Source organism: Paraburkholderia nodosa, assembly GCF_001718195.1.
Classification (GTDB): Bacteria; Pseudomonadota; Gammaproteobacteria; order Burkholderiales; family Burkholderiaceae; genus Paraburkholderia; species Paraburkholderia nodosa_A.
Genome location: NZ_MCNV01000022.1, coordinates 1 through 55668 on the forward strand (window position 1 = coordinate 1; position 55668 = coordinate 55668).

The 55668-nt window shown below is 65.7% G+C and carries 53 protein-coding genes (1 of these 53 only partly in view); 23 read left to right on the top strand and 30 right to left on the bottom strand.

Annotation, left to right across the window (positions count from 1 at the left end; all coding sequences use genetic code 11):
* Window positions 1-299: 299 nt before the first annotated feature.
* A complete protein-coding gene (locus BFD71_RS28840) occupies window positions 300-755 on the top strand; it encodes a host attachment protein (protein ID WP_069267726.1) in 456 nt (151 codons plus the stop codon).
* 69 nt (window positions 756-824) lie between these two features.
* Here BFD71_RS28840 and BFD71_RS28845 read toward each other — a convergent pair whose 3' ends face one another.
* Both BFD71_RS28845 and BFD71_RS28850 read right to left on the bottom strand, forming a co-directional pair.
* Entirely contained in the window at window positions 825-1001 is a 177-nt protein-coding gene (locus BFD71_RS28845) for a DUF1427 family protein (RefSeq protein ID WP_035512139.1), read from the bottom strand.
* Between the two features lie 27 nt (window positions 1002-1028).
* Entirely contained in the window at window positions 1029-1997 is a 969-nt protein-coding gene (locus BFD71_RS28850) for a quinone oxidoreductase family protein (protein ID WP_069267727.1), read from the bottom strand.
* A gap of 176 nt (window positions 1998-2173) precedes the next feature.
* Here BFD71_RS28850 and BFD71_RS28855 point away from each other — a divergent pair, with 176 nt between their 5' ends.
* A complete protein-coding gene (locus tag BFD71_RS28855) occupies window positions 2174-3370 on the top strand; it encodes an acyltransferase family protein (protein ID WP_256094963.1) in 1197 nt (398 codons plus the stop codon).
* Between the two features lie 88 nt (window positions 3371-3458).
* On the opposite strand, the gene BFD71_RS28860 is transcribed toward BFD71_RS28855, so the two are convergent.
* Complete coding sequence (locus BFD71_RS28860) at window positions 3459-4346, bottom strand: MBL fold metallo-hydrolase (RefSeq protein ID WP_069267729.1); 888 nt, start codon at window positions 4344-4346, stop codon at window positions 3459-3461.
* 116 nt (window positions 4347-4462) lie between these two features.
* Here BFD71_RS28860 and BFD71_RS28865 point away from each other — a divergent pair, with 116 nt between their 5' ends.
* The 4 genes from BFD71_RS28865 to BFD71_RS28880 are packed head-to-tail and all read left to right on the top strand — an operon-like array spanning window position 4463 to window position 7340.
* On the top strand, window positions 4463-4798 hold the full coding sequence (locus BFD71_RS28865) for an ArsR/SmtB family transcription factor (protein WP_028202089.1): 336 nt from the start codon (window positions 4463-4465) through the stop codon (window positions 4796-4798).
* Window positions 4795-5229 carry a YeeE/YedE family protein gene (locus BFD71_RS28870; RefSeq protein WP_069267730.1) on the top strand — a complete coding sequence of 145 codons (435 nt, stop codon included), beginning with the start codon at window positions 4795-4797 and terminating at the stop codon, window positions 5227-5229. Before BFD71_RS28865 ends, BFD71_RS28870 begins: the two co-directional genes overlap by 4 nt.
* A gap of 1 nt (window position 5230) precedes the next feature.
* Complete coding sequence (locus BFD71_RS28875; protein ID WP_069267731.1) at window positions 5231-5683, top strand: YeeE/YedE family protein; 453 nt, start codon at window positions 5231-5233, stop codon at window positions 5681-5683.
* Window positions 5684-5723: 40 nt separating this feature from the next.
* Window positions 5724-7340, top strand: a complete 1617-nt coding sequence (locus tag BFD71_RS28880; protein ID WP_083245528.1) for a bifunctional protein tyrosine phosphatase family protein/NAD(P)/FAD-dependent oxidoreductase — start codon at window positions 5724-5726, stop codon at window positions 7338-7340.
* Between the two features lie 24 nt (window positions 7341-7364).
* Here the strand turns inward: BFD71_RS28880 and BFD71_RS28885 are convergent, their stop codons facing one another.
* Together BFD71_RS28885 and rarD are read right to left on the bottom strand one after the other, a co-directional pair.
* Window positions 7365-7745, bottom strand: coding sequence for a DUF5594 family protein (locus tag BFD71_RS28885; protein ID WP_069267732.1), 381 nt, complete (start codon window positions 7743-7745; stop codon window positions 7365-7367).
* A gap of 174 nt (window positions 7746-7919) precedes the next feature.
* Complete coding sequence (gene rarD, locus BFD71_RS28890) at window positions 7920-8807, bottom strand: EamA family transporter RarD (RefSeq protein ID WP_069267733.1); 888 nt, start codon at window positions 8805-8807, stop codon at window positions 7920-7922.
* A 323-nt stretch (window positions 8808-9130) separates the two neighbouring features.
* On the opposite strand from rarD, the gene BFD71_RS28895 reads away from it, so the two are divergent.
* Complete coding sequence (locus BFD71_RS28895; RefSeq protein ID WP_069267734.1) at window positions 9131-9919, top strand: sulfite exporter TauE/SafE family protein; 789 nt, start codon at window positions 9131-9133, stop codon at window positions 9917-9919.
* 40 nt (window positions 9920-9959) lie between these two features.
* Here the strand turns inward: BFD71_RS28895 and BFD71_RS28900 are convergent, their stop codons facing one another.
* On the bottom strand, window positions 9960-10220 hold the full coding sequence (locus BFD71_RS28900; protein WP_069267822.1) for a hypothetical protein: 261 nt from the start codon (window positions 10218-10220) through the stop codon (window positions 9960-9962).
* A gap of 336 nt (window positions 10221-10556) precedes the next feature.
* Entirely contained in the window at window positions 10557-10910 is a 354-nt protein-coding gene (locus tag BFD71_RS28905; RefSeq protein ID WP_069267735.1) for a BON domain-containing protein, read from the bottom strand.
* Window positions 10911-11480: 570 nt separating this feature from the next.
* Here BFD71_RS28905 and BFD71_RS28910 point away from each other — a divergent pair.
* From BFD71_RS28910 to BFD71_RS28920, 3 genes are all read left to right on the top strand, one after another.
* Window positions 11481-12980: a TAXI family TRAP transporter solute-binding subunit gene (locus tag BFD71_RS28910; protein WP_069267736.1), complete on the top strand. Its 1500-nt coding sequence runs from the start codon at window positions 11481-11483 to the stop codon at window positions 12978-12980.
* A 79-nt stretch (window positions 12981-13059) separates the two neighbouring features.
* On the top strand, window positions 13060-13713 hold the full coding sequence (locus tag BFD71_RS28915; RefSeq protein WP_069267737.1) for a 2-hydroxychromene-2-carboxylate isomerase: 654 nt from the start codon (window positions 13060-13062) through the stop codon (window positions 13711-13713).
* A gap of 158 nt (window positions 13714-13871) precedes the next feature.
* Window positions 13872-14882 carry a LysR family transcriptional regulator gene (locus BFD71_RS28920; protein ID WP_069267823.1) on the top strand — a complete coding sequence of 337 codons (1011 nt, stop codon included), beginning with the start codon at window positions 13872-13874 and terminating at the stop codon, window positions 14880-14882.
* An 87-nt stretch (window positions 14883-14969) separates the two neighbouring features.
* Here the strand turns inward: BFD71_RS28920 and xdhC are convergent, their stop codons facing one another.
* Genes xdhC through xdhA form a run of 3 tightly spaced genes read right to left on the bottom strand, consistent with a single transcriptional unit; the run spans window position 14970 to window position 19502 of the window.
* Window positions 14970-15560, bottom strand: a complete 591-nt coding sequence (gene xdhC, locus BFD71_RS28925; protein ID WP_069267738.1) for a xanthine dehydrogenase accessory protein XdhC — start codon at window positions 15558-15560, stop codon at window positions 14970-14972.
* Window positions 15557-17923 carry a xanthine dehydrogenase molybdopterin binding subunit gene (xdhB, locus tag BFD71_RS28930; protein ID WP_069267739.1) on the bottom strand — a complete coding sequence of 789 codons (2367 nt, stop codon included), beginning with the start codon at window positions 17921-17923 and terminating at the stop codon, window positions 15557-15559. The genes xdhC and xdhB overlap by 4 nt, the downstream gene beginning before the upstream one ends.
* Window positions 17924-17963: 40 nt before the next feature.
* A complete protein-coding gene (xdhA, locus tag BFD71_RS28935) occupies window positions 17964-19502 on the bottom strand; it encodes a xanthine dehydrogenase small subunit (RefSeq protein WP_069267740.1) in 1539 nt (512 codons plus the stop codon).
* A gap of 475 nt (window positions 19503-19977) precedes the next feature.
* On the opposite strand from xdhA, the gene BFD71_RS28940 reads away from it, so the two are divergent.
* Window positions 19978-21228: an MFS transporter gene (locus BFD71_RS28940; protein WP_083245529.1), complete on the top strand. Its 1251-nt coding sequence runs from the start codon at window positions 19978-19980 to the stop codon at window positions 21226-21228.
* A 458-nt stretch (window positions 21229-21686) separates the two neighbouring features.
* On the opposite strand, the gene BFD71_RS28945 is transcribed toward BFD71_RS28940, so the two are convergent.
* The 3 genes from BFD71_RS28945 to BFD71_RS28955 are packed head-to-tail and all read right to left on the bottom strand — an operon-like array spanning window position 21687 to window position 23735.
* Window positions 21687-22301: a hypothetical protein gene (locus BFD71_RS28945; RefSeq protein WP_069267741.1), complete on the bottom strand. Its 615-nt coding sequence runs from the start codon at window positions 22299-22301 to the stop codon at window positions 21687-21689.
* A 48-nt stretch (window positions 22302-22349) separates the two neighbouring features.
* The gene (locus BFD71_RS28950) at window positions 22350-23135 is read right to left on the bottom strand and encodes a molybdopterin-dependent oxidoreductase (RefSeq protein WP_069267742.1); all 786 of its coding nucleotides are present in this window, start codon (window positions 23133-23135) and stop codon (window positions 22350-22352) included.
* A 6-nt stretch (window positions 23136-23141) separates the two neighbouring features.
* Window positions 23142-23735 carry a cytochrome b/b6 domain-containing protein gene (locus BFD71_RS28955; RefSeq protein ID WP_069267743.1) on the bottom strand — a complete coding sequence of 198 codons (594 nt, stop codon included), beginning with the start codon at window positions 23733-23735 and terminating at the stop codon, window positions 23142-23144.
* A gap of 491 nt (window positions 23736-24226) precedes the next feature.
* Between BFD71_RS28955 and BFD71_RS28960 the strand changes: the two genes are divergently transcribed.
* Entirely contained in the window at window positions 24227-24811 is a 585-nt protein-coding gene (locus BFD71_RS28960; RefSeq protein WP_256094964.1) for a YceI family protein, read from the top strand.
* 144 nt (window positions 24812-24955) lie between these two features.
* Here BFD71_RS28960 and BFD71_RS28965 read toward each other — a convergent pair whose 3' ends face one another.
* From BFD71_RS28965 to aspT (BFD71_RS28975), 3 genes are all read right to left on the bottom strand, one after another.
* Window positions 24956-26617, bottom strand: coding sequence for a bifunctional aspartate transaminase/aspartate 4-decarboxylase (locus BFD71_RS28965; protein WP_069267745.1), 1662 nt, complete (start codon window positions 26615-26617; stop codon window positions 24956-24958).
* A 71-nt stretch (window positions 26618-26688) separates the two neighbouring features.
* Complete coding sequence (aspT, locus tag BFD71_RS28970; RefSeq protein WP_069267746.1) at window positions 26689-28374, bottom strand: aspartate-alanine antiporter; 1686 nt, start codon at window positions 28372-28374, stop codon at window positions 26689-26691.
* 98 nt (window positions 28375-28472) lie between these two features.
* Window positions 28473-30155 carry an aspartate-alanine antiporter gene (gene aspT / locus BFD71_RS28975; protein WP_069267747.1) on the bottom strand — a complete coding sequence of 561 codons (1683 nt, stop codon included), beginning with the start codon at window positions 30153-30155 and terminating at the stop codon, window positions 28473-28475.
* A gap of 588 nt (window positions 30156-30743) precedes the next feature.
* Between aspT (BFD71_RS28975) and BFD71_RS28980 the strand changes: the two genes are divergently transcribed.
* Window positions 30744-31706, top strand: a complete 963-nt coding sequence (locus BFD71_RS28980) for a LysR family transcriptional regulator (protein WP_069267748.1) — start codon at window positions 30744-30746, stop codon at window positions 31704-31706.
* Window positions 31707-31804: 98 nt separating this feature from the next.
* Here BFD71_RS28980 and BFD71_RS28985 read toward each other — a convergent pair whose 3' ends face one another.
* On the bottom strand, window positions 31805-32335 hold the full coding sequence (locus tag BFD71_RS28985; RefSeq protein ID WP_141710832.1) for a plasmid fertility inhibition factor family protein: 531 nt from the start codon (window positions 32333-32335) through the stop codon (window positions 31805-31807).
* 115 nt (window positions 32336-32450) lie between these two features.
* Between BFD71_RS28985 and BFD71_RS28990 the strand changes: the two genes are divergently transcribed.
* Window positions 32451-33263, top strand: a complete 813-nt coding sequence (locus BFD71_RS28990; RefSeq protein WP_069267750.1) for a crotonase/enoyl-CoA hydratase family protein — start codon at window positions 32451-32453, stop codon at window positions 33261-33263.
* 242 nt (window positions 33264-33505) lie between these two features.
* A complete protein-coding gene (locus BFD71_RS28995; protein ID WP_256094965.1) occupies window positions 33506-35323 on the top strand; it encodes a winged helix-turn-helix domain-containing protein in 1818 nt (605 codons plus the stop codon).
* A 63-nt stretch (window positions 35324-35386) separates the two neighbouring features.
* On the opposite strand, the gene BFD71_RS29000 is transcribed toward BFD71_RS28995, so the two are convergent.
* Complete coding sequence (locus BFD71_RS29000) at window positions 35387-35656, bottom strand: hypothetical protein (RefSeq protein WP_256094966.1); 270 nt, start codon at window positions 35654-35656, stop codon at window positions 35387-35389.
* Window positions 35657-36006: 350 nt separating this feature from the next.
* On the opposite strand from BFD71_RS29000, the gene BFD71_RS29005 reads away from it, so the two are divergent.
* Complete coding sequence (locus BFD71_RS29005; RefSeq protein ID WP_069267752.1) at window positions 36007-37191, top strand: MFS transporter; 1185 nt, start codon at window positions 36007-36009, stop codon at window positions 37189-37191.
* 112 nt (window positions 37192-37303) lie between these two features.
* Window positions 37304-38461 (top strand): MFS transporter, encoded by a 1158-nt coding sequence (locus tag BFD71_RS29010; RefSeq protein WP_069267753.1) that lies wholly within the window; start codon window positions 37304-37306, stop codon window positions 38459-38461.
* A 75-nt stretch (window positions 38462-38536) separates the two neighbouring features.
* On the opposite strand, the gene fahA is transcribed toward BFD71_RS29010, so the two are convergent.
* Both fahA and hmgA read right to left on the bottom strand, forming a co-directional pair.
* The gene (gene fahA / locus BFD71_RS29015) at window positions 38537-39850 is read right to left on the bottom strand and encodes a fumarylacetoacetase (RefSeq protein WP_069267754.1); all 1314 of its coding nucleotides are present in this window, start codon (window positions 39848-39850) and stop codon (window positions 38537-38539) included.
* Window positions 39847-41196, bottom strand: a complete 1350-nt coding sequence (gene hmgA / locus BFD71_RS29020; RefSeq protein ID WP_069267755.1) for a homogentisate 1,2-dioxygenase — start codon at window positions 41194-41196, stop codon at window positions 39847-39849. Before hmgA ends, fahA begins: the two co-directional genes overlap by 4 nt.
* A 245-nt stretch (window positions 41197-41441) precedes the next feature.
* Between hmgA and BFD71_RS29025 the strand changes: the two genes are divergently transcribed.
* The gene (locus BFD71_RS29025; protein WP_069267756.1) at window positions 41442-42269 is read left to right on the top strand and encodes an EAL domain-containing protein; all 828 of its coding nucleotides are present in this window, start codon (window positions 41442-41444) and stop codon (window positions 42267-42269) included.
* Window positions 42270-42311: 42 nt separating this feature from the next.
* Here the strand turns inward: BFD71_RS29025 and murB are convergent, their stop codons facing one another.
* Window positions 42312-43367, bottom strand: a complete 1056-nt coding sequence (murB, locus tag BFD71_RS29030) for a UDP-N-acetylmuramate dehydrogenase (protein WP_069267825.1) — start codon at window positions 43365-43367, stop codon at window positions 42312-42314.
* Between the two features lie 278 nt (window positions 43368-43645).
* On the opposite strand from murB, the gene BFD71_RS29035 reads away from it, so the two are divergent.
* On the top strand, window positions 43646-44131 hold the full coding sequence (locus tag BFD71_RS29035) for a YajQ family cyclic di-GMP-binding protein (RefSeq protein WP_028209548.1): 486 nt from the start codon (window positions 43646-43648) through the stop codon (window positions 44129-44131).
* A gap of 84 nt (window positions 44132-44215) precedes the next feature.
* Here the strand turns inward: BFD71_RS29035 and BFD71_RS29040 are convergent, their stop codons facing one another.
* The 7 genes from BFD71_RS29040 to queG all read right to left on the bottom strand — a co-directional run bounded on the left by BFD71_RS29040 (window position 44216) and on the right by queG (window position 49309).
* Complete coding sequence (locus BFD71_RS29040; protein WP_069267757.1) at window positions 44216-44704, bottom strand: SRPBCC family protein; 489 nt, start codon at window positions 44702-44704, stop codon at window positions 44216-44218.
* A complete protein-coding gene (locus BFD71_RS29045) occupies window positions 44697-45020 on the bottom strand; it encodes an ArsR/SmtB family transcription factor (RefSeq protein ID WP_069267758.1) in 324 nt (107 codons plus the stop codon). The genes BFD71_RS29040 and BFD71_RS29045 overlap by 8 nt, the downstream gene beginning before the upstream one ends.
* 81 nt (window positions 45021-45101) lie before the next feature.
* On the bottom strand, window positions 45102-45722 hold the full coding sequence (gene plsY, locus BFD71_RS29050) for a glycerol-3-phosphate 1-O-acyltransferase PlsY (RefSeq protein ID WP_069267759.1): 621 nt from the start codon (window positions 45720-45722) through the stop codon (window positions 45102-45104).
* A 200-nt stretch (window positions 45723-45922) separates the two neighbouring features.
* A complete protein-coding gene (ybaK, locus tag BFD71_RS29055; RefSeq protein WP_069267760.1) occupies window positions 45923-46414 on the bottom strand; it encodes a Cys-tRNA(Pro) deacylase in 492 nt (163 codons plus the stop codon).
* A 42-nt stretch (window positions 46415-46456) separates the two neighbouring features.
* On the bottom strand, window positions 46457-47431 hold the full coding sequence (xerD, locus tag BFD71_RS29060; protein WP_069267826.1) for a site-specific tyrosine recombinase XerD: 975 nt from the start codon (window positions 47429-47431) through the stop codon (window positions 46457-46459).
* A 10-nt stretch (window positions 47432-47441) separates the two neighbouring features.
* Window positions 47442-47927 (bottom strand): methylated-DNA--[protein]-cysteine S-methyltransferase, encoded by a 486-nt coding sequence (locus BFD71_RS29065; RefSeq protein ID WP_069267827.1) that lies wholly within the window; start codon window positions 47925-47927, stop codon window positions 47442-47444.
* A gap of 116 nt (window positions 47928-48043) precedes the next feature.
* The gene (queG, locus tag BFD71_RS29070; protein WP_069267828.1) at window positions 48044-49309 is read right to left on the bottom strand and encodes a tRNA epoxyqueuosine(34) reductase QueG; all 1266 of its coding nucleotides are present in this window, start codon (window positions 49307-49309) and stop codon (window positions 48044-48046) included.
* A gap of 137 nt (window positions 49310-49446) precedes the next feature.
* On the opposite strand from queG, the gene tsaE reads away from it, so the two are divergent.
* Window positions 49447-50037 (top strand): tRNA (adenosine(37)-N6)-threonylcarbamoyltransferase complex ATPase subunit type 1 TsaE, encoded by a 591-nt coding sequence (tsaE, locus tag BFD71_RS29075; protein WP_069267761.1) that lies wholly within the window; start codon window positions 49447-49449, stop codon window positions 50035-50037.
* Window positions 50019-51566, top strand: coding sequence for an N-acetylmuramoyl-L-alanine amidase (locus tag BFD71_RS29080; protein WP_069267829.1), 1548 nt, complete (start codon window positions 50019-50021; stop codon window positions 51564-51566). Before tsaE ends, BFD71_RS29080 begins: the two co-directional genes overlap by 19 nt.
* 84 nt (window positions 51567-51650) lie before the next feature.
* Here BFD71_RS29080 and BFD71_RS29085 read toward each other — a convergent pair whose 3' ends face one another.
* Entirely contained in the window at window positions 51651-52547 is an 897-nt protein-coding gene (locus tag BFD71_RS29085) for an EamA family transporter (RefSeq protein WP_069267762.1), read from the bottom strand.
* Between the two features lie 220 nt (window positions 52548-52767).
* Here BFD71_RS29085 and BFD71_RS29090 point away from each other — a divergent pair, with 220 nt between their 5' ends.
* Window positions 52768-53649, top strand: a complete 882-nt coding sequence (locus BFD71_RS29090; protein ID WP_069267763.1) for a pirin family protein — start codon at window positions 52768-52770, stop codon at window positions 53647-53649.
* Between the two features lie 91 nt (window positions 53650-53740).
* On the top strand, window positions 53741-54589 hold the full coding sequence (trxA, locus tag BFD71_RS29095) for a thioredoxin (RefSeq protein ID WP_069267764.1): 849 nt from the start codon (window positions 53741-53743) through the stop codon (window positions 54587-54589).
* A 50-nt stretch (window positions 54590-54639) separates the two neighbouring features.
* Here trxA and BFD71_RS29100 read toward each other — a convergent pair whose 3' ends face one another.
* On the bottom strand, window positions 54640-55668 hold the 3' portion of the coding sequence (locus BFD71_RS29100) for a mannose-1-phosphate guanylyltransferase/mannose-6-phosphate isomerase (protein ID WP_069267765.1). 510 nt of this gene lie beyond the right edge of the window; only the last 1029 of its 1539 coding nucleotides appear in the window; the start codon falls outside the window, past its right edge; it ends in the stop codon at window positions 54640-54642.

The window sequence follows — 55668 nt, forward strand, 5'->3', positions numbered from 1 at the left end:
GCGTGCGCGGGGTCTCTGACCGCGCGGGGTCCGGCACTGCCTCGCCATGGCGGCAGCACCAGTGTGGCCTTCGGCGAACTCCCAGCGCCTCGGCACCCCGGTCATCCCGCGACTTTCGCCGTGGGGCATGTATTTCGCGGCTCAATACCCGGCCCACGCGTACCCCTATCAACGCTTCGCCTGCATCCTTGCGGATACACACGCATGACTCGGGGCCGCCGTGGCTGGCTAGGCCTTCAACGTATGACTCTTTCATTCACAACACTCTGCCGGTTTAGACCGGCGCACGGGAGTCGAACATGTCGAAAACGATCTGGATTGTTGTCGCCAACCGTGTGACCGCGCGCATTTTCGCCGCCGAAAGCCCGCTGGGCGCCATCGACGAGGTCGAGACGCTGCTCCATCTGCAAGGCCGCATGTCGGACGAGAACCTCGTGACGGACAAGCCGGGGCGCACCACCGACCGCGTCGGCTTCGGCCGCAGCGCGACCGATCCCGACACCAGCCAGCACGATCACGAAACCGCCGTATTCGCTGCGGAGATCGCGACGACGCTCGCGAAGGCCCGCAACGACGCGCGCTACGGCACGCTCGTCCTCGCGGCGCCGCCCGCGTTCCTCGGCGCGTTGCGCAAGGCGATCGACGCACAAACGCGCAGCCTCGTCACGCTCGAACTCGACAAGGATCTTGCGGCGCTCGACGCACGTGAACTGCGCACGCGCTTGCCTGAGCGGCTCGTGCGGGCCGGGGCGTGAGCCAGCCCGTCAGTCGGTAAAATCCGCGCCGCAAGGCGATATCCGGTGCGTGAGTGAGGATTGCTCCGCTCACCCCGCCAGATGCGCGACGCATGCGCGCACGACGCCGATGACGTTCTCGCCCGCCAGCATGCCGAGCAGCCCGACGAGCGCGATGGTCGGCGGCGCGGGCGATTTCACCTGCAGCACGTTGTAGAGCAGGCCCGCGAGCGCGCCGACCGCGAACGACACCAGATAGCCCTTCATCTTCGTCTCCCGTTCGTCGTTGCGGACTCACGCCATGTCGATCACGACGCGGCCGGGCGTGCCCGCCGCGACCGCCTCGTAGGCTTCGCGTGCCCGCGCGAGCGGAAAGTGCGCAGCCACGACGGGCGGCTCGAACCGGCCCGTGTCGAACGCTTCGGCAATCGCGCGCATGAGCGGTGCGGATTCGGCCACGCCGAGCTTCGCGCTATCGGCGCCGAGCAGCTGCGTCTCGTTGTGATAGAAGTCGATCAGGTCGAACTCCACGCGCCGCTTGCCCGTCGCGCTGATTTCGATCACGCGGCCGCGCCGCTTCGCAAGCGATAGCGCCAGTTCGAACGCTACGCCGCCCACGGCGTCGTAGACCACGTCCGCGCCGTCTGCCCCCGTCAGCTCGCGTACGCGTTCGGCGGTGTGTTCGTTCATCGGCACGAAGGCGTCGATGAGACGCGCCGCCGGCGAACCGGCAAGCGGCGCCTCGCGGCCCACGCCGATCACCCGTGCGCCGCGCGCCTTCGCGATCTGCGTGACCGCGCCGCCCACGCCGCCCGACACGCCGATCACGGCGATTGTTTCGCCCCCGGCGAGGCGCGCGTAATCGACGGTGCCCAGCCACGCTACGACGAAGTTCACGCCAATGGATGCGGCCTGCGCGTGCGAGAGCGCCGCGGGCTTGCGCACGAGCGCAGCCACAGGCACCTCGATGAACTCGGCATGCGTGCCGTCGCGCGTGAAGCCGATGTCGCCGCCCGTGCCCCAGACCTCGGCGCCGAGCCACTCTGCGGGGCCCGCCACCACCACGCCACTGAAGTCGCGCCCCGGGACGCGCGGGGGCACCGTGTGCTCGAAATGGCCGGCGACGTTCTTCACATCGCTCGGGTTGACCGAGGCGGCGCGCACCTGCACGAGCGCGCTGCCGGCCTTTGGCGCGGGCGTGGGCAGATCGAGATACTCGAGCACCTCGGGCTTGCCGAAGGTCCTGAACTGGATGGCTTTCATGGCGGGACTCCGTGCAATCAGTTTTTGCGCAACGCCTTACGCGAACGCGTTATCGAACTGTCAATGTAGTTTGCTGCAGGCCGGTTGTGTGGACAGACGCTTTCGAATTTCGGACAAGGTAACTCTTTAACTAATTGCTGACTTGTGTACGGTCACACACAAAACTACGCACACGCGTGCGTTTTGGCGATGTCAGAATAGCCTCGATCAAACGCAGAGCATCCGTCCAGCCCGCCATTGGCGAACGCGCAGACCGCGCATCCACCATGCAAAAGCTAAAGTCCCTTACCGTGCTGCGCGCTGTTGCAGCGACAACGGTCATCTTCTTTCACATCATGTCGCCGACTGGACATACGCTCGGTGAATTCGGCGTCGACATTTTCTTCGTGATAAGCGGTTTCGTCATCGCCCTCGTGCTGGACAACCCGAATTTGACCACACAGCGCTTCCTCGCGGACCGCATTGCCCGCATCGTGCCGCTGTATTGGGTGCTGACGTTCGGCGTATTCGCCGGGGCACTCATTGCGCCGGAGTTGTTGAATTCGACCACAGCGGACCTCGGGAATCTGCTGAAGTCACTCTTTTTCATTCCCTATCGCAAGGAAAGCGGCCAGATATTCCCGATGTTGTTCGTCGGCTGGACGCTGAACTACGAAATGTTGTTTTACGTGGTCACAGCCGTTTCGTTGATGCTGGTGCGCCGTCGCCGCCTGCTGTTCACTTCTGCGCTGATCCTTGCGATCTTTTGCGCGGCGAAGGCATCGAACTCGCACGGCGTATTCACCGCGTTCTATGCGAATCAGCGTTTATTCGAGTTCCCGCTCGGCTTCATGGCCTACCAGATCTGGAAATCCGGAGTCCGAATCAAGCTGCCGCTCGCGGGGTGCATCGCGGTAGCGGCCTACGCGTGGATGGCCTACATCAACTGGCACAACCTTTCCAACGCACCGCTGCTTTACTACGGCCTGCCGGCTTTCGTACTGATCGGTAGCACACTGAGCCTGGAACCGGCGATGGGCTCGGGCTCGTTGACACGCGCAGCCATATTCATCGGCGATGCGAGCTATGCCATCTATCTGAGCCATCCATACTGTGTGGAAGCTGCGCGCAAGCTGCTGCCGGGCGCTCTCGGCGGCTTTGATCCGACTGCGCCGCTCGGGGTGGTGCTCACGATGATCGTGGCTACGGCGATGGGCGCCGCGCTCTACCAGTTCGTCGACTGGCCGCTGCATAGGCGCGCGCGTCGTCTGTTGCACGCTGTGCCGGCCATACGGTTGCGCAGATCGCGCACTGCCGGCGCGAGCGATGCAGGCACAGGCTTGCAGGAGGAACCGGCCGGCAACTTGCCAGTCAACGAGGACGCTCACTGCTAACTGAACAGCGAAGCGCGCGGGCAGCAAGCGATCAACGACGTTTTCCCGCGCTCCCAGAGGCACTTAGCGGAACTCACGCCACACATATTCAAAGTGCGTCGATCGGAATCTTCAGATACCGCACGCCGTTGGCTTCGGGCTCCGGCAGGCGACCCGCGCGGATATTCACCTGGATCGACGGCAGGATCAGGTTCGGCATGGCGAGCGTGCGGTCGCGCGCTGTGCGCATCTGCACGAACGCCTCTTCGCTCACGGTTTCGTTCAGGTGGACGTTGCCGCTGCGCTGCGCGCTCACCGTGGTCTCGAAACACGGCCCGCGCGATGCCGGCGGGTAGTCGTGGCACATGAAGAGCCGCGTGTCGCCGGGCAGGTCGAGCAGCTTGCGCGCCGAACGGTAAAGCGTGTGCGCGTCGCCGCCCGGAAAGTCGCAGCGCGCCGAGCCCACGTCGGGCATGAAAAGCGTGTCGCCCACGAACACGGCGTTGCCGATCTGATACGCGAGATCGGCAGGCGTGTGGCCGGGCACGTGCAGCGCGCGCGCCTCCAAAGCGCCGACCTGGAACGTCTCGCCGTCCTGGAACAGCACGTCGAACTGACTGCCGTCCGGGCTGAGCGTCTCGGCGAGATTGAACACCGCGCTAAATACACGCTGCACGTCGCGAATGTGCTCGCCAATGGCAATGTGCCCGCCCAACTGCACCTTCAGATACGGTGCCGCCGAGAGATGATCGGCATGCGCGTGCGTTTCCAGCAGCCACTCGACGTGAAGCTCGTAGTCGCGCACGAACGCGATCACGCGATCGGCCGATTCCGTGGAGGTGCGGCCCGATTTCGGATCGTAGTCGAGCACCGGGTCGACGATCGCGCAGGCGCTGCCGCGCCCGGCGTGCACGACGTAGGTGACCGTGGCCGTGACGGGGTCGAAAAAGGGCTCGACGGTGGGCTCGGGTGTGGGTAGCTGGGCAGGGTGGGACATCAACGACTCCGCAAAGATGACCCTCTATTGAAACACATATTATAAATTTATATAATGTTTTTAGACAAAGTATAATCTGGCGCATTGACTTGCAACCTCGTCCCACGAGGCGACCCATGAACTCACCACTCACTCCCGAAGCGCTCGCGGCCCTGCGCGAATCCGCCGAAAAGTGCTGCGCGCTACTCAAGGCGCTTGCCCACGAAGACCGTCTCCTGCTGCTTTGCCAGCTCACCGAAGGCGAGCGCAACGTCGGCGAGCTCGAAGAACTGGTGGGCGTGCATCAGCCGAGCCTTTCGCAGCATCTCGGCAAGCTGCGCGACGAAGGCCTCGTCGATACGCGCCGCGAAGGCAAATACATCTACTACCGCCTCGCGAGCCCCGAAGTCATTCAGGTCATGCAGACGCTCTCGAGCCTCTATTGCGGGCGGCTCAAGGTCCATCCGGCATGAGTCTCGACCTCGCTCACTTCACGCCCTACGCCTCGTTCGCGGGCGGCCTCATGATCGGCGCGGCGGCCGCGCTTTTCGTGCTCGTGAACGGGCGCATCGCCGGGATCAGCGGCTTGCTCGGTGGGTTGCTGCCGGGCTCGGGCGGCGAGCGCGGCGTGAATACCGCGTTCGTCATCGGCCTCATCGCCGCCCCGTTGCTGTGGCGGCTGCGCGTGACGCTTCCGGTCACGCAGATCGATGCGTCCACGCTCACGCTCGTCGTGGCGGGCCTGCTGGTCGGCATCGGCACCCGTTACGGTTCGGGCTGCACGAGCGGCCACGGCGTGTGCGGGATCGCGCGCGGCTCGCGCCGATCGTTCGTCGCCACGGGCGCGTTCATGGCGGCGGGCTTCGCCACCGTGTTCGCCGTGCGTCACCTGATCGGAGGCTGAGATGCGAAAACTCAGCGCATTCGCGTGCGGTCTGCTGTTCGGCATCGGCTTGCTCGTCTCGGGCATGGCCAACCCGGCCAAGGTGCTCGGCTTTCTCGATCTCGCCGGAAATTGGGACCCGTCGCTTGCCTTCGTGATGGCGGGCGCCATCGCCCTCGCCGCGCCCGCCTTCTGGCTCGCGCGCCGGCGTGCGTCGAGCCTCGCTGGCGCCCCGATTCAGCTGCCCACGTCGCGTCGAATTGATGGCCGACTGGTTGGCGGCGCCTTGCTGTTCGGCGCGGGCTGGGGGCTCGCGGGCTTTTGCCCCGGCCCCGCGCTCGTCGCCGCGGGCGGCGGCCAGCCGCGCGCCTGGCTCTTCGTCGCCGCCATGCTCGCGGGCATGGCAATTTTCGCCGTGCTGGAGCAGCGCCGCCGCTCGCAAGAAGCCGCATCGATCCATACCAAACCGCAATAAAAGCAGCACTACGCCGCACCAGCCTCGGGACCAAAACGACATGCAAATCACACAACACGACGCGCGCTTCGGGAGCGCCGACCAGATCACGCCCGACGACCTCGCCGCCATCCAGGCGGCGGGCTATCGCTCGATCATCTGCAACCGGCCCGATGGCGAGGGCGGCGACTCGCAACCCACGTCGCAGGCGCTGCGCGCCGCGGCCTCGCAGCTCGGTCTGCAGTTCGCGTATCTGCCGGTAACGCCCGGCCAGATCACCGCCGAAGACGCTGCGCGCTTCGCCCAGCTGCTGATCGACCTGCCCGGCCCCGCGCTCGCGTATTGCCGCAGCGGCAACCGCGCCACGAGCCTCTATCGGCTCGCGCAGCAAGGCGCGCCCACCCAGGCCGCGCAAGCCGCGAATGCCGCGCGTGCCGCGACGGCGGCCTGCGCGTGGGAAGGCGAAACCTGGGACGTCGTCGTGATCGGCGGCGGCACGGCGGGCATCGCCGTCACGGCGAGCCTGTTGCGCCGCGAGCCGAGCCTGAAGATCGCCATCGTCGAGCCGAGCGATCACCACGACTATCAGCCCGCGTGGACGCTGGTCGGCGGCGGTGCATACGACGTGACGAAAACGCGCCGGCCCATGGCGAGCGTCATCCCCGCCGGCGTGAAGTGGTTCCGCGCGGCCGCCACGCGCGTCGAGCCGGATGCGAACGTCGTGCAGCTCGACAGCGGCGTGCGCGTGGCCTACCGCCAGCTCATCGTCGCGCCGGGACTGCGGCTCGCGTGGGAGCGCATTGCGGGCCTCACGGAAACGCTCGGCAAGAACGGCGTGACCTCGAACTATCGCTATGACCTCGCGCCCTACACCTGGCAGCTCGTGCAGCAGATGAAGAGCGGCACCGCGCTCTTCAGCCAGCCCGGCATGCCGATCAAGTGCGCTGGCGCGCCGCAAAAGGCCATGTACCTCGCGTGCGACCACTGGCGACGCCAGGGTGTACTCGGCCAGGTCAACGTGGAGTTCAATCTCGCGGGCGCCGTGCTATTCGGCGTGGCGACCTTCGTGCCGCCGCTCATGGAGTACGTGAAGCGCTACAACGCGAACCTCGCGTTCTCGTCGAATCTCGTGGCCGTAGACGGCCCCGCGCGTATCGCCACCTTCGAGGTCAAAGACGCGAACGGCAATGCCACGCGTGTCGAGAAGCGCTTCGACATGCTGCACGCCGTGCCGCCGCAGGTCGCGCCCGACTTCATCCGCGACAGCCAGCTCGCCGACGAAGCCGGCTGGTGCGAGGTGGATCACGCCACGCTCCAGCATCCGCGCTATCCGAACGTGTTCTCGCTCGGCGACGTGTGCTCGGCACCGAACGCCAAGACCGGCGCGGCCGCGCGCAAGCAGGCCGTGATCGTGGCCGAGAACCTGCTCGCCGCGCGTGCGGGCGCACCGCTGGCGTATCGCTATGACGGTTACGGCTCGTGCCCGCTCACCGTGGAGAAGGGCAAAGTCGTGCTGGCCGAGTTCGGTTATGGCGGGCGTCTCTTGCCTACCTTCCCGCTCGACCCCACGCGCCCGCGCCGCCTCATGTGGCTGCTCAAGGCGAGCGTGCTGCCGAGCTTCTACTGGTGGGGCATGCTCAAGGGCCGCGAGTGGCTCACGCGGGCTGCGCGCGGCTGATGAACCTCGAGGGCCAAGGCGCGCTTAGCCCTCGAAATCGAGCCCGCCTAGCAGCACCTCGGGCTCGCCTTGCGTGCGCGAAGCAAAATCGACAGAGCGCGCCGACTCCCATGACGCAAGCTTGCGCCCGGTCGCTTCGAGGTAGTGCTCGAAGCGCGCTTCGCCGCCGGGCTCCATGAGGCGCTCGATCTCCTCGGTGTCCCAGGTCAGCGAGACGTTCAGCGGATACACATACGGATGCCGGTGCTCGTTCGCGACGCCGCGCAGGCGCACGCGCGTAGGGTGGCCGTGCCCGGCGTTGGGCACGACATCGACGTGCACCGAAGGGCCGAACTGTTTCGCCAGCTTCGCCGCAATGCGCGGTGCGAATTCTTCCTCGAACCGGCGGACGGCTTCGATACTCATGCGCGGGGCACTCCACTGAGGATTGGCCAAGGGTTAAGGCACTGCCGGTCGCCGCTGACTCGCGCATCCGATTCACACCAATCCGACGCTACGACCGTGCGGCCATCGTGCTGGCATCCTACCGCGCCGCCGGCAGGTCAGCCAATGCCCGACAGGGCAGCACCACTCAGCCCCTCACGCCGCGCGGCGCTCCCGTTCAGCCACGAGACTGCGCACGCCTTCGAGCGAATACACGCCGAGCGCAAGCCAGATCGCGCCGTAACCCACGGCGCGCACCGCGCCGAACGGCTCTCCGTAAATGAGCACGCCGGTGAGCAACTGCAGCGTGGGCGTGACGTACTGGATCAGCCCGAGCATCGACAGCGGAATGCGCCGCGCGGCCGCGCCGAAGAGAAGCAGCGGGACCGCCGTGATCGGGCCGGAGGCCGCGAGCAGCAGCTGCAGCCCGCGCGAGGCATGCGTGAAGTGGCTCGCGCCGGCGAGACCCACGATCGTCAGATAAACGACCGCAACGGGAAAGAGCAGCACGGTTTCGAGCGCGAGGCCTTCGAGCGCGCCGAGCTGCGCGGTCTTGCGCAAAAGCCCGTAGCCGCCGAAGGTCACGGCGAGCGCAAGACTGATCCAGGGCGGTGCACCGTTCTGCCAGGTGAGCCACACGACGCCCGCGGTGGCCAGCGCCACAGCGGCCCATTGCAGTGGGCGCAGGCGTTCGCGCAGGAACGCATAGCCGAACAACACGTTGATGAGCGGGTTGATGAAGTAGCCGAGGCTCGCCTCGACGATGTGCCCGGCATTGACGGACCAGATATAGATGCCCCAGTTGGCCGAGAGCAGCACGGCGCTCGCCACGAAGCGCCCGAGCAGGCGACGGTCATGCAGCGTGGGCCCAAGCCATCGCCAGTGACGGCGCACGACGAGCACGGCGATCACGAACACGAGCGACCACGCCATGCGGTGCGCGAGCATTTCGAGTGCGGGGATCTGGTGCAGCGTCTTGAAGTAGATGGGGAAGAGCCCCCAGAGAACGAATGCAGCGAACGCGTAGAGGATGCCGGGATTCATGTCGGATTCTGGTTATGGTGGCGCCAGTGCTGCGCAGCGCTGTTCGGCACGTGCCTGCGCGCGAAGGACGCTCACGGCACGTGAAGTTGCGAGCCGGCATCTGGCCCGCATCCTGCCAGCGGGACGGAGTCAAGGTAATTGAAAGCCAGGCGCAACGCGTCCGATTTCGCTTAACCCAGCGCCAAGCCGCCGGTTTTGCGACAATAGCGGATTTTCGCCGCCAGCCCTGGCCGTTGTCCAGCCTGACGCGCCGCTTACGGCGCGCGCTGTTCTCGACACGGCAGGCGACGGCGTAGCCCCCTGAACCGGCCTCTTCGCGCGCGATGTCCTTCCCCCATATCGATCTGCTGTATTCGCTGTCCGGCCTGTTCGTCGGATTTCTGGTCGGCCTGACCGGCGTGGGTGGCGGCTCGCTGATGACGCCGATCCTGGTCCTCGTCTTCAACGTGCACCCGGCCACGGCAGTCGGCACCGACCTGCTCTATGCGGCCGCGACGAAGTCCGCGGGCACGCTCGTGCACGGGCTCAAGGGTTCGGTGGACTGGCGGGTGACGCTGCGGCTCGCGGCCGGCAGCGTGCCCGCCGCGACGATCACGCTGATCCTGCTGCACCGCTATGGCATGGACACGCCGCGCGCGGGGCATCTGATCCAGGCCGTGCTGGGGGCGGCGCTGCTCATTACGGCCGTCGCGCTCATTTTCCGCCCGCAGCTCGCCGCGTTCGCCTCGCGCCACCGGCATGAGCCGGGCGAAGCGCGCACGCTCTTTTTCACGATCCTCACGGGCGCGGTGCTCGGCGCGCTCGTCTCGCTCACCTCGGTGGGCGCGGGCGCCATCGGCGTGACTGTACTGCTCCTGCTCTATCCCGCGCTGCCCACGGTGCGCATCGTCGGCTCCGATGTCGCGCACGCCGTGCCGCTCACGCTCCTCGCGGGCGCCGGCCACTGGCTGCTCGGTTCGATCGACTGGCACATGCTGCTTTCGCTCCTGTGCGGCTCGCTGCCCGGCATCGCGATCGGTAGCCTGCTGTCCACCAAGGCTCCCGAAAAGCTGCTGCGCGTGCTGCTCGCCGCGACGCTCTCGCTCGTGGGCGTGCGGCTCGTGCTCTCCTGAATGCGGCACACGCCGCGCCCGCCGCGCACCTCGCGCACGCTCAGGCGTGGGGCGCCTGGCGGAAAAATCTCCCGTTGAGATCGACCTCGAACTGGCGCAGCCACTGGCCGCGGGCGTCGATGCGGTAAGCCTGCGCCCAGGCGCCGCGCCGCACGATCAGCATGTCGCCATGTTCCGGGTCGTTGGGATCGGCTTCGCCGCGAATGTCGAACTGCATGGGCGCAAAGCCGTGCCGCGCACAGGCCAGTTCGAAGGCCGCCCGGTCGACGAGCGGCAAGTCGGTGTAGGTGTGAATGGTCATGGCGATTTCCTGCTTTCCAGCGATGAGGCCGCGCTCGACCTCGGGAAAGACGCGCGATACAGCCACGGTATACCCCCAACGGCGGGAAGACTGTGTGTCAAACTACACTTTGGCGGCTGCAGTGCAACATGACGCAATCGCATGCGCGGAGCGATCCGCGCAACGGGTTCACGTGCGACGCGTACAAGCCGACGGCTTCGAGCGGCAACAGCCCCAGACGCACGCCAACCGTGCGCTTGCCCAACCTCCGAGCATAAAAAAAGCCCGGCCTGTCGAGGCCGGGCTTTTTGCTGCTACATGACCGCAGACGCCCCGTTTCCCGGGCGTGCGCTGCGTTTATTGCTCCACTCTGACCGTCAGCTTGTTCGAGACCGACGTCACGCCAGGCACACCCTTCGCGACTTCTCCAGCCTTGTCGATTTGGCCCTGATCCGGCACCGTGCCGGTCAGCGTGACAGCGCCACCGTGCGAGCGCACGTTGAGCTTGGAAACGTCGAGGCCTTGGGTCTTCGAGAGCGCCTTGCGCACCGTGTAGCCCAGCTTGCGGTCGGCCTTCTTGGCCGAGGTGGCCGGAGCGGCCGTGGTGGCGGCGGGAGCACTTGCCGACTCGTCCTGCGCGTACGACGCGCTGCAAGCTACCGACAGGCACAGCGCCACGCCCAGCGTCTTCAGAATAGCGACCGATTTCATATTTTCTCCTTGTGTCTTCGCGTTGTTGCGGGTTGTTGTCTGCAATAGGACCGCCTGCCTTGCCGGAGGACGGCTCGGAGGCCGCCCGTCAGCCATGGTCTGACGGCTGTTACCACTACCGATGGCCGTGCACAGCGCGCAATGCGCGTGTGCACGGCCAGGGTCTGGACGCGATGCGAGAGGCAAAAGGATGAAAGGACGTCGAATTACACCCGCCGGAACAGGTCTGCGCCCGTTTCCTGTTGTTTTGAATTGATGCTCGCGCGAGCCCGCTCGTTCAACTTCTCCACCCCTCCCGGGCCCCGGCGCGCCTTGCGAAGCGCAGCAGGCGAACCACAATTTAGCCTGGCTGTGGCGCAAGCGCAAAGAGTTTAGCTCAGGCGCATGCGGCATGCGCTTAAGCTGTTCCGCGAGGCACGCGGGCATGCCGCCGCAACGCCGAATCTCATGTACCATCGGCACCACAGAGCCCGCGCGGCGCGCGCGCCTGAGCCGACCCGGCGCCAGCGCCGGACCCGACGCGGACCCGACCCGCACTCCCCCGAACTACCCGAGGCCCGCCCCACCCCGATGAAGTCCCGCACCGGCCGCAAACCTCCTCCCCGTCTCGTCGCGCGCTTCGTGGCGATCTCGTGGCGCGACCTGGCTGTCACGTTCGGTCCCATCCTGCTCGTGAGCGCGGCGGCCATCTGGCTCGCGGTGCGTCTCATCCAGCCCGCGCCGCCCAGCACGCTGACCATGAGCGCCGGGCCCAAAGGCAGCACCTTCTGGAACGCCGCGGAAAAGTACAAGGCCATCCTCGCGCGCAACAACATCACGCTGAACGTGCTCGAATCGGAGGGCTCGGCGCAGAACCTGCAGCGTCTCGCCGACCCGAAGTCGAACGTCGACGTCGCGTTCGTGCAGGACGGTCTCGCGAGCAAGGTGCCAGGCGGCCTCGTGTCGCTCGGCAGCGTGGCTTACGTGCCGCTCGTGGTGTTCTATCACGGCCCCGTCGCCACGCGGCTCTCGCAGTTCGAAGGCCAGCGCATCGCCATCGGCGCCGAGGGCAGCGGCACGCGCGAGCTCGCGCTCACGCTGCTCAAGGCGAACGGCATCGAGCCCGGCGGCCCGACCAGGCTTTTGCCGCTTTCCGGCGACGACGCCGCGCGCGAACTCGTGGCCGGCAAGATCGACGTCGCGATTCTCGCGGGCGACTCCGCGCAGCCGCCCGTCATGGGCCGCCTCATGCGCATGCCGGGCGTGCGCTTCTTCGACTTCGTCCAGGCCGACGCCTACGCGCGGCGCTTTCCGTTCCTCACGGCCATCACGATCCCGATGGGCGCGTTCGACTTCGGCCGCAACCTGCCGGCAGCGCCCCTGCATTTCATCGCGCCGACGGCAGAACTGGTCGCGCGCGACTCACTGCATCCCGCGCTCTCCGACCTCCTGATCGAAGCGGCCAAGGAGGTGCATGGCCGCTCCACGTTGCTGCAACGCGCCGGCGAATTCCCCGCGCCGCGCGCCCAGGACTTCCCGATCAGCGCCGACGCCGCGCGCTACTACAAGTCGGGCAAGAGCTTCCTCTACCGCGTGCTGCCCTTCTGGGTGGCGAGCCTCGCCGACCGGCTCGTCGTGCTGCTCGTGCCGATCATCGTCGTGCTGATTCCGGGCCTGCGGATCGTGCCTTCGCTCTACGCCTGGCGGGTAAAATCGCGCATCTACCGCTGGTACGGCTCGCTCATCGCACTCGAGCGCGCCGCGATGGCCGACAACTCGCCCACCGAGCGCCGGGCGTTGATCCGCCAGCTCGACAAGATCGAGGAATCGGTGAACGGCATGAAAATGCCGCTCGCCTACGCGGAGCAGTTCTACGTGCTGCGCGAGCATATCGGCTTCGTGCGCGCGCGGCTGTCCGGCACGCGCGAAGCGCCGGACGCAGGCGTTGGGGCAGAAGAAGAGCAGACAGCGGAAAGCGCAGAAGAGGCAGAGGCGCCGGAAGGCGGCAGCAACGACGCAGGCACAGCGGGTACAGAGGCGAGCCATGCAAACGAAAGCGGCGGCAATGAAACAGGCGAGCGCACGCATTAGCGCCGCTGCACGCATTTTGAACCGAACAATGGGCCATGCAAGCAATGGCCCGGATATCGCCCTGGAGAGGAGAAACAGCATGATCGACGGCATCGACGCCAGCCAGCCGGCCTGGTTCTACGACTTCGTGTCGCCGTTTTCGTATCTGTTGCTGGAGCAGCAAAACAAGTGGCCCGGCTTCGATTTCGTGCCGACGCCGGTGCTGCTTTCCGAGCTATACCGCCACTGGGGCCAGCCGTTCGGCTCCGCGGTCCCGGCCAAGCGCGTGTTCACGTACCGGCACGCGCTCTTTCGCGCCGAGCAACTCGGCATTCCGTTCAAGATGCCGCCCGCTCATCCGTTCGACTCGGTCAGGCCGATGCTGCTCGCCATTGCGGCGGGCGGCGAGTTCGCGTGCGTGCGCGAGATCTTCCGCTTCATCTGGCGCGAGGGGCGCGACCCGTCGAGCGACGAGGGCTTCGAGCAGCTTTGCGAGCGCGTGGGCATTCCGCACGGCGAGTCGCTGATCGAGGAAGAAGTCGTGCGCGCGCAGTTGCGCCGCAACACCAACGACGCGATCGCGATGGGCGTATTCGGCGTGCCGACGTTCTGGATGAACAAGCAGCTCTTCTGGGGCGAAGACGCCTTGCCGATGGTGCTCTACTGCGCACGCAGCCCGAACTGGCTCGACTCGCGCGAGGTCAAGCGCATCAGCACGCTGCCTTCGGGGCTCGCGAAACCGGTTACCGAGTGACGGGCTGCGCGCCGCGGAACCATCCAACGCGTGCCCTTCTGATGCCGGTCATGCCGCGCACCCTATGGCGGTGGCGCGCGAGCAGGCATATGGTTATGGCTGAATCCGTGCGCGCAACGCTATGCGTCGTCGCGCACGCGCCCTTGCCCGCCACACCCATGGACGACGATAACGCCCTCACCCTCGACATCTGGCTGGTGCGCGTGCTGCGCACCCTGCTGGTCGAGCGCAGCGTCACACAGGCCGCGCTGCGCCTGAACCAGACCCAGCCTGCCGTCAGCACGGCATTGCGTCGGCTGCGCGAGATCCTGGGCGATCCGATCCTCGTGCGCGGCAAGGCCGGCATGGTGCCGACCGAGTACGGCGAGTCGCTGCTGCAGCACGCGCAGCGCATACTGCGCGACGTGGAGTTCGTGGCCACGCCGCACGGCGACTTCGACCCGGAACGCTCGAAGCGCACGTTCCGCCTTGCCGCCCCCGACTACCTCAACGACTTCTTCATGCCGACGCTGATCGCGCGCTTTCGCGAGACGGCGCCGGCGGCGCGGCTGGAGATCCTCTCACTCTCGCCCACGCTCGATCATCACGGCGCGCTGGACGCGGGCGAACTCGACATCGTGATCGGCAACTGGCCGAAGCCCGAGGCGCGTTTCGCGCGCAGCGACCTATTCTCCGACAAGGTCGTCTGCATGATGCGCGCGGACCATCCACTCGCGCGCCGCGAACTCACGCGCGACGCCTATCTCGCAGCTCCCCATCTCGCACCCACACCCTATACGGGCTCCCATGCGAGCGCGATCGATCTGGGGTTTGCGAAGGCGAAAGCCGAGCGCCGCATCGTCGCGACGCTGCCCTACTTCGGGCTCGTGCCGCAGGTCTTGCTGCAATCGGATCTGATCTTCACGACGACGCGGCGCTTCGCGCAGCACTACGCGAGGCTCTTGCCCATCGCCGTCGTCGAGACGCCGTTCGCGTTTCCGCGTATTCACTGCTATCAGATGTGGCATCCGCAGCCGGACAGGCCGAGCGATGTCGGATGGCTGCGCGGATTGATCGAAGAGGTGTCGGGATCGTTGACCGCTGAGCGCGGGACGAAGCGTGCCGCGACGAAGAAGGCCGCGAGCGCGAAGAGCGAAGCGACGCCCACGCCGCCGCTCGAAGCTGCCTGAAATAACGCAAAGCGATAACGCAAAGCGAACGCAAACGGGCGCCCTCATCATCGAGGCGCGCCCGTTTCGCTTGTATGGCGCGTGGAATCAGGCGCGCTCGAGCGCGACCGTTCTCACCACCGCCGGGCGCTGCACCACCCGCATCTGCATGAGTTGCGCGGCGACCGCCACCGCAATCGACGCAGGCGCCTTGTCGACGATCCCCGTCACGCCGATCGGGCACGTCATCTCGTCCATGCGCTCGGCTTCCACGCCGCGCTCCATGAGCCGCCGCTCGAACTTCACGCGCTTCGTTTTCGAGCCGATGAGGCCAAACCACGCGAAATCGCGCCGCCGCATGATGCGCTCGCTCAACTCGAAGTCGAGCGCGTGATTGTGCGTCATCACGAGGAAGTACGCGCCCGCCGGCGCTTCGTCGACGATGGCCGCCGGCGTGTCCGTCGCTTCGATCTGCACGTTGGCGGGCACCTCGTCGGGGAACAGCTCGTCGCGCTCGTCCACCCACTGCACCACGCACGGCAGCATACCGAGCAGCGTGACGAGCGCATGGCCCACGTGGCCCGCGCCGAACAGCACGATGTGCATCGGCCCGTAGTGCGGCACCGGCGTGCTGCGGCGGCCGATGATCACGCGCCCGGTTTCGTCGACGCGCACGCAATGCTGAGGATGACGATTCATTTTGCAGCCCCCTCGCGCGCCATCGCCCGCACCGCGCGCACGCCCTTCAGGATTTGCTCGGCGGTGGCCGGCGCATTCATAGGCGGATTGAAGCGGTAATCGGCCACGCTCGCCACGGCGTCACGAATCGCGAAGAACACTGAGAACGGCAGCAACAGCGGCGGCTCGCCCACGGCCTTCGAGCGGTGGATGCTGTCTTGCGCGTTGCGGTTCTTGAAGAGCCGCACGTTGAATTCCGCTGGCGTGTCGTTTACGGTCGGGATCTTGTAGGTGGACGGCGCGTGCGTCATGAGCTTGCCGTCCGGCTTCCACCACAGTTCTTCCGTGGTGAGCCATCCCATGCCCTGAATGAAGCCGCCTTCCACCTGGCCCACGTCGAGCGCCGGATTCAGCGACGCGCCCACGTCGTGCAGCGCATCGGCGCGCAGCACGCGCATTTCGCCCGTGAGCGTGTCGATGACGACTTCCGACACCGCCGCGCCATACGAGTAGTAGTAGAACGGCCGCCCGCGCAGCGTGGCCTGATCCCAGTACAGCTTGGGCGTGGTGTAGAAACCATCGGACCAGAGCTGGACGCGCGCGAGATAGGCCTTCGACACCAACGTCTCGAACGGCACGATCGTCTCGCCCACGATCACGGAGTCGTTGGCAAAGCCCACGTCCGCGGCGCTGATTTCGCCCTTGCCGTAGGTCGTCGCCGCCAGCGCGGCGAGGCGCTCGCGCAACTGACGTGCGGCGTCCTGCGCCGCCTTGCCGTTCAGGTCGGTGCCGGTCGATGCCGCCGTGGCGGACGTGTTCGCGACCTTGCTCGTGTCTGTGGCGGTCACGCGCACACGGCCGAACTCGATGCCCAGTTCGTGCGCCACCACCTGCGCGACCTTCGTGTTCAGGCCCTGGCCCATTTCGGTGCCGCCGTGGTTCACGAGCACCGAGCCGTCGGTGTAGATGTGAACGAGCGCGCCCGCCTGGTTGAAGTGCGTGACGTTGAACGCAATGCCGAACTTGACCGGCGTGAGCGCAATGCCCTTCTTGAGCACATCGTTGCTCGCGTTGAATTCGCGAATCGCGGCGCGGCGCGCGCGATAGCCGCTCGTTTCCACCAGATCGTCGATCAGCTCGTGAATGACGTTGTCCTCGACGACCTGGCCATAGGGCGTCTCGTTGTTCTGCGTCTTGCCGTAGAGATTGCGGCGGCGCACATCGAGCGAATCGAGGCCGAGCGTGCGCGCCACATCGTCCATGATGTACTCGATCGCGAACGCGCCCTGCGGGCCGCCGAAGCCGCGAAACGCCGTGTTCGACTGCGTGTTGGTCTTGCCGCAGAAACCGGCGATCGACACGTCGGGCAGCCAGTAGGCGTTGTCGAAGTGGCAAACCGCGCGCGTCATCACCGGGCCGGACAGGTCCGCGGAAAAGCCGCAGCGCGAGGTCATGTCGACCGACACGCCTTCGATCGTGCCCTGATCGTCGTAGCCCACTTCGTACGTGTAGTGGAAATCGTGGCGCTTGCCCGTGACCATCATGTCGTCGTCGCGGTCGGGGCGCAGCTTCACGGGGCACAGGAGCTTCCAGGCGGCGAGCGCCGCGCAGCAGGCAAAGAGGCCCGACTGCGATTCCTTGCCGCCGAAGCCGCCGCCCATACGGCGGCATTCCACGAGCACGTTGTGCGAGGCGACGCCCAGCACATGCGCGACGAGGTGCTGCATCTCGCTCGGGTGCTGCGTGGAGCACCACACGTGCATGCCATCGTCGTCCTTCGGCACCGCGTAGGCAATCTGGCCTTCGAGGTAGAACTGCTCCTGGCCGCCCAGCAGCATCTCGCCTTCATGCCGATGCGCGGCGCGTGCCGCGCGCGTGAACGCCTCGCCGCGCGCAAGCTTCATCGGCGGCAGCACCGACTGCTGCGCGGCGCGCGCCTGTTGCGCCGTGAGCACGGCGGGCAGCTCTTCGTACTGCACCTCGGCGCGGCGGGCGGCGAGGCGCGCCGTATCGTGCGACGCCGCCACCACGATGAACATGGGCTGGCCCACGTACTGCACGACGCCGTCGGCGAGCACCGGATCGTCGTGGATGATCGGGCCGCAGTCGTTCACGCCGGGAATGTCCTCGGCGGTGAGCACCGCTACGACGCCCGGCGTCGCGCGCACCTTCGCGAGGTTCATCGACACGATGCGGGCGTGCGGCTTCTGCGAAAGCCCGAGGGCGGCGTGCAGCGTGCCGGCCACGACCGGAATGTCGTCGGTATAGGTGGCGCGGCCGCTCACGTGCAGATGCGCGGATTCGTGCGGGCGCGAGACGTGCACTTGCGCGAAGGGCTCGCGTGCCTTGAGTTCGTCCAGGAACGGTTCGGCTTGCTGGTTCATTGCTTCGTTCTCCGTATGTCTTTTCCGTTTCCTGAATGTCTCAAGCGGTTTCTGCGGCGACGTTGCGCACATTGAGCGCTTGCGGCGCGAGCGGGTTGTGCGGACGCGTTTCGAGCCAGAAACGGTACAGCGTATTCTTCGCGGCTTCGAGGCGGTAGTCGCTCGTCGCGCGCATGTCGGATAGCGGCGCGTAGTCCTTGCCGAGCGCGATCATCGCGGCCTGGGCGGTGGCTTCGTGCCACTGCGCATCGGCCAGCACGCCTTCCGCGTGAGTCGCGCGCTTTGGCGTCGCGGCCATGCCGCCGAACGCAATGCGCGGCTCGCGGATCACGTCGCCATCGGCGATATAGGCGTAGGCGGCGCACACGGCCGAGATGTCCGAGTCGAAGCGCTTCGAGACCTTGTAGGTGCGAAATCGCAGGTTCGCGCGCGCGCCGGTGCGCGTGGGCACCTTGAGCGCGAGCACGAACTCGTGCTCGGCCATGTCCTTCTTCTGATAGGCGAGGTAGAGGTCTTCGAGCGGCATTTCGCGCTCGATCTCGCCGCCGCGCAGCACCACGCGCGCGCCGAGCGCGATGAGCCCGGGCATCGAGTCGCCGATGGGCGAGCCGTTCGCGACGTTGCCGCCGATCGTCCCCGCGTTGCGGATCGGCAGCGAGGCGAAGCGCTGCCACATCTCTTCGAGTTCCGGGTAATGCTTTGCGAGTGCCGCATAGCCGCGCTCGACGGTTACGCCCGCGCCGATCTCGATCCAGTCGTCGCTCACGTCGATGCGGCGCATCGCGTCGACCTGGCCCACGTAGACGATGTCGCCAAGTTCGCGCATCTGCTTCGTGACCCACAGGCCGATGTCGGTGCTGCCCGCGAGAATGCGCGTGTTGGGGCGCGCGGCCTTGATGGCGGCGAGCGCATCGACGGTACGCGGCGCGTCGTACTGCTGGCCGCGGCTCTCGTAGTGGAAGGTGTCCTTGCGCTCGATCGTGGCGAGCGTCTGGGCGAGCGCCTTCACGTCGACGGGCTGCTTCGGCGCATCGGCCTTGAACATCTGCTCGGCGGCGTCGAGGATCGGCCGGTAGCCCGTGCAGCGGCACAGGTTGCCCGTGAGCGCATTGGCGATCTCGTCGCGCGAAGGCACGCTGCACGCGCCCTTCGTGGCACAGGCGTGGTTGGGCTGGCCCGCGTGCTCGTGGCCATGCTTCTCGTAGAGCGCCCACATCGACATCACGAAGCCCGGCGTGCAAAAACCGCACTGCGAGCCGTGGCAGTCGACCATGGCCTGCTGCACGGGGTGCAGCGAGCCGTCGGGCTGGCGCAGGTCTTCGACGGTGAAGAGCGCGCGGCCGTCGAGCGTCGGCAGGAACTGGATGCAGGCGTTGACGGCCTTGAAGCTCACGCCGCCCGCCTCGTTGCGCTCGCCCACCACGACCGTGCAGGCGCCACAGTCGCCTTCGGCGCAGCCTTCCTTGGTGCCGGTGCAGCGCGCGTCTTCGCGCAGGTACTGGAGAACGGTGCGGGTGACGCCCGCGTCGCTGATTTCGCGAATCGCGTTGCGGTGGTAAAAGCGGATCGGCTGGCTCATGGTTTCTGGCTCGTCGTTGGATGCGGCTCGCAAAAGGCGTATGCCGCTCGAGTGGACGGTTCGAAAACTATCACTGCCAATATTGGCAACCCATAGCTACAGGAGCATGGGGGATATATCGTTGAGTCGATAAATCGGTGTGCTGCAGCGAGGCTGTGCTTATGTCGAAGCGTCTCGATTGCGCGATTTCAGGGCCAATTTGCGAATATCGGACATATTCGACTGGCTATTAACCCGTTCCGATGCTGATTTCCCCGCCCGCGCGGTCGGGCCAAGGCGCCGCTGCAACGCGAATTGCCGCCAACGTCGCGCAAAATCGCGGGATCTTCGCAGCTGGGTTCCCGGTTGCAAAAGGCCGTCATCAGCGCAGAAAACGCGTGTTCCGCGCGCCGGAACAGCTTTTCAGTTTCTGCATAAAAACCGGTTCCATGGGAGAATCACGCCTTTCCCGCCGTTTTCCATCCGCATTTTCCCCATGTCCGCTGATTTGGCGCCCCCGCGCAAAGCCGCGTCGACGACCCTGCAGATCATTCCGGTCGTCTTTTTCACCTTCCTCTGCTACCTGACGATCGGCATTCCGCTCGCCGTGCTGCCGGGCTACGTGCACAACGACCTCGGCTTCAGCACCGTGGTGGCGGGCGCCGCCATCAGCGTGCAGTACATCGCGACGCTCTGCTCACGCGCGCTCGCGGGCCGCTCGGCGGATACGCTCGGCCCCAAGAAAACCGTGACGATCGGCCTGACGATCTGCGGCTCGAGCGGCGTGCTGCTGCTGCTCGGCACGCTCGTCGATCACTGGCCCGGCCTCTCGCTCGCGCTGCTGGTGGTGAGCCGCCTGTTGCTCGGCTGCGGCGAAAGCCTGTGCGGCACCGGCGCGATCCTCTGGGGCATCGGCCGCGTGGGCACCGCGCACAACGCGAAGGTGATCTCGTGGAACGGCATCGCCACCTATGGCGCACTCGCGATCGGCGCGCCGCTGGGCGTCGTGATGGCGCACGCGCTCGGCTACTGGATGCTCGGCATTTCGGTCATCGCGATGGCCGCGCTCGGCTTCTGGCTCGCACGGCCCATCGCGCCGGTGCCGGTCGTGCACGGCGAGCGCATGTCGTACCGCAGCGTGTTCACGCGCGTGCTGCCGCACGGCATCGGCCTCGCGCTCGGCTCGGCGGGCTTCGGCTCCATCGCGACCTTCATCACGCTGTTCTACGCCGCGCGCCACTGGCCCAACGCCGCGTTCACGCTCACGGTGTTCGGTCTGATGTTCATCGGCGCGCGTCTGTTGTTCGCCAATACCATCAAGCGCTTCGGCGGCTTCCGCGTCGCCATCGTCTCGTTCTCGTGCGAATGCGCGGGCCTCTTGCTGCTGTGGCTCGCGCCCACGCCGCAAGTCGCGCTCGCGGGCGCGGCGCTCACCGGCTTCGGCTTCGCACTCGTGTTCCCGGCGCTCGGCGTCGAGGCGGTCGGGCTCGTGCCGCCCGCCAGCCGCGGCGCGGCGCTCTCGGCCTACTCCGTGTTCCTCGATCTCTCGCTGGGCATTACCGGCCCGCTCGCAGGCTACGTGGCGAATCTGTTCGGCTATGGGTCGGTGTTTCTTTTCGCCGCGATCGCCGCAGCGTCCGCCGTGGCGCTTTCGGTTTCGCTTCATCGCAAGAGCGTGCGCGCGCACGCGGGACAAGATACGCAAAGCACGAGCAACGCAAACCCCGCCGCGGGGAATAAGTCGTAGGCGCGCGGCGTTAGTTACTATGTCGATGCCAGCGTTCGCGACAAGCCGCGCGACGCGTCCGCAATGCACCCGCAGGTCGGCGTCGTTGGCAATAGCGCGGCTAATGCTTCGCCGGATGCCCCTGCGCGGGACTTCCTGCGAGCTTACCCAGGAGGAAATCATCATGAAGCGATTCAGGATGGTTCTTGCGTGTCTCGTCTGCCTCGGCATGGCCGCGGTTTCGGGGTCCGTTGCCGCGAGTGGCGATATGAATCAAGGCGGTAACGGCGCGTCGAGCAGTTCAACCAACTCTTCAGGCGGTGGCTATTGAGCACCGCAAGCCGCATTGCGCGGTACGTCGCCGGGCGCAAACTTCCTGGCCCACAAGGCACGCCGGACTGAAAAGTCGTTCGCGTTCCGGTCCGGCGCGCGGATTGTGTGATTGCCCAGGAACTTCCGGGAAACCCGAACGCGTTCGCTTACATCGGCGGGACGACGCCGTTCTTTTCGACCACCACGCGCTGCGCGGCATACGCACCCTGTGACGCGGATTTCGCGACCACGAACACTTGCTTGCCTGGCGCCAGATCGGAGCGCGCAGCCGGCACGAAGGTGACGATCGGTACATTGGGCGGTACCGTGACCTCATTGCTGCCGCCCTTGTACGACAGCTTCAGATTGCGGCCGTCCGTGCCCTGCACGACAGTATCGACATTCGCGTTGGTCATCGTGCTGTTCGGGCCGAGGTCCCACGCGTAGTGTCCCTCGCCCGTGCCGCGCGCGGCTTCCGGGAAGACCACGACTTCGGTCGCCGTCAGCCTGCCATCAGTACCGGTCGTCGCGGCCGTGCCGACGAACGTACCCGGCTTGATGTCGGATAGCTGCATCGCCTTGACAGACGAGACGGGAACGTTGGCCGCAAGGTCGATCGACACCGTATCGCCACTGCGTCGATGGACCTTGAGAACATCGCCATCGAGAGAAACGATACTGCCGCGAATACGCACGGGCTTCGCGTCAGGCGTTTGCGCCAGCGCGCTGCCGGCAAGCGCCATTGCGGCAAGGGTCGCTGCAACTTTGAGTCGAATGGTCATGAATGCTCCATGTAGCGGATATGCGTTGAGGAAAGAGTCGATTGCACTTCAGGAACCGCCGAACCAGTTGTAGCCCTGGTTCTCCCAGTAACCGCCGGGATACTCGTTCGTCACCGTGATGGCGACGATATGCTTTGGATTCTTGTAGCCGAGTTTGGTCGGCATGCGCAGCTTCATCGGAAAGCCGTATTTCGGCGGCAGCACGTCCCCGTCATAGGTCAGCGTAAGCAACGTTTGCGCGTGCAACGCTGTTGGCATATCAATGCTGGTCCAATAGTTGTCGGCACAATGGAACGCGACGTACTTCGCTGTCGTGTCGGCCCCGGCACGGCGGAGAAAATCAGAGAAACGCACACCGCCCCAGTGCCCAATGGCGCTCCAGCCCTCGATGCAGATATGACGCGTGATCTGGCTTTCCTGTGGCAGCGCTCGCAGTTCGTCGAGGGTCCATATGCGTTTGCCGTTCGCACGTCCTCCCACTTGCAGCCGATAGGTCGCAGAATCGACTTCCGGTACGTCGTCGATGTCATAGAACGCGTTGAAAGGGAAAGGCCGCGTGATCATCGACTCCGGATACGTCGGCGCCATCTTGTTCGGATCGAACAGCAGCGCCTGCACGCGGTCATTGAAGAACGACATCTTGCGCAGCATGGTATTGACCGACTTGTCGTTCGAGAGATCGCAGCCCGAGAGCAACGCAATGCCGCCGAGCGTGAGTATGTGTCTGCCGAGCAACCTGCGAGCGGGACTCTTCAATTCGCCGCGAGCGTCCTTGATGATCGAATCCGCGTTTGAAACGAGAAACGCATTGAGTGGTTTTTTGCGAGAGGGCATGTTCGATCACCGTCCGCGAACCATCAGGCGCAGCGAGCGCGGCACAAGCGCGACCATGACGACGTGCACCACGAAAAACGCTACGAGAACGCTCATGGCGAAGAAGTGGACGGCCCGTGCGTTGTCGTACCCCCCCATGAGCGTTCGCAGCAGGGGAAACTGAACCGATTTCCAGACCGCGAGGCCGGAAAGGATCACGACTGCGATGTCGACGATAACCACGACATACGCCAGTTTCTGAACGGCGTTGTAGCGCGCCAGATCTTCGTGTGCCAGCTTGCCGCGCAGCGCGGCGACAAGGTCCCGGCGTAGCGTACTCAAGCGGATCGGGAGAAGCTTTCTCCACAAGCGCCTTGAAAGGAGATTGAGGCACACGTAGACGAGGTAATTCGCGACCAGCACCCACATGATCGCGAAATGCCACTGCAATGCGCCGCCCAGCCAGCCGCCCAAGGTCATGCTCGCGGGAAATTTCAGGCCGGCAAAGATAGGCGAGGCATCGTAAATCTGCCAGCCGCTGGTCACCATCAGCACGACCGCGACGGCGTTGATCCAGTGTGTCGCGCGGACCCAGAGAGGCTGAATGATCGTTCGGCTCATGTGCAGGTTTCGTGGAAGTTGTTCGTCTGCGATCGGATCTGGCCCGATCGTTCCGTGGTCGGCTCCTTGTTGGTGGGTAAACCTCCTACTCACGTCCCTATTCCACTGCTGCCGGGAATTTTTTCCTTTCAGTTTTCCGACAGGCACGAACGCCGAAATCACGTTGAGCGCATCGGGCTTTCAAGCGCAGTGAAATAAAGGGAGCATGCAGAACGTTTTCCCGGTGTCCTCATTTCGTCACAAGGCCGTGGTGCTATCTCGACAGATGCTTTCCGCGTGAATGGGGCATGCCGGCAACCAAAGGGGGTGCTCCACCTGTCAGTACGGTGGCGGCACAACTTTTGCGCGCGTCCGAGCACATGCGATTGCTGCTCGCCGCGGGCGGCTCCCGCCCGGAAAAGTGGAGGTAAAAGAGCGTGCTGGGTCGCAACCCCATCCGTCGGCGTGGCGTGACCATGGTTTGTCTCAAACCCCACGCAAGCGCAATCGCAATGTTTGCCTGCACTGCCATTGCAGCTGTCGGGGTCAGCGCCGCTCCTGTCGACACGTCCGCACCGCTGGCACAGTATCGGCTCGATCCGGCCCGTTCCGGTGTGACATTCGACGTCGCGAACGCCTGGCACTCGAATCTCACGATGCGCTTTAGCCGCGTAGGTGCCGAGCTCGATGGATTCCAGGGCGCGGCTTCGGGCCGCGTGGTGGTGACGATCGACGCGACAAGCCTCGAAGCGAACGCGCCGTTTGTCACCCGAATCGTCGAAAGCGGCGGCATGCTCGACGTGGCGCATTATCCGGCCATTCGCTTCGTCAGCACCCGCCTTGTCCGGATCGGTCCGTTCAATGGCCTGTTGACAGGGGATCTGACGATCCGCACGACGACTCGCCCCGTCACGCTCGATGTCACCTTCGACACAGCTCCGGACGATCCACCGGGCGCTCCCGAGACGCTGGCCTTCTCCGCCGACGGCCATTTCAGCCGGGCAGCGTTCGGTCTGACGAAATGGTCCTCGGCAGTCGGGGATGACGTGCACATGAGAATCCGTGCCGAATTTGTCAGGGAACGTGCCGATCCGTGAATCGGCGGTCTGCTTCCGGTTCGAACAGAGACCTATCCCGGGAATCTGCCAGGAGCCATAAAAAAACCGCACCCGGCAACTACGCCGGACGCGGCCCGGACTGCAAACGTATGGGGACTCGAGGTGGCCAGGCGCCGCCTGCGCTTACTTCTTCACGGCAGTCGGATCGAGGTTCTTGCCGGTGGCCTCGTTATAGCGCTGCACGTATTCCTCGGTGAGCTTGCGCACCGCGCGGCCGATCTTGCGATAGTCCGACTCGTTGAGGTTCGCGAGCGACACGCGCCCCGAAGGATGCGGCGTGCCGAAACCCTTGCCCGGCAGCAGCACCACGCGCGCTTCCTCCGCGAGACGGAACAGCAACTCGTTGGGCTTGACCTGCTTGAGCAGCCAGTCGACGAATTCGCGCCCAAAGCGCTTCTCGCCCATGTATTCCATGTCGAGGATCGTGTAGTAGTCGACCTGGTTCGGATCGCCCTCGCCGTAGGGCACGCCCATTTCCTCGAAGAGCGCGCGCTTGCGGTTGCGAATGAGGCGCTTGAGCGCGTTCTTGTACGCGTCGGGCGTGTCCATGAGCGAGAACAGCGAGAACAGCACCATCTGCACCTGCTGCGGCGTCGAAAGACCGGCCGTGTGGTTCAGCGCGACAGTACGGCTGTCGGCCACCAGACGGTCGATGAACTTGAGCTTGTCCGGCTCGGTGGTGATCGATTCGTAGCGCTTGTGCAGTTCCTTCTTCTCGTCCTTCGGCAGCTTTGCGAGCGTGTGGTCGAGCACGTTGTCGCGGTGCGTGGCGATCGCACCCAGACGCCAGCCGGTCGCGCCGAAGTACTTCGAATACGAGTACACGAGAATCGTGTTCTTCGGCGCGAGCGCGAAGAGCGAGACGAAGTTGTCGGCGAAGGTGCCGTACACGTCGTCGGTCAGGATGATGAGGTCCGGACGCTCCTTCACGATCTCGGCGATGTACTCGAGGCTCGCGTCATCGATCTTTACCGAAGGCGGGTTACTCGGGTTCACAAGGAAGAACGCCTTGACCTTCGGATCGCGCAGCTTGTCGAGCTCCTTCTTCGAGTACTGCCAGTTGTTTTCCACCGTGGCGTTCAGATGCACCACGTTGAGCTGGTAATCGTTGAGTTCCGGAATCTCGATGTACGGCGTGAAAATCGGCATGCCGAGTGCGATGGTGTCGCCGGCCTTGATCAGGAAGTTCTCGCGCATCGTGTTGAAGATGTACGTCATGGCCGCCGTGCCGCCTTCTACCGCGAACACGTCGAACTCGCCGACGAACGGATGCTTGCCGATCATCTCGCGGCGCAGATACTGCCCGACGATGATCTCCGAAAGCTTGAGCATGCGGTCCGGCACCGGGTAATTGCAGGCGAGAATGCCTTCGCACATCTCATAGAGAAAGTCGCCCGCCGAGAGCCCCAGCTGATCGCGCACGTACGACACCGCGCCCGCGAGGAACCTGATGCCGGGCTGCCCCTTGTTCTCGCGCACGAACAGGTCGAAGCGCTCGACGATGCCGTCACGCTGCGGGAAGCCGCCCACGCCCTCGGGCATGTAGGCAAACGAGCGCTCGGACTCCCGCATGGCAAAGAGGCCGAGTTGCCAGAAGCCGTGACGCGGAATCGTGGCGAGGAAGTTGGGGTTGCCGCGGCCCGCGTTGAGCATCGCGAGATTGGCCGGGCGCGCGGTCGCGCCGCCGCCGGCCGCCTTGATGAGTTCGTCCTTCAGCTCGAACGGGCTCAGTGCATCGAGACCCGACTTTTCTTTCGCGCCGTTACCCTTCGCTTTCGTTGCCATGGTGTTCTCCATTGGAAGACGTTGCGTGTGCCGCGCGCTTTTTTCCTCGCGCAGCACACGTTGAGTGCATGTCATGCAAGACCGACCACGAGCGGCCCGAGCAGCGTGAGCAGCACGTTCGCGATCGCATAGGTAATGGCGAACGGCACGGTGGGGACCGCGCTTTCCGCCTTGTCGAGAATGCCGCCGAACGCCGGGTTCGCACTGCGCGCGCCGGACAGCGCGCCCGCCAGAATGGCCGCGTTGTTGTACTTGAGCACGTAGCGGCCAAACAGCATCGTGAGGAAGAGCGGTACCAGCGTCACCACCACGCCTAGCAGGAAGATCGTGATGCCGCTCTGCTTGACCGTCACAACGGCCTGCAGGCCCGAGTTCAGGCCGACCACCGCGACGAACGCCGCAAGCCCGAAGTCCTTGAGCAGCTGCGAAGCCGCGGGCGGCATCACGCCGTACATGGGGTGCTTGCCGCGCATCCAGCCGAACACGAGACCCGCGAGCAGGCAGCCGCCACCGGAGCCGAGCGTGAGCGGAATGCCGGCCACGTTCACGACGATCAGGCCCACCAGCAGGCCGAGCACGAGGCCCACGCCCATGTAGATGAAGTCGGTCTTGTTGCTGTACGCGAGTTCGTAGCCGGCGGCCTGCACGGCGCGTTTCGTATCCGTTGCGGTGCCATAGATCGTCACCACGTCGCCGTGCTCGAGCTTCGTTTCGGGCAGGAGCGGCACGGGCTGGCCAACACGTTCGATCTTCTCGATGTACACACCGTGACGCAGATCGCGGTCCACGTTCTTGCGCACTTCGGCAATCGTCGTGTGGTTCATGCCCTTGCGCGTGAAGACGAGCTGGCGCGTTTGCATCACGAGGCTCATGCCGCCCGAGTCCGGCACTTCCGGCCCGATCAGCGCGCCCACTTCGACCATCTGCTCGCGACGGCCCACGACCAGCACGACGTCGTCGCGGCTCAGCACGAAGTCGGGGGTGGCGTCGAGCACCTTGCCGGCGCGGCGAATCTTCTCGACCGCGACGAAATCGCTCTCGGCCAGCTCGATCTGCTTGACGGTCTTGCCCGCGGCTTTCTCGACACGGAACACGCGCCCGAACAACTCGGGCAGCGCCGTGATCTGGCCCGGCCCCGCAGCGGCGTTGCCGCCCGACATCTCGCGCTCGGCGTCCGCGGAGGCGTCCTTGAGGCTGCGGCCCATGAACTTCGGCAGGATGTTCACGCAGACGATGATCGCGCCGAGCGAGCCGAACACGTAGGTGACGGCGTAGCCGATCGCGACGTCGGCCTGCATGGCCTTCACCTGGTCGGGCGGCAAGCCCAGGCGCGCGATCGCGTCGCCGGCCGTGCCGATGATGGCCGACTGCGTCATGCCGCCCGCCGCGAGACCGGCGGCAAGGCCCTTGTTGAGGTGAAAGAGCTTCGCGCAAACCAGCACGGTGGCGAGACCCGCCACCGCCATGAACACGGCCATGGCGATTTCGCGCAGCGTCTTGCGGTTGAGCGAGTTGAAGAAGCCGGGGCCCGAGTCGTAGCCCACGGCGTAGATGAAGACGGCGAACATCACCGCCTTCACGCCGTTGTCGACGGTCACGCCCACCTGGCTCACGACGACGGCGGCGAGCAGCGAGCCGCCCACGCCGCCTAACTGGAACTTGCCGAAATTGATCTGACCGATCCAGTAGCCAACGGCCAGAGAAAGAAATAGCGCGATTTCCGGGGATTTGTGAAAGATGTCATGTAGCCATTCCATCGTGTCCTCGCTTTGAGAAAGAACCCCCTTGCTGCTGGGGATGGCCGGCAATGAGACACCGCCGGCCAGATCGAGCCGAAAACACCAGCCAGGATGCGTCAGCCAAACTTCGCCGCGAGCCCTACCACCACGGGGCCCATGAGCGGCAAGAGGATGTTCGACAGCGCGTAGGTGATCGTGTAGCCGATCACGGGAGTCGAGTTGCCGGCTACGCCGACGAGCGCACTGATCGCCGGCGTGCTGCACTGCTGGCCGGCGATGGCGCCGAGCAGCATCGGCGCTTCGAGCTTGAGGAACATGTGCCCGATCCACAGTGCGAGGAGCCCGGGAATGAGCACCATCAGAATGCCTGCGAGCGGCAGCGCGAGACCATACTCGCGCACGAGCTTGATGGCGTCGGGGCCGGCGGAAAGCCCGACGGCCGCGATGAAGGTGGCAAGACCAAAGTCCTTGAGCACCTGCGCGGCGGCCGAGGGCAGCGAGCCTACCAGGGGGTAACGTGAGCGCAGCCAGCCGAAGAACAGACCCGAGAGCAGGCATCCGCCGCCCGTGCCGAGCACCAGCGTGACGCCGCCCACGTTCACGCCGAAACGCCCGATCATCATGCCGACCAGCACGCCGAGGCCCAGATAGACGAAGTCGGTCTTCTGGGTCTGCTGGATCACGTAGCCCAGACGCTTCGCGCCGCGCGCGACGTCGCTGGGCGTGCCGACCAGCGTCAGCACGTCGCCGCGATGCACGACCATGCCGGGCAAGGCGGGCACCGTGTTGTCGAGCCGCGTGATCGCGCCGACGTAGATGCCGCGGCCCGCTTGCGGCGCGGCGCGCTCGCGCATTTGCGCGAGCGTGAGGCCGCTGACGTCGCGCTGCGTAACCATCACGTCCACGCGTTTCGCGAGCAGCTTGAACAAGCCCTCGCCCGGCATCTCTTCGCCGAGACTGCCTGCTGCTTCGATCACGGCTTCGCGGCGCCCGGCGATCAGCACGATGTCACCCGGCTGCAGCACGGACTGCGCATTGGCGTCCAGTTGGCGTCCATCGCGCAGCACGTACTCGATCGTGACGTTGTTGCCAAAACGCGCCTCGAAGGCGGCGACTGCGGCGCCGGCTGCGGGACCCACCTTGAACGCGCGACCTTCGAGCGGCGCGAGCGCGAGCCGCTGTCCTTCGTCGAGCGCGCCGTCGCCGCTGAGCTTGCGATACAGGCGCGCGGCCTCCTCCCGCAGGTTCACGCGCAGGATCAGCGGGGCAATCTGGCTGGTGAAGAGCACGATGGTGATGAGGCCAAAGAGGTAGCTCACGCTGTATGCGGTCACGATATGCGCCTGCAGCGTGCTCACCTGGGCGTCGGTCAGGCCGAGCCGCGTGATCGCCTCGGAAGCCGTGCCGATCACGGCCGATTCGGTCGCCGCGCCCGCGAGCAGGCCCGCCGCTGTGCCCGCATCGAGCTTCATCACGACGACCGCGATCATGACGAGCGCCATGACCGAGACGATCTCGACGATCGAGAGCAGTCCGTAGCGCCAGCCGCGCCCGACGTTCGCGAAGAACTGCGGACCGCCCGTGAAGCCGAGCGCGAAGATGAAGAGTGCGAAGGCGACGTTCTTGAGGTCCGGCGAGATGCGCGCGCCGGTTTGCCCGAGCACGAGCGCGACGATCAGCGTGCCACACACGCCTCCGAGGGAGATCGGACCGAAGCGGATCGAACCAATCAGATAACCGAGCGCGAGGCTCACGAACAGGGCAATCTCGGGTTGCGACTTCAGCAATTCGACGATCATGTCTGGTCTGCCGATTTACGTTTTAGTTAGCCCGAAAGCGTGCTCAAAAAACGAGCGGTAATGCACATTAAATAACATGCAGCGCTAATTCCCGGTCGTTATTTTCCCTCACGCACAACAATTCATTCACACAGAAAAAGCGTCAACGCGCGCTTAATTCCGGCTCGTAAATGACGGGAAATTCACCGACCGCAATGACTCACAATTCGCCAGAGGCAAAGGGCGTCTCGCCTGGAATCTGGCGGTTCTGACAGACATCCGCTGCTTGCGTGAATTACGCAGACACGTTATCCGCAATGCACAATATTTAGATAGTGACAAAAACGCACAGCGCATTCCTCACTCAATACATGCCGACTGCGTATTGGATCTTTTACAAGTAAGAAATGCTGTCGCGTGTTGAGATAGATATTGTAATTCTCACGGACTGTCAATATTATTTTTGTTAGATTCCCGCGGTCGTCCATCGCAGTAGTTCATTCGAGGCACATTGACCAGAACAACGCGACACATCGCTTCGTTCCTCAACTTCACCAGCAGTTGCGGTGTCCCTCAACCGGTCCATGCATCGAGCATACGAGGCTACACATGAACCAGATACATGCCATGCGCGTCTTCGTCAGGGTGGCGGAAACCGGGAGCTTTCGTCGCGCCGCGCAGCAGCTCGACGTCTCCAACGCGCTCGTCACGCGCTCCGTCGCGATGCTCGAGGCGCACCTGAATGCACGCCTCATCAATCGCACCACGCGCAATCTCGCGCTCACCGAGGCGGGTCAGCGCTACCTCGAAGGCTGTCGTTGCGTGCTGGAGGAACTCGATCATCTGGAGCGCTCACTGGCGCACACGGAAAGCGAGCCGAGCGGCACGCTGCGCGTGGTGGCCGCCGGCGCGCTCTCGCTTGCAACGCTCACGCCGCTCATCGACGGTTACCGGCGTCTGTATCCACGCGTGAACGTGCGCCTCACGCTCGCCGAGCGGCCCGTGGATCTCATGGAAGACGGCTTCGACGTGGGCATCGTCGGCGCCACGCCCGCACGCAACGGCGAGTGCGTGGAGCGCGCGCTCGGCACCACGACGTTCGTCCCCTGCGCGGCGCCCGCATGGCTCGCCGAGCACGGCGAGCCGCATACGCCCGAGGAGCTCGCGCAATGCGCGGCGGTCGCGCTGCCTCCCGAGGAGCGCAGCGCGACGTGGCAGTTCGCGAAGCCCGGCGAGCGTGCACAGCAGGTCACGCTGCAGCCCGGCTACGCCGTCAACAACATGCTGATGGTGCGGCTCGCCGCGCTGGCCGGCATGGGCGTGGCGGTCGTGCCCGCGCCGCTCGTCGCCGACGACTTCACCGCGGGCACGCTGCGGCGGCTACTGCCCGACTACGACATCGACGATCCCGACGCCCGCATGTCCATCGTCTATCCGAGCCGCCAGTATTTGCCCGCGAAGACGCGTCGCTTCGTCGACTACACGGTCGAGCATTTCGAGCTTTCGCGTCATGGATCGCCCATGGCGGCGAATTCCAATGGCGCACCGAGCCGGCCGCTGAGCGTGGCGTGAGCACACAGCGGGCGGGCGTAGTGTGCTCACCCGATGGTTTGAGAACATGCTGCTTGCAAATGCGCCGTTAGCGAACATGCCGTTCGCGCGACAATGCATCAGAGCCGGGGCGAACTGCCGTCGACCGGAACCAGCAGGCCCCCGTCGCCCGCGCCGCACAGTTCGCGCAGCAATGCCGCCTCGCGCTCGTGCACTTCCACGGGTAGCCACAATGCCCCCGCCCAGGAGAGGTAGCGCGCGCGATGCTGGCCGTTGCGAAACGCCACTACCCCCTCGTGCGCAAGTCCGAGCCATCCGGCCAGCCCCGCCACGCGGCGTTTGCTGATCGTCACGTAGGGCATCTGCGGCACGCGCTCGTTATCCGGATCGAGAAACTCGCGTATGCCGCGAATCTTGCCGCTATGCCAGTCGTCGACGGGCTTGAGCACGTAGTCGGTGTCGTCGCGGTCGGCACAGAGAAGCAGCTTTTGCAGATCGACGATCACGACGACGTGGCGCGTGCCGTCGGTCGTGAAGACGCGCTTGAAGCGCACATGGTCATACGCGTCGTGGTCGGGCAACGGGACAGTCCAAAGAGGTCCACAAGCGGGATACGGCGAGGAATCCGAAACGGAGGTGATGCTGGACATGGACGTCAATTGCATGCGTTTGGTGGAGACGTAGTTCAGGAAATGAAACCGGCCTAAGCTACGGATGAGCCATTAAATTTTTGTGACGAATGCGGGGCGCATCGAGGACTGACACATGACGATCGAAACCTTCGGCGAGCACGTGCGTATCGAAAGCCAGGAACATGTAGCAATTGTCGTGCTCGACCGCCCGGCGCAGCGCAACGCCATCGACAGACCCGTTGCGACTGCACTCGCTGCCGCCTTTGCACGCTTCGAAGAAAATCCCGCATGGCTCGCGGGTGTGCTGTACGGCGCGGGCGGCACGTTCTGCGCGGGCGCGGACCTCACCGCGCTCGCCGACCCCGAACGCCGCAATGAAATTCGCGCGGACGGCAGCGGCGCGGGCCCGCTCGGCCCCACGCGCATGTCGCTCAGCAAGCCCGTAATCGCGGCGATTTCAGGCTACGCCGTTGCGGGCGGGCTCGAACTCGCACTGCTGTGCGACCTGCGCGTGGTCGAAGAAGACGCCGTGCTCGGCGTGTTCTGCCGCCGTGTGGGCGTGCCGCTCATCGACGGCGGCACGGTGCGCCTGCCGCGCCTGATCGGGCTGTCGCGCGCACTCGATCTGATCCTCACGGGGCGCGCCGTCGATGCGCAGGAAGCCCTCGCGTTCGGCCTCGCCAATCGTGTGGTCGCCAAAGGCGGCGCGCGCCAGGCCGCCGAGCAACTTGCCGCACAACTCGCGTCGTTGCCCCAAGCCGCGTTGCTCGCGGACCGCCGCTCGGCGCTCGAACACAGCATGCTGCCCGAAACTGCCGAGGCGTTGCGCCGCGAAGGCGCGCTCGGCTATCGCGCGGTGCTCGACGAGGGGCTCGCACTCGCGGCGCGCTTCGCGGCCGGCGCGGGCCGTCACGGCGAACCGCTCGATCCGCTGAAACAGAAGTGAGCTAAACAAAATCGCACGCGAACGTCGTGACAGCCGATTGACGTGTCGATGGCCACACTGCGCAGCGCTTGACGCTTGAAGGCGCGCGCCCGACCCACTACATTGAAATTGATCCGCGCCGCTGCCCCCGCCCCTGCCGCCATGTGTAATGACGCTGAGGACTGCTGCGTCGTCTAACGGCAATCTTCAGACGAACCGCCCCGGCGCCCCCTTCCCTGATGCCGCATCACGGGAGGGATCTCATGCCGACGGATCGAATCATCCGCTTCGCGGACTTCGAACTCGACGTCGAGCGGTACCAGTTGCGCCGAGAAGGTATGGAGGTCAAGCTGGAGCGGTTGCCGATGGATCTTCTGATCCTGCTTGCCTCGCGCCGCGGCGAGCTGATCTCGCGCGCGGACATCGTCGACCGGCTGTGGGCCGGCAGCCCCTTTCGCGACACCGACAACGGCCTGAACACGGCGATCCGCAAGATCCGCATCGCGCTCGCCGACGACCCCGCCAAACCGCGCCACCTCATCACCGTGAAGGGCAAGGGCTACCGGTTCGACGGTATCCTGCCCGAGCCGTCCGAGGTTCACGGTGCGTCGGCTGCCGCGCGCGACCCGCTAACGCCGCGCGAGAGCGAGCACGCGCCGCCCGCCGTACGCATGCTGGTGCTGCCGTTCACCAACCACACCGGCGACGCGAGCCAGGACAGCCTGTGCAGCGCCCTCGCCGATGAGATCTCAGTTACCCTCGGCGCGCTCAACCCCGAGCGCCTCCTCACGATCGCGCGCACCACGGCGGCGCGTTACCGCGCGACACAAAAGAGCATCGGCGAGATCGCGCGCGAACTGAAGCTCGACTACGTGCTCGAAGGCTCGCTCACGCGCGCGGGGCAGCAAACCCGCATCCTCACGCGTCTGATCCGCTGCGCCGACGAAGCGCAGATCTGGAGCCGCGCGCACGAAAGCGCCACGCAAGGCGCACTCGACATCCTCAAGGAAGCGGTCGCGGCGCTCGCCGAGAACCTGGCGACCACGCTTTCCGAGCAGCAGCGCACGCGCCTCGAGCGGCGCCTGCCTGTCAATCCCGCCGCGCACGACGCGTATGTGCGCGGGCGTTTCTTCTGGTATCGCCGCGTGCATTTCGAAGCGGGCTTTTGCGCGCATCACGGCATCGACGGCGAAGACTTCGTGCGCAGCCGAACCTACTTCGAGTCCGCGCTCGAGCACGACCCGAGTTATGCGCTCGGCTATACGGGCCTTTCGAACTACTACGGATCGACGGTTGTGCATGGCTTCGTCGCGCCCGACGACGGCTGGCCGGTTGCGCGCTCGCTCGCCGAAAGCGCGCTCGAACTCGACCCGGATCTGCCCGAGGCGCATCACGCGCTCGCGGCCGTGCGCTACTTCTACGACTGGGACTGGGACCAGGCCGAGGCCGGCTTCAAGGATGCCCTGCGGCGCAACCCGAGTTACCCGGAGGCGCATCGGCTCTATGCGCGCATGCTGGTGGCGGCGGGACGCCGCGCGGAAGGCGACGCCGCGATGGAGCGCGCCGAGCGCATCGATCCGCTGGCGTTCCAGGGCTCGCGCGCGTTCGGCATGGTGATGTCGGGCCGGCATGCGGAAGTCGTGAGTGAATATCTCGCGCCGGGGCACATGGACCATCCGCCGCTCGTCTATCAGTTGCTCGCTACGGCGTTCGAAGTGAAAAAGCTGTATGCGCAGGCCGTGGACGCCACCGTGGAGGCGCTCGAACGCTGCAACCAGCAGGCGCGTGCGACCACCATTCGCGCCCGCTGGGAAACGGGCGGCTATGACGCGGTGCTGCGCTGGTATCTGGAAGACCTGCTCGCGCGGCGGCGGGCGCGATACACCTCGCCGCTGCTCATCGCCGAGGCCCATGCGCGTCTCGCGCAGCCCGACGAAATGTTCCGCTGGCTCGAAACGGCGCTGGCCGAGCGCAGTTCGCGGCTATGTGAGTTGCGCACGAATCCATGGTTCGCGCCCTGGCGCCCGACGGGGCGCATGCGGCTCATCGAAAAACATATTGGCGGCGGCCCGACACGCTGAGCGTGGCGCAGATTGCGAGAGCGAGTCGGGTCGCCGTCCTGATACCTGGGTCTCCCTGTCGACTCAGTTCCCGTGATAGAGCCCTTCGTTCAGCGCCTTCTGCTGGCCCGATTGCTCGGAGCGCACCAGGTCCTGATAGACCTGCGCGTGCGTGAGCCTCATCGGCGCGCCCGATGCGCTCGTCGACATCGGCGAGCCACCCACGTCCTGCGCAGCCGGCGGTGTGCTGGCCTGTTGTGACGGGTCGTCGCTCTGCGATTGCGCCAGCGCGCTACCTGCGAATAAGGCGGCCGCTGCGGCCACCGCGATGCGTACTGTGGTCATCGTGTTCATGACATCGCTCCAGGAAGGTTGCGCATATTCGGTTCCGTCATGCGCGGGACGGACGACGCGAGGGCGGCGACCGACGGCGGGCGGGCCGGTGGGCGGACTGTTTCGCTCGTTGGATCGTGTGGGTATCGTGCTGCCCGCGAGCGCGTTGCGCCATGCACGTAACCTGTAGAAATCGTCAAGAAATATGAAGGAACGGTGAACGGAGTCCGGCAGGAAAAGCTGTTGTTTTCCCAACAGCTTTGAAAAGGGTGCCGTATGCGTTGTGTCGGGTTTCAGTACAATTCCGCGTTGACTTAAATAAAACGGCTTCGCGCTCAATGCCCGTCGCCGTCCTGCGCCGACCCCACGCCATGCCCCTGCCTCTTCTCGCCCTTGCCGTTGCCGCTTTTGGTATCGGTACCACCGAATTCGTCATCATGGGTCTGCTGCCCGACGTCGCGCGCGACCTGAGCGTCTCGATCCCGGCGGCGGGCATGCTCGTCTCGGCCTATGCGCTCGGCGTGACGATCGGCGCGCCCATCGTCGCCATCGCCATTGCCAATGTGCCGCGCAAGCAGGCGCTCATGCGCCTGATCGGCATCTTCATCGTCGGCAACCTGTTGTGTGCGCTCGCGCCGAACTACTCGATCCTGATGGCCGCGCGCATCGTTACCGCGTTCTGCCACGGCGCGTTCTTCGGCATCGGCTCGGTGGTCGCGGCCGGCCTCGTCGCGCCGAACCGCCGTGCGCAGGCCATCGCGCTGATGTTCACGGGCCTGACGCTCGCTAACGTGCTGGGCGTGCCGCTCGGCACAGCGCTCGGCCAGATCGCCGGATGGCGCACGACGTTCTGGGCCGTGACGGCCATCGGCATTCTCGCAGCGGCGGCGCTGCAGGTGTGCCTGCCCGCGAAGATCGAAATGCAGAAGGCGAGCCTCGTGCATGAGTTCGGCGTGCTGAAGAACCCGCAGGTGCTCATGGTGCTCGGCATGAGCGTGCTGGCCTCGGCCAGCCTCTTCGCGGTGTTCACCTACATCACGCCGATTCTCGAAGACGTGACCGGCTTCTCGCCGCATGAAGTCACGTTCGTGCTGCTGCTGTTCGGCCTTGGGCTCACGGTAGGCAGCACGCTGGGCGGCAAGCTCGCCGACTGGAAGCTCATGCGCTCGCTGCTCACGCTCCTCGCCATGATCGCCGTGGTGCTCGCCGCGTTCTCGCTGACCATGCACGACCCGATAGCGGCCATGGCGACGATCTTCGTGTGGGGCATCCTTGCGTTCGCGATCGTGCCGCCGCTGCAGATACTGATTGTCAACCGCGCGAGCGATGCGCCCAACCTCGCCTCCACGCTCAACCAGGGCGCATTCAATCTCGGCAATGCAGGCGGCGCCTGGATTGGGGGCGTCGCGATCAGCGCAGGCGCGCCGCTCACGGCGCTGCCGTGGGTGGGCGTGGTCACGGCTTTCGCAGCGCTCGCGCTCACACTGGTTTCGGCGCAGATCGACCGGCGCGCGCGCCGCCGTGTGGCGATTTCGGGGCCGACTTCCTGCGCTTGATGCTTTGCTCGATGCGGGCACAGGCGGGCGCGTGTTGCACTGAGGCGCGCGCGCTCAACCTGAGGCACGCCTGCGCCGCGATTTTCATGCGCACGTAGTAGCATCACGCCCGATGAAAACCGTCCTCACCCGCGACTTTCTCGCGCTGATCCTGAGCGTGGCCGTGGTCGGTCTCGGCTCCGGCGCGACGCTTCCGCTCACCGCCCTCGCCCTCACCGACGCCGGCTACGGCACCGCGATCGTCGGCCTGCTCACTGCCGCCCAGGCGCTGGGGGGCCTTGCCGTCGTGCCGTTCACGGCATGGATCTCGACACGCTTCGGCTCGCGCCAGGTGATCGTCGGCTCGGTGCTGACCGTGGCCGTCGCGACCGCATTGATGCAGACCAGCGCCAATCTGTGGCTCTGGGCGCTCCTGCGCATGCTCTGCGGCGCGGCGCTCATGTTGCTCTTCACGATCGGCGAAGCCTGGGTCAACGAACTCGCCGACGACTCGAACCGCGGCCGCGTGGTGGGCATCTACGCGACCACGTTCACGCTGTTCCAGATGTCGGGCCCGGTGCTGGTGAACCAGATCGCGGGCTATACCGCGTGGCGCTTCGCGATCTGCGGCGCAATCTTTCTCATCGCGCTGCCAATGCTCGCGGCGATCCGTTCGAATCCGCAGCAGACCGACATGCACGAGCCGCACGGGAGCTGGCGTCACGTGATGCCGAAGATGCCCGCGCTCATCGTCGCCACCGGGTTTTTCGCGCTATTCGACACGCTCGCGCTGTCGCTGTTGCCGCTCTTCGCGATGGGTCACGGCATCGACACCGAAGTGGCCGTGCTGTTCGCCTCAGTCGTGCTGCTCGGCGACACGACCATGCAATTTCCCATCGGCTGGCTCGCCGACCGGCTCGGCCGCGAGCGCGTGCATGCGCTCATGGGCGTGATCGTCGCGGTGCTGCTGCCGCTGTTGCCCTTCGTCGTCGATACGCCCTGGCTGCGCTGGCCGCTCCTCTTCGTGCTGGGCGCGGCGGCGGGCTCCATTTATACGCTCGCTATCGTGGCCTGCGGCGAGCGCTTCGCGGGCGTCGCGCTCGTTTCGGCGAGTGCGCTTGTGAGCGCGGCGTGGAGCGCGGCGAGCTTCGCCGGCCCGGTCGTCACCGGCGCGCTGATGGAGCACGCGGGCCAAGACGCGATGCTGTGGGTGCTGTTCGCGGGCGCATTGGTGTTTCTCGGCGCGCTGCGCTGGGAGCGGACGCGAGGTTTGGCGCAAGCGCGCGCATAACGCGAGTACGCACGAAAAACGGCCGATGCGCCTTCAAAGCGCATCGGCCGTTTTGCTTGCTGAGTTCAGGCGTGGTTACTTCAGCGCCGGGAGGATCTTGCCGACGCAGGCACCCAACCCCACGCGATAGCCATCGCCCTGGCACCAGCCAGCGAGCGTGAGTTCGTCGCCGTCTTCGATGAAGCCGCGCGTGCCGCCGCTCTTCAGCTCGAGCGGATTCTTCGCGTTCCAGGTGAGTTCGAGCAGGCTGCCGAACGAGTCCGGCGTCGGGCCCGAGATCGTGCCCGAACCCATCAGGTCGCCCACGCGCGTGTTGCACCCCGCCACGGTGTGATGCGCGAGCTGCTGCGCCATCGACCAGTACATGTGGCGGAAATTCGTGCGCGCGATGGTCGTCGCCTCGGCCGCGCCTTCGGGCTGCATCCGCACTTCGAGCGCAATGTCGAACGCGTGGTCGCCCTCGTGACGCAGGTATTCGAGCGGCTGCGGTTCCTGCACCGGCTGCGCGACGCGGAACGGCTCCAGCGCGTCGAGCGTGACGACCCACGGCGAAATCGTCGTGGCAAATCCTTTCGAATTGAACGGCCCGAGCGGCACGTATTCCCATTGCTGGATGTCGCGCGCGCTCCAGTCGTTGAGCAGCACCATGCCGAAGATGTGGTCCTCGGCGTCTTCGCACGCGATCGGCTCGCCGAGCGCATTGCCGCGCCCGACGATGAAGCCGGTTTCCAGCTCGATATCGAGCTTGCGGCATGCGCCGAACACCGGACGATCCTGATCGGGCTGCTTCAACTGGCCCCTCGGGCGGCGCACCGGCGTGCCGCTCACCACCACCGACGACGCGCGGCCGTTGTAGCCGATCGGCATCTCGGACCAGTTCGGCAGCAGCGCATTCTTCGGATCACGAAACATCGAGCCGACGTTCGTCGCGTGTTCCTTCGACGAGTAGAAGTCGGTGTAGCCCGGAATCTGCACCGGCAGATGCAGTTTCGCGTCGGCGAGCTTCACGAAGGCGCGCTGGCGCAACGCCGCGTCGTCGCGCAGCGTGGCCGTTTCGCGCGCGAGCAGCGAAGAAAGCTGCACGCGCACGCTGCGCCACGTCTCGCGGCCAAGCGCGATGAAGTCGTTCAGCGCGGCACGCGCAAAGACGTCTTGCTGCGCATTCGCGGGCAGACGCAGCAGCCCGGCTTCGTGCAGCACCGCGAGGTCGGCCACGAGGTCGCCGATCGCGACGCCCACGCGCGCCGTTGCGTTGCCGGTATTGCTGAACACGCCGAACGGCAGGTTCTGGATCGGGAAATCGCACTGGGCGTCGTTCGCGCTCTCGACCCAGCTCTTGCGCTTCGCGTCGAGCGTCGCCTTGAGTTCGTCCGTCATGGTGCTGTTCATTGCTGCTCCGGATTGAAGTGTTTCGTGAGGCCTTGCCAGCACTCGTAGTAATGCGCCTGCAGCTGGCTCGTTTCGAGCGCGTAGCGCGTCGGACGGATCAGCGTGCGGGTCTCGAACATGAAGGCCATCGTGTCGCCGACCTTGTGCGGTTTGGTCGTGTCGGAGTTCGAGGCTTTTTCGAAGGTCTCGGCATCCGGGCCATGGCCCGACATGCAGTTGTGCAGGCTCGCGCCGCCCGGCACGAAGCCTTCGGCCTTGGCGTCGTACACGCCGTGCACGAGGCCCATGAACTCGCTCGCCACGTTGCGGTGATACCAGGGCGGTCGGAACGTGTTCTCGGCCGCGAGCCAGCGCGGCGGGAAAATCACGAAGTCGATCGAGTCGACTCCCGGCGTGTCCGTGGGCGCATGCAGCACGAGGAAGATCGACGGATCGGGGTGGTCGTAGCTGATCGAGCCGATGGTGTTGAAGCGGCGCAGGTCGTACTTGTAGGGCGCGTAGTTGCCGTGCCATGCCACCACGTCGAGCGGGGAGTGGCCGATGTCGGCGCGCCAGAGCTGGCCGCCCAGCTTCGTGACGAGCTCGAACTCGCCTTCGCGGTCTTCATAGGCGGCGACGGGCGTGAGGAAGTCGCGCGGATTCGCGAGGCCATTCGAGCCGATCACGCCGAGATCCGGCAGACGCAAGAGCGCGCCGAAGTTCTCGCAGATATAGCCGCGTGCTTCGCCATCGGGCAAATCCACCGTGAAGCGCACGCCGCGCGGGATTACGACGATCTCGAAGGGCTCGACATCGAGACGGCCCATCTCCGTGCGGATGGCAAGCCGCCCTTGCTGCGGGACGATCAGCAGCTCGCCGTCGGTGTTGTAGAAGAAGCGGTCGACCATCGGCCGGTTCGCCGCGTACAGGTGGATCGCGCAGCCGCTCATCGAGGCCGCGGAGCCGTTGCCCGACATCGTCACCCAGCCGTCGATGAAATCGGTCGGCTCCGTGGGCATGGGCAGCGCGTCCCAGCGCAGCTGGTTGGGCGGCGTGGGCGGCACGTCGCCGAAATCGGCGACGAGGCGCGGCGCACCATTCACATCGAGGCGCGAGGCGACCGGCGCAAACGGCCGATGCACGGCGCCCGGACGGATCCGGTAGAACCACGTGCGGCGGTTGTGCGAGCGCGGCGCGGTGAACGCGGTGCCCGAGAGCTGCTCGGCGTACAGGCCATAGGCGCAGCGCTGCGGCGAGTTCTGGCCTTCGGGCAGCGCGCCCGCCAGCGCCTCGGTCGCGAATTCGTTGGCGAAGCCGCTCATATAGCTGTGCTGGACTTCGGTTGGGTCACGCAAAGGTGCGTTCATTGCTTGGTCTCTCCACGTTCTCGAGCCGTGACATGACGTCACGCGATTTACGGATGGTAAAACCAATTACGATTAGTGAAATTAGGCGTATACCCTGACGGACAGTCGGTGGCCTCCAGAATGTGGGCGAATGGTCGATAACGTTATGACCAAACAGTCCATCCGGGGCGGCTGAGGGCTGCTACCATCGGGTCATGCGACCCCGTGTGGGGCTCGCACTTTTCATCCGCTTCCCGCTACATCACATGATTGCTCCCACCATTCCCGAGCTCGTTGCCCGCGCCGCCGACCATCCGTTTCTCGGCGAGCACCTGGCGATGGGCACTGGCGCGCACGCCAAAGAAGCCGTGGCGCGGCGGCGCGGCGTGGAGCTATTGAGCGCCTACGAGCCGATTTACGACATCAGCGTGCACAGCGGGGCGCAGTCGCTCACCGCCGATCTCGCGATGGCCTCGCGCTTTGGCGACGAACTAGGCTACCAGGCGGTCACGCTGCGCGAACAGGACGGCCAGCTCGCGCCCTGCGACGCATTCAGCGATACGCTCGACGATCCTGACCTCGTCGCGGTCGACCGCATGGTCCGCGCGCTGCACGCCATCAATTTTCTGGGTGGCCAGCAGCACGGGCTGCTCTTCCTGCGCGTGCACGAGCGCCTCCTGAAGAGCGTGAAGTACGACCATGGAAGGCATTTCTCGAACGTGCTGGTGTCGTTCGGGCTGAACCCCGGACGCATCGTGATCGAGCTGCCGCCGGCGGCGGTCGCGCACCGCACGTTCCTCGGCTATCTCACGAAGAGCTATCAGCGGTACGGGTTCAAGGTGGCGGGCAATCTGCCCAATGCCGGGCAGATTCTTTCGGTGTCGGACGTGCCTCGGCCCGACTTCGTGAAGATGGATGCGGCGTCCGCGCTGCGCGATTCGATGGTCAAGCCGCTCGTGAGCTATGCGGCGCGGCTGCGCATTCCGCTGATTTTCAACCGCGTGACCGATGCGGCGCAGTTCGAGCAGTTGCAGCAGTACGACGTACGCTTCGTGCAGGGGCCCGTGTTCGCGGCCCAGGACAAGGTGATTTGACGATGTGAGGCAAGCAAGGCGCCGGGCGGCGCCTGTGCGGCCTTAGAGGCTGACGGGTTCCTGCTCCAGCTCCACGCCGAAGCGCGCGAGCACGTCGCGCTGGATCGCCTCTGCGAGTTCGAGAATGTCCGCGCCGGTCGCACCGCCGCGATTGACGAGCACGAGCGCCTGACGCTCGTGCACCGCCGCGGCCCGCAGCGCACGGCCCTTCCAGCCGCACCGGTCGATCATCCAGCCCGCCGCGAGCTTCACGCGCCCGTCGGCCTGGTGGTACGAAACGATCTGCGGCTCGCGCACGACGAGCGTATCGAACTGCTGCGCTTCGATCACGGGGTTCTTGAAGAAACTACCCGCATTGCCGAGTTCGAGCGGGTCAGGCAGCTTCGCGCGCCGCACCGCGACCACAGCGTTGAATACGGCACGCGCATGCGGCGCCTCGCCGGCGTTGTGCTGGGCCAGCTCGCGCGCGAGATCCGCATAGCCCGCGTTGGCCTGCCACACCTTCGGCAGGCGGAACGTGACCGAGGTGATGACGAAACGATCGCGCCCTTCGCGCTTGAAGAAGCTGTCGCGATAGCCAAAGCGGCAGGCGCCCGCGTCGAACTCCACGGCTTTGCCGGTCGCCATTTCGATGGCCCGCACCGACACGCAGCGCTCGGCCATCTCGAGCCCGTAGGCGCCGATGTTCTGAATGGGCGCCGCGCCCACCGTGCCCGGAATCAGCGCCAGATTCTCGAGGCCCGGCATGCCCGCTTCGAGCGTCCAGGACACAAAATCGTGCCAGTTCTCGCCCGCGGCCGCTTCCACGTACCAGGCGTGGCCGTCTTCGTAGGCCACGCGCTTGCCGGTCAGCGCCATGAGCAGCACGAGACCGTCGAAGTCGCGCGTGAGCACGACGTTGCTGCCGCCACCCAGCACGAGCGTACGCAAGCCTTGGGCGCGCGGGTCGCGCACCGCGGCAGCAAGGTCGGCCTCGCTTTCGACGCGGCACGCGTAGCGCGCACGCACGTCGAAGCCAAATGTGTTGTGCGCGCGCAGCGCAAAGCCGGCGGCGAACCACACAGGTGACGTTGTAACGGGCGTTTGGACGACGGGCATCGAGAAAGAACGGAACACGGACAGCAGACGAAAAATGGCCGGAAAGGCCGCCGGGAGGCACCTGCGCACTGCTGACTCGCCTCCGGGCGGCGGCAAGCCGCCTTGGGCAAACGCAACGGCGCCGGTAGAATGGCGTCGGTCCGTGATTATAGCGAGTGCGCGAACCGCTGCCTGAAAATGCGTCTGTGGGCTGCGGAATACAGCTGCGACCCGCGGGCATTTGGCTTGCATGGTTTTTGCACCGCCGTTTGCGCACCTCGTACTTTTTGGAGAAAGCAATGCCATCGTTTGACGTCGTCAGCGAAGCCAACATGATCGAAGTAAAGAACGCCGTGGAGCAGTCCAACAAGGAGATCTCCACACGCTTCGACTTCAAGGGCTCGGATTCGCGCGTCGAGCAAAAGGAGCGCGAGCTGACCGCGTTCGCCGACGACGACTTCAAGCTCGGCCAGGTGAAGGACGTGCTCGTGTCGAAAATGGCCAAGCGCAATGTGGACGTACGCTTCCTCGACTACGGCAAGATCGAGAAGATCGGCGGCGACAAGGTCAAGCAGGTCATCACCGTGAAGAAGGGTGTGTCGGGCGACCTCGCGAAGAAGATCGTGAGGCTCGTGAAGGACAGCAAGATCAAGGTCCAGGCGAGCATCCAGGGCGACGCGGTGCGCGTGACGGGCGCCAAGCGCGACGACCTGCAAAGCGTGATCGCCATGCTGCGCAAGGACGTGACCGACACGCCGCTCGACTTCAACAACTTCCGCGACTAAGGCGGCAAGTCCAGCGTATTGCGGGGCGGCTCGGGCCGCCCCGTTTCGTTTCACACGTCGCCGCGCGCGCTCGCTTTCTCGCGCTCAGTCCGCCGTCACCACGAGCGGCATGAGCACCTCGCCGGTTTCCAGCAGTGTCTTGAGATTCGAGAGGATGCGCGGCCAGCCGCCCGACACCTTCTCGATGAAGATCGATCCCGGCCGCGCCATGTGGTGCGTAATCGTGAGCTTGACCGCGTGCTCCACGGGTTCGATGTCGATCGTGCAAAGCGAATCGCCCTCGGCATGGAGTTCGGCCAGGAACATGTTGCGCCAGCGCAGCACGAGCCTGCGCGGGGGATCGGATTCGAGCACAGCGCCCGAGTCGGCAATGCGGCCGTCGGCGAAGCGCAGCGACCAGGGCGAGCCCGTTTGCCAGTCGCATTCGTGATGCATGCCGAACCAGTAGCGCTCGGTGAACTCGCGGCTCGTGAGCGCCGTCCACAACGCTTCCGGCGTGGTGCGGATGAACGTGACGTAGACGAACGTCGAGTCGCCGGCTGCACTGCCTTGCGTGTGCTTGTCGCTACTCATGGCTGCCTCCTTCGAGTGATCGCTTGAGGTCGACGAGCGCACCCACGCGCTCGTGCTCGAACTTGCCGATCCAGCGTGCGGCAATCTCGCCGATGGGGACCGGATTGATGAAATGCCGCTTCTCGCGCCCATGCCGCTGCGTCGCGACTAGGTTCGCCTCTTCCAGCACCGTGAGATGCTTCGTAACGGCCTGACGCGAGATGGCCAGCCCTTCGCATAAATCGGTCAGCGTCTGGCCGTTTTTTGCGTGGAGGCGGTCAAGCAGTTGACGGCGGCTCGCGTCCGCCAGCGCGCGGAATACGGCGTCGTCGTTCATGCATTGATTATGCAACCGTATGGTTGCATGTCAAGGTGAAAAAACGGCGCCGCAGCGCCGTCTTCTCGCGTCGCACCCGGCCTACTTGCCGGCGCCGGCCGCCTTCTTCTCGCCGATGCGGCTTTCCTTGCCCGCGATGAGCTTGGAGATGTTCGCGCGATGCCGCCAGAACAGCAGCACGCTCATGGCGAGGATGGCGAGCGCGACGATGCGCGGGCCGAACATGAACACGTAGTAGAGCGGCGCGAACACGGCAGCCGCCAGCGCCGCGAGCGACGAGTAGCGCGTGAAGAACGCGACGATGAGCCAGGTGGCGAGCGTGGCGACACCGAGAATCGGATTCACGGCAAGCAGGACGCCGGCTGCAGTGGCGACGCCCTTGCCGCCCTTGAAGCGGAAGAACACCGGATACAGGTGGCCGAGAAACACGGCGATCGCCGCGAGCGCGACGGCGGCGTCGCCCAGACCGTAACGCGGGCCGAAGTGCGCGACGAGCCAGACGGCGAGCCACCCCTTGAACGCATCGCCGATCAGCGTGAGGATCGCGGCCTTCTTGTTGCCGCTGCGCAGCACGTTGGTCGCGCCGGGATTGCCGGAGCCGTAGGAGCGCGGATCGTCGAGGCCCATGAAGGCGCTCACGATCACGGCGAACGAAACCGAGCCGATCAGATAGGCGAGAACGGCGACGAACAGGTTGTACATGCACGAAACCCGGAGGAAGTGGAACGATGCGCGCCGGGAGCTAGCGATGGTCATCGCCGCCCGGCAACGCGCGACGGCGCTCATTCTACCGAAGCGCGGGCGCGCCCTGCCCGCGCAGGCGGCATAAGCACGCACGAACCAGGGTAAATCAGGGAAGCAACGGGAACGGACGGAAGCGTCCAGTCACCGTTCGCCGTGCGCTATTCGACGCTTGCGCACTGCACCGGCTTCGCGTTCAGGAGCGTCGTGAGCACCGCCGGGGCAAGGCTCACGAGATAGCCGCGACGGCCCCCATTGAGCCAGATCTCGTCGAGTTCGAGTATGGTCGACTCGACATACACAGGCATGGCTTTCTTGGTGCCGAAGGGCGACGTGCCGCCCACGAGGTATCCCGAATGACGGTTCGCGACGTCGGGCTTGCAGGGCTCGATACGCTTCGCGCCGATCTGCCGCGCGAGATTCTTCGTCGACACCTTGCGGTCGCCATGCATCAGGACGATGAGCGGCTTCGCGTGCTCGTCCTCCATCACCAGCGTCTTGACGACGCGATGCTCGTCCACGCCGAGCTGGCGCGCGGACTCTTCCGTGCCGCCATGCTCGACATACTCGTAGGGATGCTCGCCGAACGCGACGCCCGCGCGGCGCAGCACTTGTGTGGCGGGCGTTTCGGACACGTGTTTCGTTTTGCTCATCGGCGCATTGTAATCGCACGGTCTGCAACGATCGCTTCAACCTCACCCGCGCGGATGATGCTTCTCGTGCAACAGACGCAGCCGCTCGCGGGCCACGTGCGTATAGATCTGCGTGGTGGAAATGTCGCTATGGCCGAGCAGAAGCTGCACGACCCGTAGGTCCGCGCCGTGATTGAGCAGGTGCGTGGCGAACGCGTGGCGCATCGTATGCGGCGAGAGCGGCGCATGCACGCCGGCCGCCGCCGCGTGGCGCTTGATGATGTGCCAGAACTGCTGGCGTGTCATGCCTTCGGCGCGCGCGGTCACGAACAGCGCGTCGGCCGTGCGTGCGCCGAGCAGCGCCGGCCGCGACTCGCGCAGGTAGCGCTCGATCCACGCGTGCGCCTCCTCGCCAAACGGAATGAGCCGCTCTTTGGAGCCCTTGCCGAGCACCCGCACGACGCCTTCGTTCAGGCCCACCTCGACCGTCTTGAGCGTGACGAGTTCGGTCACACGCAGGCCGCTCGCGTACATCAGCTCGAGCATCGTGCGATCGCGCAGGCCGAGCGGCGTCTCGACATCGGGCGCGCCCAGCAGTGCCTCGACTTGCGCCTCGCTCAACGTCGACGGAAAACGCGGCGCCTGCTTTGCCGAGCGGATGCGCACGGTCGGGTCCGTATGCACGCGCTGCTCGCGCAGCGCCCAGCCGTAGTAGCGGCGAAACACCGAAAGGCGCCGGTTCGCCGAAGTAGATTTATCGTCCTTGCGACGCGCGCTATAGGCAAGCAAATCGTCTTCGTGGGTCGTATCGAGCGAATTGGAGCGCTCGCTCGCGAGCCATTGCGCGAAGAGGCGCAAATCGCGCCGGTAGGCGTCGAGCGTGTTGCGCGAGAGGCCGTGCTCGAGCCACATGGCGTCGCAGAACGTGTCGATGGCGGTGAGGCTCGATGCCAGCGCTTCGGCGGCGGCGGGGCCGAGCGCCTGCTCCACTTCGTCGGCGGCATCGCTTGAGTCAAGCGGCGGCGGATTCGTCGTCATCGTCATCGTGTCAGCGCAGTTGAAATCGGTTCGATGTGCATTCGTGGGCGAGCAGCCAGCGCTTCACGTCGCGAAAGAAGCCTTCGCCGCCGTGATGCGCGAAGCCGCCGAGACCGCTCGCCGACACCACGCGATGACACGGAATCACGAGCGGAAAGGGATTGTCGCCGCACGCCTGGCCCACGGCGCGCGGGCTCACGCCGCCAATGCGCTTCGCGAGTTCGCCGTAGGTCAAGACTTCGCCCGCTTCGATTGCGCAGATGCCGTCCCACACGCGCCGCTGGAACTCGGTGCCGAGCGGTGCGAGCGGCAGGTCGAAGCCGGCGTCGGCGTCCTCGAAATACTGCTCGATCTGAACGGCCGCGCGCGAAGCAAGCTCACAATCGGGCTCGACGCTCGCCGTCTGTCCCGGCAGATAGACGATCTCGCGCAGCGCTTGCCCGACGGTGCGGATGCCGACCTTGCCGAATGGCGCGTCGATCACTGCGTTGAACATCGTCGTCTCCTTCGTGCGCGAACGTTGCACGCCATGGTGCCGCGTTGTGCGCGCGATTTCCAGCGCGCCGTCGTTCAGTTTCAGGTCCATGCCAGCCTCTGCCGTTTTCATCCGCATCAAGCCGCTTCGAGCGCCCAGACCACATGCTCGCGCACGAGCGCCGACTCGTCATGCTCGCGCCCGCGCAACGCCTGCACGATCGCAGCGCGCGCGGCGTCGCGGGCGCTATCCGCACCTTCATGCGTGGCGCGCAGCGCATTGCCCATCGCCACCGCGATATTGCGCGACCAGCTCTCGTAACCGATGCGCCGTATCGCGCTGCCCTGCATGCGCTCGTCGAACTGCGCCGCGCTCCAGCCGAACAGCTCGACGAGACTCGCGCGATCGAGCCCGTGGCGCACGTCGAAATCGGCCACGGGCGCGGCCTTCGCGAACTTGTTCCATGGGCACACGAGCTGGCAGTCGTCGCAGCCATACACACGATTGCCGATCAGCTCGCGCAGTTCCAGGGGAATACTGCCCTTTAGTTCGATCGTGAGATAGGAGATGCAGCGGCGCGCATCCACGCGATACGGGCCGGTGATCGCGCCCGTCGGACACGCGTCGATGCAGCGCGTGCAGCTGCCGCAATGCGCGCCAGGTGTTTCGGGCGCGGCCCTGGCCGGGTCGTCGGCGTCGGCGTCGGCAGGCAGCGGCACGTCCACGTAGATCTCGCCGAGAAAGAAGAGCGAGCCCGCGTCGCGCTGCAGGAGCAGCGTGTGCTTGCCGCGCCAGCCCACGCCTGCCTTCTGCGCAAGCTCGACTTCGAGCACCGGCGCGGAGTCGGTGAACACGCGAAAACCGAACTGGCCGATCTCGGCCTCGATGCGCTCGGCAAGCTGCTGCAGCCGCGCGCGCAGCACTTTGTGATAGTCGCGGCCGCGCGCGTAAATCGACACGACGGCAGCGTGCGGGTCGGCGAGACGCGCGTGCTCGCGCAGACGCCAGTCGGCGTGAATGCTCTCGTGGGCAACGTCCGTGCCAATTTCGTTGCCAACCGCAGCGCCAGCGCTCCCGCTGCGATCCGAACCGCCTTGCGAAGCACTTTCGTGCGTCTTTCCCACTGCATTCGGCGCGAGCGTATCGATGGGCAAATAAGCCATGCGTGCGGTAATCACGCGTCGCGTGCCGGCCACAAGCTCGGCGGGCCGCGCGCGTTTCATCCCATGTTTGGCCATATAATCCATCTCGCCGTGGCAGCCTGCTTCGAGCCACGCGGCGAGGCCCGCCTCGGCATGGGAAAGGTCGGTGTCACTAATACCGATCGCACCGAACCCCAGCTCGCGCCCCCACGTCCGGATGCGCGCCGCGAGCGCGGCGAGCGCCGCCTCATCGAGCGGCATGGCCTGCCCGGCAGCAGGCGCAGTCGAATCTCGCGGCGCCTGAACGGACGTTGGGTCGAACGCCTCCGAAGACGCGCGCGCATCCTGCGCGGAGTTGGAAGGGGAATGCTTGGGGTTCATCACGCCATTTTACGAGAATGCCCGACAGCCCCGGTCACGACCACGCGCCGCTTTCGCTTGATCCATCCGCCGCCGTTCTCCTCGAACGCCGTTTCGATCTCGCAGACGCCGACGCCACCGACGCCTTCGGCGCACGCTTTGCGCACGCGCTCGATTCGCTGCGCGCAAAAGTTGCACAAACGAGCGCGCAAAATCACGACGCACCGCCCTTTCACGGCCTGCATGTGCAGCTGCACGGCGACCTTGGCGCGGGCAAGACCTCGCTCGTGCGCGCCACGTTGCGCGCGCTCGGCCACACGGGCCGCGTGCGCAGCCCCACCTACACGCTCGTCGAACCATACACGGTTACAACGCCCTGTGGGGAACTCCAGCTTTATCACTTCGATCTGTACCGTTTCAGCGATCCGGCCGAATGGGCCGACTCGGGCTTTCGCGAATATTTCGCGCAAGATGCGGTGTGCCTCGTCGAATGGCCGCAACGCGCGGGCGGCCTGCTTGGCATACCCGATCTCGTGTTCTCGCTGGAGCCGGATGCAAGCGGCGAAGGCCGCGTGCTCACCGCATACGCATACAGCGCATCAGGAAAGGCATGTCTAGAAAGATGTTAATCAAACCGTTCCGCTCGATCGAATCGGCCGCCACCGCCACGCACAACTGGCGTCGCCGGCAGATTCTGAAGGCGGGCGCCTCCACGCTCGTGCTCGGTCTTGCCGTGCCGCGCCTCGCGTGGGCCACGTCGGTCGTCGGCGTGCGGGTGTGGCCCGCGCGCGACTACACCCGCGTCACGATCGAATCGGACCAGCCGCTGCAGAACACGCAGCAACTGCTGCAGGGCCCCGATCGTCTCGTCGTCGATCTCACCGGACTCGATCTCGACGACGCGCTCAAGAACCTCGTCTCCAAGATCACGCCGAACGATCCGCAGATCCAGGCCGTGCGCGTGGGCCAGTACCAGCCGCACGTGGTGCGCATGGTGTTCGACCTCAAGGGCGGTGTGAAGCCCCAGGTGTTCACGCTTGCCCCTATCGGCTCGTACAAGTACCGGCTCGTGTTCGACCTTTATCCGGCGGTCGCGCCCGACCCGCTCATGGACCTGCTCGCGCAAACCGAGCGCAAGCAGCAGCAGCTCGACGCGCACGAAGCGATGAAGGACAGCGCGCCGCCTTCCACGCCGCCCACGCTCGCGGGTCCTAACACGCCGCCCGCGCACGACAACAGCGACGCATTCTTCGAGCGTTACGCGCAGAACGACGCGGGCGCCGCGCCGAGCACGCCGCGTCCGGCGCCCCCCGTGGGTGCGCCGCGTGCGCCGAAGCCTGCTGCGCCGAAGCCGCCCGTCGTCGCCCAGCGCAACACCGACGACGACAATGCCAGCGCCGACGACAACTACGGCTTCACCGCGCCGAAGTCCACCAGGGGCGGCACCACGCGCCTGTTGACGGTCGCGATCGATCCGGGCCACGGCGGCGAGGACCCGGGCGCGATCGGCAGTGCGGGCACCTACGAGAAGCACGTCGCGCTCGACATCGCGAAGAAGCTGCGCGCGAAGATCGACGCCCAGCCCAACATGCGCGCGATGATGACGCGCGACGCCGACTTCTTCGTGCCGCTGAACGTGCGCGTGCAGAAGGCGCGCCGCGTGGGCGCGGACCTGTTCGTCTCGATCCACGCCGATGCGTTCACCACGCCGGAGGCACGCGGCTCGTCGGTGTTCGCGCTGTCGGAGCACGGCGCGACGAGCGCCGCGGCGCGCTGGATGGCGAACAAGGAGAACTCGTCGGACCAGATCGGCGGCATCAGCGTGCAAACGGCCGACGCCGCGGTGAACCGTGCGCTCTTCGACATGTCGACGACGGCGCAGATCCGCGACTCGCTGCGTTACGGCGGCTTCGTGCTCAACGAGGTCGGCGAGATCAACAAGCTGCACAAGGGCTCGGTCGAGCAGGCGGGCTTCGCGGTGCTCAAGGCACCCGACATTCCGTCGATCCTCGTGGAAACGGCCTTCATCAGCAATCCCGAAGAAGAGACCAGGCTCAACGACGACGCCTATCGCGACAAGATGGCGAACGCGATTCTCAAGGGCATCAGGCGCTATTTCGCGGCCAATCCGCCGCTTGCGAAGAGCCGCATGACCTGAGTGCCGAATGCGGCATCTGGCGGCTTCAGCAGCGCCGCGCAAGCCTTCAGGCTCGCGCGGCGTTTTTCATTCAGAGCAGGATGGTTACGAGCGCACGGCCCCGAGGCGCTGCTTGACCCAGCCCCCGAACACGTTGACGGCGAGGCCGCCCATCACGAGCACGGCGCCGCCGATCTCGGCCGCGGTCAATTGCTCGCCGAGCAGCAGCGACGCCGAGGCGAGCCCAACGATCGGCACGAGCAGCGAAAACGGCGCCACCTGGCTGGCGGGATACTTCGAGAGCAGGCGGCTCCAGAGGCTATAGCCGATGAGCGTCGCCACGAACGCGAGATAAAAAATCGCGCCCACCGACGTCATGCCGATGCCCGAGAGCGCGGCCACAATGCGCTGCGGACCTTCCATCCAGTACGAGAGCACGAGAAACGGCAGCGGCGGCACGAGGCTCGCCCACACCACGAGGCCGACGAGATCCACCTTGCCCACCTTCTTCGTGACGATATTGCCGAGCGCCCACATGCAGGCCGCACCCAGCGTGAGCACGAAGCCGGCGATGGTCATCCCCTGAGCGCCACCGCCCATCGACTGCAAGCCGATCAGTGCGAGCCCGCCTGCCGCGATCAACAAGCCGATGACGTTCTGCGCGTGAAAGCGCTCACGCAGAAACACCGCCGCAAAACCGAGCGTGAAGAACGCCTGCGCCTGCAGCACGACCGAAGCGAGGCCCGCAGGCATGCCCACGTACATTGCCGTGAAGAGGAACGCGAACTGGCCGAGCGAGATGGTCGCGCCGTAGGCCAGCAGCCAGCGCAGCGGCAATTGCGGGCGCTTCACGAACAGCACCGCGGGAAAAGCCGCCAGCATGAATCGCAGCGCGCCGAGCAGGAGCGGCGGCACGCCGTGCAGCCCGACCTTGATCACGACGAAATTCACGCCCCACGCGAGCACCACCACCAGCGCGAGCAACAAGTCCTTCGGCGACATCCCTTTCCCCCTTTTTTGCGTCATGCCTGTTCTTCGAAGCGGCGATCTTACCGCCTCGCGCCACTTCGTGACGCCCCGCGCCGTGCCGCCAGCGCCGGGCCGTTGCCTTGGCCGCACGCCGGGAAAGCCGGCGTTAGAATGAGCGCCAGCCTCGCGCGCGGCGTGCCCGCGCGCCGACTTCGACGATAACCCGCGCCGTACGACTCATCCAGGAAGCATCATGTCCTCATCGATCAAAGCGGTTCTCAAGCCCCATCAACGCGACATCGGCAATCTCTATGTGCGGCGCGTGCTGCCCGCGCTCGCCGCTCGCCTCGTCGGCCCGTTCATCTTCTTCGACCACATGGGCCCCGCCACGCTCGCGCCAGGTTCGGGCGTGGATGTGCGCCCGCACCCGCATATCGGGCTCGCGACGGTCACGTATCTCTTCGACGGCGCGCTGATGCATCGGGACAGCATCGGGTCCAGCCAGAAGATCGTGCCCGGCGACGTGAACTGGATGACGGCCGGGCGCGGCATCGTCCACTCGGAGCGCACGCCCGACGAGGACCGCGCCACCGGCCTCACCATGCACGGCATCCAGACCTGGGTGGCGCTGCCGCTCGATCATGAAGACACGGAACCGTCGTTCTTCCATCACACCGCCGCCACGCTGCCCGAAATCGAGCGCAACGGCGTCACGATGCGCGTGATCGCGGGCACGGCGTTCGGCGCGACCTCGCCGATCGAGACCTTTTCCGGCACGCTCTACGTCGCCGCAGATTTCGCGCCGGGCAGCGCATTCGCGCTCGACGCGGAGCACGAAGAGCGCGGCGTCTATCTCGTGGAAGGCGACCTCGCGATCGACGGCACCCCGCTCGAACAGCACACCATGGCCGTGCTCGTGCCGGGCGAAACCGCCACCCTCTCGAGCGCGAACGGGGCACGCGTGATGCTGCTCGGCGGGGAAAAGCTCGAAGGCGAGCGCTTCATCGAATGGAACTTCGTGGCAAGCTCGCGCGAAAAGATCGAAGCCGCGAAGGAGGCCTGGACGCGCCAGGAAATGGGGCATGTTCCCGGCGAAACGGAATGGATTCCGCTGCCGGAAAAGAAGCCGCGCTAAAGGCTAACGGCTCGCCGCTTTGGGAGGATGATTGAAACCAGGGCGTTTCGTCCCCAACTAGCGACATAACGGTTATCTCAACGAGGACGCAATGGACACCACTCTCGCCACTTTCGAAAAAGACGTGATCGAAGCGTCGGCGCTAGCGCCGGTGCTGGTCGACTTCTGGGCGCCCTGGTGCGGCCCTTGCAAGAGCCTCGGCCCGATGCTCGAAAAGCTCGAGGCCGAGTACGCGGGCAAATGGAAGCTCGTAAAGGTGAACGTCGACGAGAATCAGGAACTCGCTGCGCACTTCGGCGTGCGCAGCATTCCGCACGTCGTGGCGTTCGCGGACCGTCAGGCGGTCGATCAGTTCGTGGGCGTGCTGCCCGAAGGCCAGCTGCGCCAGTTCCTCGACGGGCTGATCCCCGACGGCGCCGACGCTGCGCGCCGCGCCGCGCAGGAAGCGCTGGCCGAGGGCCGCCGCGACGAAGCCTATGAAGCGCTACAGGCCGCGCTCGCGTTCGATCCGGGCAACGACGAAGTGCGCATGGACCTGATCGAGATGCTGCTCGCCGACAACCGCGCCGACGAGGCACAAAAGGAAGTCGAGCTGCTCTCGCCCAAGACCACGCAGGGCATCGACGCGCGCTTTAACGCGCTCAAGACCCGCCTCGACGCGCTCGACGCCGCCGCCGACCTGCCGCCCACCGATGCGCTCGAAGCCCAGGTCGCCGCCAACCCCGGCGACCTCGAAGCGCGCTTCGATCTGGCGAACGCGCTGATCGCGCGGCGCAAGTACGCGGGGGCGCTCGAGCATCTGCTGGAGATCGTCAAGCGCGACCGCGCCTTCCGCGACGACGTGGGCCGCAAGACCATGCTTTCCGTGTTCGATCTCGCGGCGCATCAGCCGCAGCTCGTGAGCGAGTGGCGGCGCAGGCTCAGTGCAACGCTGAACTGATATCGAGCGGCCGAGGACGCCGCGGGCGTCCTCGCCCTGCGTTCAGTCGGCTACGCCTGCTGAACCCGACCGTACTGGTCGTCGAAGCGCACGATGTCGTCCTCACCGAGATAACAGCCCGACTGCACCTCGATGATCTCGAGCGCGGTCTTGCCCGGATTCTCGAGCCGGTGCGTCATGCCAAGCGGGATATAGGTCGATTCGTTTTCGGAAAGCAGGAGCACCTCCTCGCCACGCGTCACGCGCGCCGTCCCGCGCACCACGGTCCAGTGCTCCGCGCGGTGGTGATGCATCTGCAACGAAAGCCGGCCGCCCGGCTTGACGACGATGCGCTTGACCTGAAAGCGCTCGCCCTGATCGACCGAGTCGTACCAGCCCCACGGGCGCTCCACGCGCCGGTGCTGCCGCGCCACCTCACTGTGTTGCGCCTTGAGCCGCGTGACCACCGCCTTGACGTCCTGAACGCGGTCCTTCGCGACGACGAGCACGGCGTCCGCCGTCTCGACCACCACCATGCCCCGCACGCCCACGCAGGCAACGAGTCGCCCGTCCGAATGCACGAAGGTATCCGTCGCATCCTCGAGCAGCACGCGCCCGCGCGCGACGTTGCCCTTCTCGTCCTTCTCCGAGACTTGCCACAGGGCATCCCACGCGCCGACGTCCGACCAGCCCGAACGAAGCGGTACGACCACGCCCGCGAGCCGCGCGTTCACGCCGACCGACTCCATCACCGCGTAGTCGATCGAATCGGACGGACAGGCGGCGAGTGCATCGCGGTTCAAGTGGACGGTGCCGTCAGCGTCGACGGAGGCATTTTCGAAGGCCGCCGCGCACTGCGCCGCGATGAGCGGCCGGCTGTGCGCGATCGCCGAGAGCCAGACCGATGCGCGCACAACGAAAATCCCACTGTTCCAAAGATAGTTCCCCGAAGCAACATAGCTCACAGCGCGCTCGGCGTCCGGCTTCTCGACAAAATGCTCGATGCTGCGCGCGCCGCTGCTGCCGAGCGGCAAACCCGCGCCGATGTAGCCGTAGCCCGTTTCGGCGCGCTGCGGCGGCACGCCAAGTGTGACGATGGC

Excerpts from the sequence above, each read along its gene's own strand:
- BFD71_RS28840 (WP_069267726.1), top strand. The coding sequence starts at position 300 with ATGTCGAAAACGATCTGGATTGTTGTCGCCAACCGTGTGACCGCGCGC.
- BFD71_RS28845 (WP_035512139.1), bottom strand. The coding sequence starts at position 1,001 with ATGAAGGGCTATCTGGTGTCGTTCGCGGTCGGCGCGCTCGCGGGCCTG.
- BFD71_RS28850 (WP_069267727.1), bottom strand. The coding sequence starts at position 1,997 with ATGAAAGCCATCCAGTTCAGGACCTTCGGCAAGCCCGAGGTGCTCGAG.
- BFD71_RS28860 (WP_069267729.1), bottom strand. The coding sequence starts at position 4,346 with ATGTCCCACCCTGCCCAGCTACCCACACCCGAGCCCACCGTCGAGCCC.
- BFD71_RS28865 (WP_028202089.1), top strand. The coding sequence starts at position 4,463 with ATGAACTCACCACTCACTCCCGAAGCGCTCGCGGCCCTGCGCGAATCC.
- BFD71_RS28870 (WP_069267730.1), top strand. The coding sequence starts at position 4,795 with ATGAGTCTCGACCTCGCTCACTTCACGCCCTACGCCTCGTTCGCGGGC.
- BFD71_RS28875 (WP_069267731.1), top strand. The coding sequence starts at position 5,231 with ATGCGAAAACTCAGCGCATTCGCGTGCGGTCTGCTGTTCGGCATCGGC.
- BFD71_RS28880 (WP_083245528.1), top strand. The coding sequence starts at position 5,724 with ATGCAAATCACACAACACGACGCGCGCTTCGGGAGCGCCGACCAGATC.
- BFD71_RS28885 (WP_069267732.1), bottom strand. The coding sequence starts at position 7,745 with ATGAGTATCGAAGCCGTCCGCCGGTTCGAGGAAGAATTCGCACCGCGC.
- rarD (WP_069267733.1), bottom strand. The coding sequence starts at position 8,807 with ATGAATCCCGGCATCCTCTACGCGTTCGCTGCATTCGTTCTCTGGGGG.
- BFD71_RS28895 (WP_069267734.1), top strand. The coding sequence starts at position 9,131 with ATGTCCTTCCCCCATATCGATCTGCTGTATTCGCTGTCCGGCCTGTTC.
- BFD71_RS28900 (WP_069267822.1), bottom strand. The coding sequence starts at position 10,220 with ATGACCATTCACACCTACACCGACTTGCCGCTCGTCGACCGGGCGGCC.
- BFD71_RS28905 (WP_069267735.1), bottom strand. The coding sequence starts at position 10,910 with ATGAAATCGGTCGCTATTCTGAAGACGCTGGGCGTGGCGCTGTGCCTG.
- BFD71_RS28910 (WP_069267736.1), top strand. The coding sequence starts at position 11,481 with ATGAAGTCCCGCACCGGCCGCAAACCTCCTCCCCGTCTCGTCGCGCGC.
- BFD71_RS28915 (WP_069267737.1), top strand. The coding sequence starts at position 13,060 with ATGATCGACGGCATCGACGCCAGCCAGCCGGCCTGGTTCTACGACTTC.
- BFD71_RS28920 (WP_069267823.1), top strand. The coding sequence starts at position 13,872 with ATGGACGACGATAACGCCCTCACCCTCGACATCTGGCTGGTGCGCGTG.
- xdhC (WP_069267738.1), bottom strand. The coding sequence starts at position 15,560 with ATGAATCGTCATCCTCAGCATTGCGTGCGCGTCGACGAAACCGGGCGC.
- xdhB (WP_069267739.1), bottom strand. The coding sequence starts at position 17,923 with ATGAACCAGCAAGCCGAACCGTTCCTGGACGAACTCAAGGCACGCGAG.
- xdhA (WP_069267740.1), bottom strand. The coding sequence starts at position 19,502 with ATGAGCCAGCCGATCCGCTTTTACCACCGCAACGCGATTCGCGAAATC.
- BFD71_RS28940 (WP_083245529.1), top strand. The coding sequence starts at position 19,978 with ATGTCCGCTGATTTGGCGCCCCCGCGCAAAGCCGCGTCGACGACCCTG.
- BFD71_RS28945 (WP_069267741.1), bottom strand. The coding sequence starts at position 22,301 with ATGACCATTCGACTCAAAGTTGCAGCGACCCTTGCCGCAATGGCGCTT.
- BFD71_RS28950 (WP_069267742.1), bottom strand. The coding sequence starts at position 23,135 with ATGCCCTCTCGCAAAAAACCACTCAATGCGTTTCTCGTTTCAAACGCG.
- BFD71_RS28955 (WP_069267743.1), bottom strand. The coding sequence starts at position 23,735 with ATGAGCCGAACGATCATTCAGCCTCTCTGGGTCCGCGCGACACACTGG.
- BFD71_RS28960 (WP_256094964.1), top strand. The coding sequence starts at position 24,227 with ATGTTTGCCTGCACTGCCATTGCAGCTGTCGGGGTCAGCGCCGCTCCT.
- BFD71_RS28965 (WP_069267745.1), bottom strand. The coding sequence starts at position 26,617 with ATGGCAACGAAAGCGAAGGGTAACGGCGCGAAAGAAAAGTCGGGTCTC.
- aspT (WP_069267746.1), bottom strand. The coding sequence starts at position 28,374 with ATGGAATGGCTACATGACATCTTTCACAAATCCCCGGAAATCGCGCTA.
- aspT (WP_069267747.1), bottom strand. The coding sequence starts at position 30,155 with ATGATCGTCGAATTGCTGAAGTCGCAACCCGAGATTGCCCTGTTCGTG.
- BFD71_RS28980 (WP_069267748.1), top strand. The coding sequence starts at position 30,744 with ATGAACCAGATACATGCCATGCGCGTCTTCGTCAGGGTGGCGGAAACC.
- BFD71_RS28985 (WP_141710832.1), bottom strand. The coding sequence starts at position 32,335 with ATGTCCAGCATCACCTCCGTTTCGGATTCCTCGCCGTATCCCGCTTGT.
- BFD71_RS28990 (WP_069267750.1), top strand. The coding sequence starts at position 32,451 with ATGACGATCGAAACCTTCGGCGAGCACGTGCGTATCGAAAGCCAGGAA.
- BFD71_RS28995 (WP_256094965.1), top strand. The coding sequence starts at position 33,506 with ATGCCGACGGATCGAATCATCCGCTTCGCGGACTTCGAACTCGACGTC.
- BFD71_RS29000 (WP_256094966.1), bottom strand. The coding sequence starts at position 35,656 with ATGAACACGATGACCACAGTACGCATCGCGGTGGCCGCAGCGGCCGCC.
- BFD71_RS29005 (WP_069267752.1), top strand. The coding sequence starts at position 36,007 with ATGCCCCTGCCTCTTCTCGCCCTTGCCGTTGCCGCTTTTGGTATCGGT.
- BFD71_RS29010 (WP_069267753.1), top strand. The coding sequence starts at position 37,304 with ATGAAAACCGTCCTCACCCGCGACTTTCTCGCGCTGATCCTGAGCGTG.
- fahA (WP_069267754.1), bottom strand. The coding sequence starts at position 39,850 with ATGAACAGCACCATGACGGACGAACTCAAGGCGACGCTCGACGCGAAG.
- hmgA (WP_069267755.1), bottom strand. The coding sequence starts at position 41,196 with ATGAACGCACCTTTGCGTGACCCAACCGAAGTCCAGCACAGCTATATG.
- BFD71_RS29025 (WP_069267756.1), top strand. The coding sequence starts at position 41,442 with ATGATTGCTCCCACCATTCCCGAGCTCGTTGCCCGCGCCGCCGACCAT.
- murB (WP_069267825.1), bottom strand. The coding sequence starts at position 43,367 with ATGCCCGTCGTCCAAACGCCCGTTACAACGTCACCTGTGTGGTTCGCC.
- BFD71_RS29035 (WP_028209548.1), top strand. The coding sequence starts at position 43,646 with ATGCCATCGTTTGACGTCGTCAGCGAAGCCAACATGATCGAAGTAAAG.
- BFD71_RS29040 (WP_069267757.1), bottom strand. The coding sequence starts at position 44,704 with ATGAGTAGCGACAAGCACACGCAAGGCAGTGCAGCCGGCGACTCGACG.
- BFD71_RS29045 (WP_069267758.1), bottom strand. The coding sequence starts at position 45,020 with ATGAACGACGACGCCGTATTCCGCGCGCTGGCGGACGCGAGCCGCCGT.
- plsY (WP_069267759.1), bottom strand. The coding sequence starts at position 45,722 with ATGTACAACCTGTTCGTCGCCGTTCTCGCCTATCTGATCGGCTCGGTT.
- ybaK (WP_069267760.1), bottom strand. The coding sequence starts at position 46,414 with ATGAGCAAAACGAAACACGTGTCCGAAACGCCCGCCACACAAGTGCTG.
- xerD (WP_069267826.1), bottom strand. The coding sequence starts at position 47,431 with ATGACGACGAATCCGCCGCCGCTTGACTCAAGCGATGCCGCCGACGAA.
- BFD71_RS29065 (WP_069267827.1), bottom strand. The coding sequence starts at position 47,927 with ATGTTCAACGCAGTGATCGACGCGCCATTCGGCAAGGTCGGCATCCGC.
- queG (WP_069267828.1), bottom strand. The coding sequence starts at position 49,309 with ATGCCGCTCGATGAGGCGGCGCTCGCCGCGCTCGCGGCGCGCATCCGG.
- tsaE (WP_069267761.1), top strand. The coding sequence starts at position 49,447 with ATGCCCGACAGCCCCGGTCACGACCACGCGCCGCTTTCGCTTGATCCA.
- BFD71_RS29080 (WP_069267829.1), top strand. The coding sequence starts at position 50,019 with ATGTCTAGAAAGATGTTAATCAAACCGTTCCGCTCGATCGAATCGGCC.
- BFD71_RS29085 (WP_069267762.1), bottom strand. The coding sequence starts at position 52,547 with ATGTCGCCGAAGGACTTGTTGCTCGCGCTGGTGGTGGTGCTCGCGTGG.
- BFD71_RS29090 (WP_069267763.1), top strand. The coding sequence starts at position 52,768 with ATGTCCTCATCGATCAAAGCGGTTCTCAAGCCCCATCAACGCGACATC.
- trxA (WP_069267764.1), top strand. The coding sequence starts at position 53,741 with ATGGACACCACTCTCGCCACTTTCGAAAAAGACGTGATCGAAGCGTCG.